Origin of the sequence: Vibrio sp. JC009 (assembly GCF_029016485.1) — a bacterium.
Taxonomy (GTDB): domain Bacteria; phylum Pseudomonadota; class Gammaproteobacteria; order Enterobacterales; family Vibrionaceae; genus Vibrio.
This window is the reverse complement of sequence record NZ_CP092106.1, coordinates 2,129,002-2,185,739: the sequence shown is the minus strand read 5'-3', so window position 1 is coordinate 2,185,739 and position 56,738 is coordinate 2,129,002. Positions and strand designations below refer to the sequence as shown.

The 56,738-nt window shown below is 46.4% G+C and carries 56 protein-coding genes, 3 tRNA genes, 1 pseudogene and 1 riboswitch (2 of these 61 only partly in view); of the genes and pseudogenes, 34 read left to right on the top strand and 26 right to left on the bottom strand.

Annotated elements, in window-relative coordinates; translation table 11 throughout:
• Both znuB and znuC read right to left on the bottom strand, forming a co-directional pair.
• A protein-coding gene (znuB, locus tag L3Q72_RS09745) for a zinc ABC transporter permease subunit ZnuB (protein WP_275129756.1) crosses the window boundary here: on the bottom strand, positions 1-195 show its 5' portion. Its footprint begins 591 nt before the window's first position; only the first 195 of its 786 coding nucleotides appear in the window; its start codon is at positions 193-195; the stop codon falls past the left edge of the window.
• The gene (znuC, locus tag L3Q72_RS09740; protein WP_275129755.1) at positions 188-973 is read right to left on the bottom strand and encodes a zinc ABC transporter ATP-binding protein ZnuC; all 786 of its coding nucleotides are present in this window, start codon (positions 971-973) and stop codon (positions 188-190) included. The genes znuB and znuC overlap by 8 nt, the downstream gene beginning before the upstream one ends.
• Before the next feature lie 85 nt (positions 974-1,058).
• On the opposite strand from znuC, the gene L3Q72_RS09735 reads away from it, so the two are divergent.
• Both L3Q72_RS09735 and L3Q72_RS09730 read left to right on the top strand, forming a co-directional pair.
• Entirely contained in the window at positions 1,059-1,946 is an 888-nt protein-coding gene (locus L3Q72_RS09735) for a zinc ABC transporter substrate-binding protein (protein WP_275129754.1), read from the top strand.
• Positions 1,947-2,099: 153 nt separating this feature from the next.
• Entirely contained in the window at positions 2,100-3,395 is a 1,296-nt protein-coding gene (locus L3Q72_RS09730; RefSeq protein WP_275129753.1) for an AraC family transcriptional regulator, read from the top strand.
• 347 nt (positions 3,396-3,742) lie between these two features.
• Here the strand turns inward: L3Q72_RS09730 and L3Q72_RS09725 are convergent, their stop codons facing one another.
• Together L3Q72_RS09725 and argS are read right to left on the bottom strand one after the other, a co-directional pair.
• Positions 3,743-4,177 carry an HIT family protein gene (locus tag L3Q72_RS09725; RefSeq protein WP_275129752.1) on the bottom strand — a complete coding sequence of 145 codons (435 nt, stop codon included), beginning with the start codon at positions 4,175-4,177 and terminating at the stop codon, positions 3,743-3,745.
• 119 nt (positions 4,178-4,296) lie between these two features.
• Positions 4,297-6,030: an arginine--tRNA ligase gene (gene argS / locus L3Q72_RS09720; protein ID WP_275129751.1), complete on the bottom strand. Its 1,734-nt coding sequence runs from the start codon at positions 6,028-6,030 to the stop codon at positions 4,297-4,299.
• A gap of 506 nt (positions 6,031-6,536) precedes the next feature.
• Here argS and L3Q72_RS09715 point away from each other — a divergent pair.
• Positions 6,537-7,133: a VOC family protein gene (locus L3Q72_RS09715; RefSeq protein WP_275129750.1), complete on the top strand. Its 597-nt coding sequence runs from the start codon at positions 6,537-6,539 to the stop codon at positions 7,131-7,133.
• 90 nt (positions 7,134-7,223) lie between these two features.
• Here L3Q72_RS09715 and gloA read toward each other — a convergent pair whose 3' ends face one another.
• A complete protein-coding gene (gene gloA, locus L3Q72_RS09710; protein ID WP_275129749.1) occupies positions 7,224-7,640 on the bottom strand; it encodes a lactoylglutathione lyase in 417 nt (138 codons plus the stop codon).
• 171 nt (positions 7,641-7,811) lie between these two features.
• Between gloA and L3Q72_RS09705 the strand changes: the two genes are divergently transcribed.
• Together L3Q72_RS09705 and L3Q72_RS09700 are read left to right on the top strand one after the other, a co-directional pair.
• Positions 7,812-8,618, top strand: a complete 807-nt coding sequence (locus tag L3Q72_RS09705; RefSeq protein ID WP_275129748.1) for a transporter substrate-binding domain-containing protein — start codon at positions 7,812-7,814, stop codon at positions 8,616-8,618.
• A gap of 36 nt (positions 8,619-8,654) precedes the next feature.
• A complete protein-coding gene (locus tag L3Q72_RS09700; RefSeq protein ID WP_275129747.1) occupies positions 8,655-9,629 on the top strand; it encodes a DctP family TRAP transporter solute-binding subunit in 975 nt (324 codons plus the stop codon).
• A 77-nt stretch (positions 9,630-9,706) separates the two neighbouring features.
• On the opposite strand, the gene L3Q72_RS09695 is transcribed toward L3Q72_RS09700, so the two are convergent.
• From L3Q72_RS09695 to rsxA, 9 genes and pseudogenes are all read right to left on the bottom strand, one after another.
• Complete coding sequence (locus L3Q72_RS09695; protein WP_275129746.1) at positions 9,707-10,753, bottom strand: GGDEF domain-containing protein; 1,047 nt, start codon at positions 10,751-10,753, stop codon at positions 9,707-9,709.
• Between the two features lie 123 nt (positions 10,754-10,876).
• Positions 10,877-10,981: pseudogene (locus L3Q72_RS09690) on the bottom strand (endonuclease III); the annotation flags it as partial.
• A gap of 441 nt (positions 10,982-11,422) precedes the next feature.
• Positions 11,423-12,058: an endonuclease III gene (gene nth, locus L3Q72_RS09685; protein ID WP_275129745.1), complete on the bottom strand. Its 636-nt coding sequence runs from the start codon at positions 12,056-12,058 to the stop codon at positions 11,423-11,425.
• 40 nt (positions 12,059-12,098) lie between these two features.
• Complete coding sequence (locus L3Q72_RS09680; RefSeq protein WP_275129744.1) at positions 12,099-12,788, bottom strand: electron transport complex subunit E; 690 nt, start codon at positions 12,786-12,788, stop codon at positions 12,099-12,101.
• A complete protein-coding gene (gene rsxG / locus L3Q72_RS09675; RefSeq protein ID WP_275129743.1) occupies positions 12,781-13,416 on the bottom strand; it encodes an electron transport complex subunit RsxG in 636 nt (211 codons plus the stop codon). The genes L3Q72_RS09680 and rsxG overlap by 8 nt, the downstream gene beginning before the upstream one ends.
• A 9-nt stretch (positions 13,417-13,425) precedes the next feature.
• Positions 13,426-14,472: an electron transport complex subunit RsxD gene (rsxD, locus tag L3Q72_RS09670; protein WP_275129742.1), complete on the bottom strand. Its 1,047-nt coding sequence runs from the start codon at positions 14,470-14,472 to the stop codon at positions 13,426-13,428.
• Complete coding sequence (gene rsxC / locus L3Q72_RS09665; RefSeq protein WP_275129741.1) at positions 14,472-16,928, bottom strand: electron transport complex subunit RsxC; 2,457 nt, start codon at positions 16,926-16,928, stop codon at positions 14,472-14,474. The genes rsxD and rsxC overlap by 1 nt, the downstream gene beginning before the upstream one ends.
• Positions 16,929-16,930: 2 nt before the next feature.
• Positions 16,931-17,515, bottom strand: coding sequence for an electron transport complex subunit RsxB (gene rsxB, locus L3Q72_RS09660; protein ID WP_275129740.1), 585 nt, complete (start codon positions 17,513-17,515; stop codon positions 16,931-16,933).
• Positions 17,515-18,096: an electron transport complex subunit RsxA gene (gene rsxA, locus L3Q72_RS09655; protein WP_275129739.1), complete on the bottom strand. Its 582-nt coding sequence runs from the start codon at positions 18,094-18,096 to the stop codon at positions 17,515-17,517. Before rsxA ends, rsxB begins: the two co-directional genes overlap by 1 nt.
• Positions 18,097-18,515: 419 nt before the next feature.
• Between rsxA and L3Q72_RS09650 the strand changes: the two genes are divergently transcribed.
• The 3 genes from L3Q72_RS09650 (at position 18,516) to L3Q72_RS09640 (ending at position 19,832) form a co-directional block, all read left to right on the top strand.
• On the top strand, positions 18,516-18,833 hold the full coding sequence (locus tag L3Q72_RS09650) for a type II toxin-antitoxin system HigB family toxin (protein WP_275129738.1): 318 nt from the start codon (positions 18,516-18,518) through the stop codon (positions 18,831-18,833).
• Positions 18,834-18,836: 3 nt separating this feature from the next.
• A complete protein-coding gene (locus L3Q72_RS09645; RefSeq protein WP_275129737.1) occupies positions 18,837-19,256 on the top strand; it encodes a helix-turn-helix domain-containing protein in 420 nt (139 codons plus the stop codon).
• 129 nt (positions 19,257-19,385) lie between these two features.
• Entirely contained in the window at positions 19,386-19,832 is a 447-nt protein-coding gene (locus L3Q72_RS09640) for a cytidine/deoxycytidylate deaminase family protein (RefSeq protein ID WP_275129736.1), read from the top strand.
• 5 nt (positions 19,833-19,837) lie between these two features.
• Here the strand turns inward: L3Q72_RS09640 and L3Q72_RS09635 are convergent, their stop codons facing one another.
• A complete protein-coding gene (locus tag L3Q72_RS09635) occupies positions 19,838-21,535 on the bottom strand; it encodes a methyl-accepting chemotaxis protein (RefSeq protein WP_275129735.1) in 1,698 nt (565 codons plus the stop codon).
• Between the two features lie 119 nt (positions 21,536-21,654).
• Positions 21,655-21,730, bottom strand: a tRNA-Asn gene (locus L3Q72_RS09630).
• Positions 21,731-22,203: 473 nt separating this feature from the next.
• Here L3Q72_RS09630 and L3Q72_RS09625 point away from each other — a divergent pair.
• The 4 genes from L3Q72_RS09625 to L3Q72_RS09610 all read left to right on the top strand — a co-directional run bounded on the left by L3Q72_RS09625 (position 22,204) and on the right by L3Q72_RS09610 (position 26,523).
• A complete protein-coding gene (locus L3Q72_RS09625) occupies positions 22,204-22,404 on the top strand; it encodes a hypothetical protein (protein ID WP_275129734.1) in 201 nt (66 codons plus the stop codon).
• Between the two features lie 49 nt (positions 22,405-22,453).
• Complete coding sequence (gene uvrB / locus L3Q72_RS09620; protein ID WP_275129733.1) at positions 22,454-24,484, top strand: excinuclease ABC subunit UvrB; 2,031 nt, start codon at positions 22,454-22,456, stop codon at positions 24,482-24,484.
• A gap of 273 nt (positions 24,485-24,757) precedes the next feature.
• Positions 24,758-26,173, top strand: a complete 1,416-nt coding sequence (luxO, locus tag L3Q72_RS09615) for a quorum-sensing sigma-54 dependent transcriptional regulator LuxO (protein WP_275129732.1) — start codon at positions 24,758-24,760, stop codon at positions 26,171-26,173.
• A complete protein-coding gene (locus tag L3Q72_RS09610) occupies positions 26,170-26,523 on the top strand; it encodes an Hpt domain-containing protein (RefSeq protein WP_275129731.1) in 354 nt (117 codons plus the stop codon). Before luxO ends, L3Q72_RS09610 begins: the two co-directional genes overlap by 4 nt.
• Positions 26,524-26,542: 19 nt before the next feature.
• Here L3Q72_RS09610 and L3Q72_RS09605 read toward each other — a convergent pair whose 3' ends face one another.
• Entirely contained in the window at positions 26,543-27,433 is an 891-nt protein-coding gene (locus L3Q72_RS09605; protein WP_275129730.1) for a YvcK family protein, read from the bottom strand.
• A gap of 162 nt (positions 27,434-27,595) precedes the next feature.
• Positions 27,596-27,728: riboswitch (molybdenum cofactor riboswitch) on the top strand.
• Between L3Q72_RS09605 and moaA the strand changes: the two genes are divergently transcribed.
• The 10 genes from moaA (at position 27,717) to oppF (ending at position 36,818) form a co-directional block, all read left to right on the top strand.
• Positions 27,717-28,706 (top strand): GTP 3',8-cyclase MoaA, encoded by a 990-nt coding sequence (gene moaA / locus L3Q72_RS09600; protein WP_275129729.1) that lies wholly within the window; start codon positions 27,717-27,719, stop codon positions 28,704-28,706. It overlaps the preceding riboswitch by 12 nt.
• A 30-nt stretch (positions 28,707-28,736) precedes the next feature.
• Positions 28,737-29,249: a molybdenum cofactor biosynthesis protein B gene (gene moaB / locus L3Q72_RS09595; protein ID WP_275129728.1), complete on the top strand. Its 513-nt coding sequence runs from the start codon at positions 28,737-28,739 to the stop codon at positions 29,247-29,249.
• Positions 29,250-29,255: 6 nt separating this feature from the next.
• On the top strand, positions 29,256-29,735 hold the full coding sequence (gene moaC, locus L3Q72_RS09590) for a cyclic pyranopterin monophosphate synthase MoaC (RefSeq protein ID WP_275129727.1): 480 nt from the start codon (positions 29,256-29,258) through the stop codon (positions 29,733-29,735).
• Positions 29,732-29,977: a molybdopterin synthase sulfur carrier subunit gene (gene moaD, locus L3Q72_RS09585; RefSeq protein WP_275129726.1), complete on the top strand. Its 246-nt coding sequence runs from the start codon at positions 29,732-29,734 to the stop codon at positions 29,975-29,977. Before moaC ends, moaD begins: the two co-directional genes overlap by 4 nt.
• A 1-nt stretch (position 29,978) precedes the next feature.
• On the top strand, positions 29,979-30,431 hold the full coding sequence (moaE, locus tag L3Q72_RS09580; RefSeq protein ID WP_275129725.1) for a molybdopterin synthase catalytic subunit MoaE: 453 nt from the start codon (positions 29,979-29,981) through the stop codon (positions 30,429-30,431).
• A gap of 739 nt (positions 30,432-31,170) precedes the next feature.
• Positions 31,171-32,799 carry an ABC transporter substrate-binding protein gene (locus tag L3Q72_RS09575; protein WP_275129724.1) on the top strand — a complete coding sequence of 543 codons (1,629 nt, stop codon included), beginning with the start codon at positions 31,171-31,173 and terminating at the stop codon, positions 32,797-32,799.
• Positions 32,800-32,984: 185 nt separating this feature from the next.
• Positions 32,985-33,905: an oligopeptide ABC transporter permease OppB gene (gene oppB, locus L3Q72_RS09570; protein ID WP_275129723.1), complete on the top strand. Its 921-nt coding sequence runs from the start codon at positions 32,985-32,987 to the stop codon at positions 33,903-33,905.
• Positions 33,906-33,921: 16 nt separating this feature from the next.
• A complete protein-coding gene (gene oppC / locus L3Q72_RS09565; RefSeq protein ID WP_275129722.1) occupies positions 33,922-34,824 on the top strand; it encodes an oligopeptide ABC transporter permease OppC in 903 nt (300 codons plus the stop codon).
• 18 nt (positions 34,825-34,842) lie between these two features.
• Positions 34,843-35,814, top strand: a complete 972-nt coding sequence (locus tag L3Q72_RS09560) for an ABC transporter ATP-binding protein (RefSeq protein ID WP_275129721.1) — start codon at positions 34,843-34,845, stop codon at positions 35,812-35,814.
• Positions 35,811-36,818 carry a murein tripeptide/oligopeptide ABC transporter ATP binding protein OppF gene (gene oppF / locus L3Q72_RS09555; protein ID WP_275129720.1) on the top strand — a complete coding sequence of 336 codons (1,008 nt, stop codon included), beginning with the start codon at positions 35,811-35,813 and terminating at the stop codon, positions 36,816-36,818. The genes L3Q72_RS09560 and oppF overlap by 4 nt, the downstream gene beginning before the upstream one ends.
• A 73-nt stretch (positions 36,819-36,891) precedes the next feature.
• On the opposite strand, the gene L3Q72_RS09550 is transcribed toward oppF, so the two are convergent.
• The 5 genes from L3Q72_RS09550 to L3Q72_RS09530 form a co-directional block, all read right to left on the bottom strand.
• Positions 36,892-37,704: a GGDEF domain-containing protein gene (locus L3Q72_RS09550; RefSeq protein ID WP_275129719.1), complete on the bottom strand. Its 813-nt coding sequence runs from the start codon at positions 37,702-37,704 to the stop codon at positions 36,892-36,894.
• A 448-nt stretch (positions 37,705-38,152) separates the two neighbouring features.
• Entirely contained in the window at positions 38,153-39,625 is a 1,473-nt protein-coding gene (locus L3Q72_RS09545) for an MFS transporter (RefSeq protein WP_275129718.1), read from the bottom strand.
• Positions 39,626-39,775: 150 nt separating this feature from the next.
• Positions 39,776-40,075, bottom strand: a complete 300-nt coding sequence (locus L3Q72_RS09540) for a hypothetical protein (protein WP_275129717.1) — start codon at positions 40,073-40,075, stop codon at positions 39,776-39,778.
• 281 nt (positions 40,076-40,356) lie between these two features.
• Positions 40,357-40,441: transfer RNA gene (locus L3Q72_RS09535), tRNA-Tyr, on the bottom strand.
• A gap of 71 nt (positions 40,442-40,512) precedes the next feature.
• Positions 40,513-40,597 (bottom strand) — tRNA-Tyr (locus tag L3Q72_RS09530).
• Between the two features lie 272 nt (positions 40,598-40,869).
• On the opposite strand from L3Q72_RS09530, the gene L3Q72_RS09525 reads away from it, so the two are divergent.
• The 3 genes from L3Q72_RS09525 to L3Q72_RS09515 all read left to right on the top strand — a co-directional run bounded on the left by L3Q72_RS09525 (position 40,870) and on the right by L3Q72_RS09515 (position 45,683).
• Positions 40,870-41,955, top strand: coding sequence for an efflux RND transporter periplasmic adaptor subunit (locus L3Q72_RS09525; RefSeq protein WP_275129716.1), 1,086 nt, complete (start codon positions 40,870-40,872; stop codon positions 41,953-41,955).
• The gene (locus L3Q72_RS09520; protein WP_275129715.1) at positions 41,955-45,068 is read left to right on the top strand and encodes a multidrug efflux RND transporter permease subunit; all 3,114 of its coding nucleotides are present in this window, start codon (positions 41,955-41,957) and stop codon (positions 45,066-45,068) included. Before L3Q72_RS09525 ends, L3Q72_RS09520 begins: the two co-directional genes overlap by 1 nt.
• A gap of 156 nt (positions 45,069-45,224) precedes the next feature.
• Entirely contained in the window at positions 45,225-45,683 is a 459-nt protein-coding gene (locus L3Q72_RS09515) for an Lrp/AsnC family transcriptional regulator (protein ID WP_275129714.1), read from the top strand.
• Positions 45,684-45,971: 288 nt separating this feature from the next.
• Here L3Q72_RS09515 and tesB read toward each other — a convergent pair whose 3' ends face one another.
• Positions 45,972-46,832 carry an acyl-CoA thioesterase II gene (gene tesB, locus L3Q72_RS09510; protein ID WP_275129713.1) on the bottom strand — a complete coding sequence of 287 codons (861 nt, stop codon included), beginning with the start codon at positions 46,830-46,832 and terminating at the stop codon, positions 45,972-45,974.
• 102 nt (positions 46,833-46,934) lie between these two features.
• Here tesB and L3Q72_RS09505 point away from each other — a divergent pair, with 102 nt between their 5' ends.
• The 4 genes from L3Q72_RS09505 (at position 46,935) to L3Q72_RS09490 (ending at position 49,477) form a co-directional block, all read left to right on the top strand.
• The gene (locus tag L3Q72_RS09505; RefSeq protein WP_275129712.1) at positions 46,935-47,390 is read left to right on the top strand and encodes a YbaY family lipoprotein; all 456 of its coding nucleotides are present in this window, start codon (positions 46,935-46,937) and stop codon (positions 47,388-47,390) included.
• A 107-nt stretch (positions 47,391-47,497) separates the two neighbouring features.
• Positions 47,498-48,676 carry a GGDEF domain-containing protein gene (locus L3Q72_RS09500; RefSeq protein ID WP_275129711.1) on the top strand — a complete coding sequence of 393 codons (1,179 nt, stop codon included), beginning with the start codon at positions 47,498-47,500 and terminating at the stop codon, positions 48,674-48,676.
• Between the two features lie 113 nt (positions 48,677-48,789).
• Positions 48,790-49,278: a hypothetical protein gene (locus L3Q72_RS09495; protein WP_275129710.1), complete on the top strand. Its 489-nt coding sequence runs from the start codon at positions 48,790-48,792 to the stop codon at positions 49,276-49,278.
• Positions 49,259-49,477: a hypothetical protein gene (locus L3Q72_RS09490; protein WP_275129709.1), complete on the top strand. Its 219-nt coding sequence runs from the start codon at positions 49,259-49,261 to the stop codon at positions 49,475-49,477. The genes L3Q72_RS09495 and L3Q72_RS09490 overlap by 20 nt, the downstream gene beginning before the upstream one ends.
• Before the next feature lie 6 nt (positions 49,478-49,483).
• Here L3Q72_RS09490 and L3Q72_RS09485 read toward each other — a convergent pair whose 3' ends face one another.
• Positions 49,484-50,452 (bottom strand): helix-turn-helix domain-containing protein, encoded by a 969-nt coding sequence (locus L3Q72_RS09485; RefSeq protein ID WP_275129708.1) that lies wholly within the window; start codon positions 50,450-50,452, stop codon positions 49,484-49,486.
• 104 nt (positions 50,453-50,556) lie between these two features.
• Between L3Q72_RS09485 and L3Q72_RS09480 the strand changes: the two genes are divergently transcribed.
• Positions 50,557-51,348 (top strand): MBL fold metallo-hydrolase, encoded by a 792-nt coding sequence (locus tag L3Q72_RS09480; RefSeq protein WP_275129707.1) that lies wholly within the window; start codon positions 50,557-50,559, stop codon positions 51,346-51,348.
• 70 nt (positions 51,349-51,418) lie between these two features.
• On the opposite strand, the gene rpe is transcribed toward L3Q72_RS09480, so the two are convergent.
• Together rpe and rpiB are read right to left on the bottom strand one after the other, a co-directional pair.
• Positions 51,419-52,087 carry a ribulose-phosphate 3-epimerase gene (gene rpe / locus L3Q72_RS09475; protein WP_275129706.1) on the bottom strand — a complete coding sequence of 223 codons (669 nt, stop codon included), beginning with the start codon at positions 52,085-52,087 and terminating at the stop codon, positions 51,419-51,421.
• On the bottom strand, positions 52,080-52,529 hold the full coding sequence (gene rpiB / locus L3Q72_RS09470) for a ribose 5-phosphate isomerase B (RefSeq protein WP_275129705.1): 450 nt from the start codon (positions 52,527-52,529) through the stop codon (positions 52,080-52,082). The genes rpe and rpiB overlap by 8 nt, the downstream gene beginning before the upstream one ends.
• A gap of 259 nt (positions 52,530-52,788) precedes the next feature.
• Here rpiB and L3Q72_RS09465 point away from each other — a divergent pair, with 259 nt between their 5' ends.
• From L3Q72_RS09465 to norR, 4 genes are all read left to right on the top strand, one after another.
• Positions 52,789-54,183: a sucrose-specific PTS transporter subunit IIBC gene (locus L3Q72_RS09465; protein WP_275129704.1), complete on the top strand. Its 1,395-nt coding sequence runs from the start codon at positions 52,789-52,791 to the stop codon at positions 54,181-54,183.
• Between the two features lie 53 nt (positions 54,184-54,236).
• The gene (locus L3Q72_RS09460; RefSeq protein WP_275129703.1) at positions 54,237-55,664 is read left to right on the top strand and encodes a sucrose-6-phosphate hydrolase; all 1,428 of its coding nucleotides are present in this window, start codon (positions 54,237-54,239) and stop codon (positions 55,662-55,664) included.
• A gap of 61 nt (positions 55,665-55,725) precedes the next feature.
• A complete protein-coding gene (locus L3Q72_RS09455) occupies positions 55,726-56,616 on the top strand; it encodes an SIS domain-containing protein (protein WP_275129702.1) in 891 nt (296 codons plus the stop codon).
• 87 nt (positions 56,617-56,703) lie between these two features.
• On the top strand, positions 56,704-56,738 hold the 5' portion of the coding sequence (gene norR / locus L3Q72_RS09450) for a nitric oxide reductase transcriptional regulator NorR (RefSeq protein WP_275129701.1). Its footprint extends 1,504 nt past the window's final position; 35 of the gene's 1,539 nt are visible here — the first part of the coding sequence; its start codon is at positions 56,704-56,706; its stop codon lies off the right edge, out of view.

Sequence of the window (56,738 nt, the reverse complement as noted above, 5' to 3'; positions counted from 1 at the left end):
CAGACAGCAAACGACAAGGGCGAGATACAGATTAATATCCAGCAGCAGGCCCATGGCAATGCCCAGCAGAGAGGCGTGCGCCAGAGTATCGCCAAAATAGGCCATCTGCCGCCATACAACAAAGGAGCCCAGTGGACCGGCGATAATGGCTATTCCCAGCCCCGCAAGGATAGCGGGCATTAAAAACTCAATCATGGTGATGTCCATGCTGTACGTGGTTGCAGGTATCGCTTTCACCCTGAACCGGTTGTCCGGCCAGATCATGGTGATGGTGGTGATGGCTATGATCAACCATAGCAAGCGACTTGTCTTCGCGGTCGCCAAACATTGCGATATAAGATGGATGCGCCGCGATGACCTCTGGTCTGCCCTGGCAGCAGACATGGTGGTGCAGGCAGATCACATGATCCGTCTTAGCCATTACGATATTTAAGTCGTGTGACACCATCAAAACCGCGCATTCAAATCTGTGCCTGATAGATTCAATCAGGTTATAGAGATCTATCTGACCCTGAATATCCACGCCCTGAGCCGGTTCATCCAGTACCAGCAGTGACGGGCGGCGGAGCAGGGCTCTGGCCAGCAATACCCGCTGGTTTTCGCCACCGGATAAGGAGTGCATATTGTTGGTCAGCAGATGTTCGGCTCCGACCAGTTTTAAAGCGTCACTCCGCTCCTGACGGCTGTATTTCCCCGCAAGCTTAAGAAAACGGTCAACATTCAGAGGCAATGTATCATTGAGTTTGAGCTTTTGAGGAACATAGCTGACGGTGAGTGACGGCTGCTTTTCAATCTGTCCGGAGTAATCTTTGATATAGCCGAGCAGCACTTTTATCAGGGTAGACTTTCCGGCACCGTTTGGCCCGATTAGGGTCGTGATTTCTCCCTTGTTGAGAGAGAGACTGACTGAGTCCAGGACCTTCCGCTGCGAAAAGCTGACGCTGATATCGGTCATCCTGACAAGCATTGTCATAAATAAATCTCATTTACAAAAGTTAGCGTTATATTATAACATTCAATATTCCTGTCTACTATTTGAAACCACGGAGAGCCGGAAATTGAATAGGCTAGTTCTTCACCTGTTGTTTATTTTAATTTTATCTCCAGCATATGCACTGGCTAAAGATATAAGTATTGTCGCAAGTATTAAACCGCTCCAGTTTATTGCGTATGAAATTACCGATGGTGTCACCACTCCCGACCTACTTGTCGCTTCTACTGCTTCTCCTCATGACTATGCATTGAGGCCTTCAGATGTAAAAAAAATCGCCAGAGCCGATCTGGTTATCTGGTTCGGTCCTGAGCTTGAGCCTTTTATGCAGGGGATCATGAAAGGTAAAAAACAGTCGCTGAGACTGGGTGCTGAAGATTCTCTGTCAGTGCACGAGTATGGAGACGGACATATTGACGATGGCCATAATCATGGTAGCCATGATCCTCACATTTGGCTTGGTCCGCTACAGGCAAGACAGGCTGCAAAGATTATTGCAGACAGGCTTGCGTTAATCGACCCGGAGCATCAGGTGCAGTATCAGTCAAATTTTGCGAAGTTTGAGTCTAATCTGGACTCTGTAACAAGCGAAATCGAAGCGAAACTGGCACCAGTCAGAGATAAAGGTTACTACGTTTTCCATGACGCTTATGGTTATTTTGAAGAGTATTTCTCACTGAATAAGTTAGGGCAGTTTACGGTTTCTCCTGAACGTAAGCCGGGTGCTAAGACGCTGATTAAAATCAAAATGGCCCTGCGTGCGGGAGAGGCGAGCTGTGTATTCTCTGAGCCACAGTTCAAGTCTTCTATTATTGAATCGGTAACAAGAGGCAGTAATGTCGGTCAGGGTGAGCTGGATCCTCTGGGGCTGAATATTAAAGTTCAAAAATCGGCTTATTTCGATTTCCTGAACTCTCTTGCTGATAGTTATACGGAATGCTTGACTGCAAACTAGTGCAACTGTTCTTTTCAGGAAGTGACTTAACCGTACTTCCTGAAATACTGACAAAACTCTTACTATTCGTTACCTTTTAACTCTTTGTTTTAACGCTTCAATCACATAAGTTTGGTGCCCTCCGGTCAGGTTAGTTTTTGGGAGGGAATCACAGTGAACACCAGGCACGCACTTCTTTTTTTTGTCTTATATGCCGATGCTGCTTTTGCATCTGACTCGCGTTTAATTTACTCACACATTCAGCAGTTATCGGATTTCTATTTCTACACTCTGTGTGCTGCGCTTTTACTCTTTTTTCTTGGACTGGTATCGGTTGCAGGAACGGCCTGGTTTTACCGGGCGGCGTCAATTAAATGCAGGTTGTACAGGGACAAACTGCATGACGAAAAAGCAAACTTTTCCCGCCAGGAATTCCTTCTGTCCAGCCACAATTTACTACTAGAGAAAAAATTACGAATAAGGGCGAATTACATCAAAGAGATCTCCAGAAATGTAAAGCGAATGATAGGAAAAAAAACTATCTCTGCCAGTGAGGCGAGTGAAATCCGGACCTATATCTCAGATACCATGGATGTGCTTACCAATGAGAAATCCAACGCTGGAGCTACATGTGACAAACCCTCTTGTGTTTGTATGTACTCACTTATATCTGCGGTGGTCAGTGCCTGGGAAAAGGAGTGCAATGAAGAGGATATAATAATTCGCTTTAAGGCCACCGCTAACCGCTCTTGTATTCCATCGGCAAAACTGATGCTGGATGATATTTTTAACTGCATTCTTGCCAACATACTGTCGTCGGCATACAAAGGACAGTCGTTTCTGATCACAGCAGAGCCGCATATGGGAAGTCTGGTTGTGACCATTACAGAGGATTGTCCTGACAGGAAACACAACGGAAAAGAGCAGGGTATACCGGAGCAGCAACAGACCGCGTTTTCAATCCATGACTTTTCAGGATATACCGAAGAGCTGATAAGAGAGAGTGGAGGTAGCCTGATGACCTATTCCAGAGATAAGCAATATGTCACCTCTATTTCCTGGCCGGAATTTTCGGTAAAACAGTCCGCATTGGATATGCTCAAGGCCGATTGTGATAATCCGGATTGCGAAGACCAGATAGCCAGCCCTGAAACGGATCCCTGGCTACGGGACACGTTTCAGCTTATTGAAGAGAAGTTTGCTGATCCCGATTTTAGTATGTCGGTTGCTGCGGCTTGCTTGTATATGTCGGAGAGAAGTCTGCAACGCAAATTTAAAAAGCTGGCAGGCAAAACCTTTACGGAATACTTAATTGAAGTTCGTTTAGAACATGCAAGATTGTGTCTGTTAAAAGGGGAGAAAGTTTCAGAGGCTGCTTTGGTATCGGGATTCAGTGACCCTTCCTATTTCAGCAGAAGATTCAGGTTAAGGTATGGTATGCCACCTTCACAGGTTAACACTCCACAATAACAGCAAAAAAAAACGTGATATGGCCGGGGGACCATATCACGGGTGTCAAAGACACCTTCGCTTGCTGCCGGAATGATACAGCCAGGAAGGCCATATCATTTCTGGAATTCAGTGAGGAAGGGTTGCTTCTCTCTAGGCATGTAACTTTACTTATATGCATCGGGTGTCTCTAGAATATAAGCGCCAATTTAGGGTGACTATTACGCCAAATTGCATGTGTCCACTGTAAGCAGATAATTCGGCGCTGTATTTGTACTGTGGGTGAAGGTTTGTTTTGACGTTTTTAACGGGGAGTTTGTGTGTATTAGGGGAGGCTCCCTCAGTGGTGTGAGGGAGAGGAGTTATAACTAATTTTGTGGAAGCTGAAAAGAAGGATCTCTGCTGAGTTCTTTTCTGATTTTATCAGCCAGCGCCTGCTGTTCATCCTGTGATCTTGTCACTCCCGCAGTATTACCCCACACAGGGCCGGGCCAGGCTGCGTCGGAGATGAACCTGGCGATATGGTGGATATGCAGTTGCGAAACCATATTGCCCAGAGCACCCAGGTTTATTTTGTCCGGTTTAAATAACGCTTCCAGCGTTTGACTAATCAGCTGGCTTTCAAATAAAAACTGCTGCTGTTTATCCATCGGCAGATGATGAAGCTCTCTTAGTCCGTCTACTTTTGGTACTAAAATAATCCAGGGCACACAGTTATCTTTTGCTAACAGAACAGTGCAGAGAGGGAGCTCTCCCAGTTTCGTTGTGTCATTTTCCAACCTTGGATGCAGGGTAAAAGCCATATTTTTTCCTTATTTTAATGTTTATACCAGGCAATCAAACCAGTATATAAAAAAAGCATCCCCGAAAGGATGCTTTTTACTGAAAATTGAGCTTTTAAACTTAATTGCCGGGATTGGTATTACATACGTTCCAGAGTATTAATACCCAGAAGCGACAGACCCTGCTTGATGGTTTTCGCAGTCAGCGCTGCCAGTTTCAGGCGGCTCTGCTTAACTTTCTCATCTTCTGCAACAAGAATCGGACACGCTTCGTAGAAGCTTGAGAACTGACCAGCCAGCTCGAACAGATAACCACACATGATGTGAGGCTGACCTTCACGGGCAACGGCCTGAACGGCTTCTTCAAACTGAAGCAGTTTAGCGATAAGCGCCTTCTCTTTCTCATCAGTGATCTGAATGCTACCTTGCAGCTCATCCATTGAGATGCCTGCTTTGGCAAATACTGACGCTACACGAGTGTACGCATACTGCATGTATGGCGCGGTATTACCTTCAAAGGCAAGCATGTTGTCCCAGTCGAAGATGTAATCTGTAGTACGGTGCTTAGAAAGGTCTGAGTACTTAACAGCAGCCATTGCAACGGTATTCGCAATGCTTGCTTTTTCTTCGTCAGAGAACTCTGGGTTCTTAGTTTCAATAAGCTTAAGTGCGCGATCCTGAGCTTCATCCAGAAGATCAGCAAGGCGAACTGTACCACCTGCACGGGTTTTGAACGGACGGCCATCTTTACCCAGCATCATGCCGAATGCGTGGTGCTCAAGAGAAACCTCTTCAGGCACGTAACCTGCTTTGCGAACGATAGTCCACGCCTGCATCAGGTGCTGGTGCTGACGAGAGTCGATAAAGTAAAGCACACGGTCTGCGCCCAGTTCTTCATAACGGTACTTCGCACAAGCGATATCAGTTGTGGTGTACAGGAAGCCGCCATCACGCTTCTGGATGATGACACCCATAGGTTCGCCATCTTTGTTTTTGTATTCATCAAGGAATACAACCTGAGCACCGTCATCTTCCTGAGCCAGGCCTTTTTCATTAAGATCAGCAACAATGCCAGGAAGCATGTGGTTGTACATGCTTTCACCCATAACATCATCACGGGTAAGAGATACGCTCAGGCGATCGTAGTTGCGCTGGTTTTGAACCATGGTGATATCAACCAGCTTCTTCCACATCTCTGCACAGAACTCATCACCGCTCTGAAGCTTAACTACGTAGTTACGTGCGCGTTCTGCGAAGGCTTCATCTTCGTCATAAAGCTTTTTAGACTCACGATAGAAGGCTTCCAGATCAGAAAGCTCCATGGAAACTTCGCCGGACTCTTGCTGAACTCTTTCAAGGTTTGCGATAAGCATACCGAACTGAGTACCCCAGTCACCGATGTGGTTTGCACGGATAACTTTGTGGCCAAGGAATTCAAGGGTACGAACGACAGCATCACCGATGATGGTTGAGCGAAGGTGACCAACGTGCATCTCTTTTGCAACGTTTGGTGCTGAGTAGTCAGCAACAATAGTTTTTGTCTCTTCTTTTGCTACACCAAGTCTTTCGTCCGACAGGGCTGTTTCTGCTTCATTTGCCAGAAACTCTTCGCTCAGGAAAATATTGATAAAGCCCGGGCCTGCAATTTCAGTCTTGCTGGCGATACCTTCAAGATCTAAAACATCCAGCACTTTCTGTGCAAATTCTCTTGGGTTGGTGCCAAGTTTTTTAGCTACACCCATAACGCCATTTGCCTGGTAATCACCAAATTGTGGTTTTGCAGATTGACGTACAGCGGCAGGACTTCCGGCTGGTGCGCCTGCGGCTTCTAGTGCCTGAGATACTTTGTCATTGATCAGTGCTTGGATATTCACTCGTCTTTCCTTCCAATTCTTAGAATTGTATAGCTATGCAGTCAAAAACCGGGTAAAACCCATGATTATGCATGCTAAGTAATAATTTTGTTCGAAAAATGGGGCTAATGATACCAATTTCCAATCCGGTCTAACAGATGGGGAAAACGAAATTTTCTACTTTTTTATCAGTTGTTGGTATTATTTGGCAGGCTGACTCTTATACACAAGTTTAAGGAGCCAAAGAACGCTCCTCCCCTTAGCCTCGAAAAGCCGGATTTTCGAAGAAGTAACATCGAAGGGGAGGCTGGGAGGGGTTGTTTCTCATGGGTTTGAGTTTTGGTAGTTTAACCATGCATAGCATAACCAACCCCCTCTAACTCCCCCTTCTATTAGCTTTATCAACCAGTTAGGCTTTTTCACTCAAGGGGGAGAACCGTTCTCTGGTCACTTTAATATTTGTGTATAAGAGTCAGGCTTACAGGTTACGGATCGCTTTGTATGCAAATTCTTATGAAAGGTAGAAAATGAAAGACGTATTGTTGGGGGCGGGGTTGCTTCCGGAACAGATGTTGGATGGTTTGGACGGTTTTAGTCAGAAAATCGCTGAGCTGGCTGATGAGATTGGATTGTGTGTTGAGGATTTTACTCCGGATCATATCGCTCTTCGAATAAATGATAAGGTTGTCGCACAGGCTGCTCATAGAGCCTGGGCCTCGTATGGGGATGAGATTTCCAGTGCCATGATTAATGGCAGACCTATAATAGTTATCTGTTTTGATAAGCCTCCGGTGATGTTTGGTAAAGAAGTCGAATGCCTTGAACTTCCATACCCGGCCGAGGGTAAAAGTTACCCGCAGGAAGGCTGGGAGCATGTGGAATTTATTATTCCATCCCAGGCCACAACAGCCGATGAATACTTAAATGACCTGAAGGAAAGATTCCCGCAGCTGGCAGAAAACTGGTCTCAGCTAAGCGGAAAGGGAATTAAAACCAAACTGTCCAGCCCGAAAGGCGAAGGGGAGCGGCTGGCAAACCCTACTGTTGCGTTTAAGAAGGGTGGGGTTTGTATAAAATTACATCCGTGGTCTTTAAAACAGGTAGTGGAATCGGAAAGAGAGTAACATTGGGGCTATGGGGCTATGGGGCTATGGGGCTTTTCCCTATCGCCTTATTGCCTTCAAGGGCGAAGCCCGCCCCCATAGCCCGGATCTTTACCCCTCTAATCCAGCGCTCGCAGCCTTATTCTGAATCAACTCAATCATATATCCGTCCGGATCTTTCACAAACGCGATTTGAGTTGTGCCGCCTTTAACCGGTCCCGGCTCGCGGGTTACGTTTCCGCCGGCTGCCTTAATGGCATCGCAGGTTGCATAGATATCATCAAAGCCAAGTGCAATGTGACCAAATGCAGAGCCCATTTCGTACTCTGATGTTCCCCAGTTGTAGGTCAGTTCGATTACTGCACCTTCAGATTCATCACCAAAGCCAAGAAAAGCAAGTGTGTACTTATACTCTTTATTTTCGTTGGTTCTCAGAAGCTTCATTCCCAGAACCTTTGTATAGAACTCAATAGACTTATCCAGATCACCCACGCGCAGCATGGTGTGCAGAACACGACCGTCAGACATTGTTTTTTCTCCCAGTTTTCATTTTTGAGGAATCATGGTCTTTGGGTTTAGGTAAAAAGTCAACAAGATTAAGGTGTCTGATCCGACAGGTCATATCCTGGGTTTTGGGCTATATTTCTATTAGTAAACAATAAGAAGTCAGTTGGATATATCAGTTTATTTGGTAGGGGTATGGAGCGGATTATCGTTAGATACTATAAAAAGGCCTGCGCAGGTGTTGCTCTGGTTATTTTCTGCTTGTCTGCAATGCAAATACAAGCAGAAGAGAACATCAATATTGCGGTGGGCGAATTTCCCCCATATTGTACGGAGCGCTTTGAAAGTGGCGGGCCACTTTTGCAGCTGGTCTCCGAGGCTTATGCTGCAGCCGGGGTAAAGGTGAATTTTGGCTTTTTCCCCTGGCTGAGGGCTTATGAGTACGCAAAAGATGGCAAGGATCACAGAGGCAAAGTCTGGCATGGAACGATTCCCTGGAATTACTCCACCGAAAGAGCCGAGGATTTTAAGTTCAGCGACAATCTGATCTATGACTATGTGGTGTTCTTCTATCTGAAATCAAAACCGTTTAAATGGGAGTCTATTGATGACCTGAAAGGGCGGAATGTTGGTTTGGCGGTTGAGTCCTACTATCCACTGATTGCGAATGCGGCAGAGGATAAGTTGCTCACCACAGAAAGAGTTGGCAATTATGACCGGCTCTTAAACAGGCTTAAGCATGAGCGGGTGGATGTAATTCCAATATCGAAACGCGTTGGATTGTATTACATGAATAATGAGCTGGACCGGAGTACCAAAAACTCCATCAGTTTTGCTCAGAAACACTTTGAGATACGTTACTTTCATCTGCTTATCTCCAGAAACGTACAGGAGAGTGATCACTTACTGGACAAGTTTAATCAGGGATTAAGGATGATTAAGCATAGCGGGCGCTATGGAGAAATAGTCTCCTCCCTTAACCAGTACACTCAAGAAAAATAAGAGATTGCCAGGATGATATATCCATGGAGGTCGGTGATGAGAAGATCTATTCAAATTTTATTAGTAACTGCTGCTTTGTTGTTTTACTCCTTCGGTGCATCGGCATTGACGCTGAGATTCGCTCACTCTACATCTCATGACTCTTTGCAACAGGAGATGGCGCTTCACTTTAAGGCGCAACTGGAGCAGCGTACTTCGGGTGATATCCGGGTCGAAATATTTCCCATGGGTCAGTTGGGTACGGATCAGCAACTTTTGCAGGGCGCTAAAAGCGGGACTATCGACATAGTTTTGATGGGGGCGAACAACTATTCGGGTGAGCTGCCAGAGATTGCCGTATTTACCCTTCCTTTTATATTCGGGGATAGAGAAGCGGCTTACCGGGTGCTGGACGGTGAAGTGGGAAACGCATTTCTTTCCATGATGGAGAAGTTCGGGGTTAAAGGACTTGGTTATCCGGAAAATGGTTTTCGCAACATGACCAATAACAGAAAACCAATAAAAATGCCGGCTGATGTTTCAGGGCTCAACATGCGGGTAAATAATTCTAAAGTGCTGGCTGAAATGTTCAGGATGCTTGGGGCTACACCTCATGAGATCCCGGTCGCCGAACTCTATGCTGCTTTTGATATGGGACTGGTAAACGCTCAGGACCATCCGGTGGGGGTTGTGGTTTCGCAGCAATACTACTTTGTGCAACGCTACCTGAGTATGACGCAGCATGCTTATTCACCACTTGTGCTTTCCATGAGCATGAAAAGCTATATGAAGCTGTCTGAACAACAGCGGACCATAGTTGAAGAAGTCGCTAAAAGCTCAGTTGATATGCAGCGTGAGCTTAGTGCTACAAAAGAAAGCGGTCTGTTAGAAGAGCTGGAACAAAACGGAATGATCATTAACCACGATGTGGACAGCGCAACCTTCCAGGAAGAAGTTAAGCCTGTTTGGGATTCATTTATTGAAAAGCATGGTGAGGAGTGGACAAGTAAAATCCAGGATGCGCTTAAGTAAATCTTTATATTATGCAAGGGCACCTTTTTGGTGCCCTTATACTGAGTGAGAGTATTTCCTTTTTTTCCAAAAAGCGGTTAAGTCACTTTTCCTCGGTAATACTCAGGTACGACCTGGTTGCGGCCTTTTAGTTTTGCTTTATAGAGGGCATCGTCGGCTGTTTTATGTATCGCGTCCAGAGATTTGACTTCATTTGGCTGAAGGATACACATGCCAATCGAGATGGTTACATAGCTATTGACAGGATTTGCTTTGTGCTCAAGGTGAAGCTCCTCGATATTCATGCGCAGCTGTTCCATCTGCTTGATAGCACTTGCTTCTGTCTCTGCGTGAAAAATTACAGCGAACTCTTCACCTCCGAGTCTAAAAACATAATCGTCCGCGCGTAGCATTGTCCGTTTAAATTCATTTGCGACCTGTATCAAGATATCATCTCCGGCCAAATGGCCGTATGTGTCGTTATATAGCTTAAAAAAGTCTATATCTATCATAGCGAAAGCAAAAAGCTTTCTGTTTCGTTTGGCCAGAGACTGCTGCCTGATAAAGATTTCGTCAAAGGATCTTCGGTTATAGAGGTTGGTTAAAGTGTCTGTGTTTGTGAGGCTTTTCAACTTTTCTACGTTCACATACTTGGCGTACTCGTAAGCATAGGCGATGAAGGAAAGGATGACAGAAACAGCAACAAACCGAATATATGATTTTAAAGAGATGGTTTCGTCCACAAGCCCGTAGGTTGTGAGGAAGGCGACAAGCAGGAAGATGATTAGGCCGATAAGCCCTTCTTTGTGCCCAAAGGTGACCATCAGATAAAAAATACCTATAAATATCCAAAGATAAACACTGTCCCTTCCTGCTGAGGTATAAATCAGAATATTGATACCGATAAGCATCGTGGTAAGCGCTATCTTAGACTTAAAATAGATGTCTTTATTGCGAAAAACGACCATTGAGGCGGTGAGGGTAAGGAAAAGCGTAGAGTTGGTATAGAAAGAGACGCTATCGTAAATGATAAAGTGGATAATGCTGAAAGATCCCGCAACAACAAAAGCGGTCAGAATTGTTAATTTGGCTCCCGTGAGTTCCAGAGAGTCATTTTTGATATTGGGAATTATATGTTTTAGCATTAAGTACCCAGTTAATTGAGTTATTCTAAATTGGGAAACCGTCGCTAACGGTACACTACTTTAATGATAGAACATTGCTTTTAGCTATCAAAGTTCAGCCGCATATACCGTTCCAAAATAGTCTCACCTAATCGATGGTTTTTCTTTGTACTCGCAGAGGTCTTCTATTAGACACGAACCACATCGAGGTTTTCTAGCAATACAGGCATAACGCCCGTGAACGAAAATGGACAAAAACGAGCGCTGCCATTTGAAATAGCACGCTTTCGTTATGCAATAAAAACGTCAAATTACTCACCAGGCCCTCGTTCCCACGCTCCAGCGTGGGAATGCATACCGCGGCTGAAGGCGTCCACGTAATGCACTAAAAGCAAAGAAAATAAGCCCAGTAACAGTTTATACTCCGGCTGGTGACTTTGAGTCTGATATGCATTCCCACGGAGGACCATGGGAACGAGACTTCTGCATAACTATGCGATTTTTAATCTAATGCTTCAAGCCCTCAAATTACTTATATTTGGGAGAAAGCTTTCACCGTGTTTTAGCTTCCGTTCGTGCAGATAGTGCCGATAAGTTAGGGGCACTATCTATCGGCTGAGAATCGATTTGCCGGTGCAGAGTTATGTGAGGAGCACAAAGGGCAGGTAACCCGCCCTGAAACATTATTCCTTAATCATTGATCTTGTCTTTGAACTCGCATAGGTCTTCTATTAGACACGAACCACATCGAGGCTTTCTAGCTATACAGGTATAGCGGCCATGAAGGATCAGCCAGTGGTGTACATCCAGCTTAAACTCTTTAGGTACAACCTTAAGCAACTTCTGCTCAACAGCATCCACATCTTTTCCCATTGCGAACTTAGTCCGGTTGGAGACACGGAAGATATGCGTATCCACCGCAATTGTTGGCCAGCCAAATGCGGTATTTAAAACTACGTTTGCTGTTTTACGCCCCACACCGGGTAACGCTTCCAGTGCTTCGCGGTTTTCAGGGACTTCGCTGTTGTGCTTATCGATCAGAATACGGCAGGTTTTGATAACGTTTTCTGCCTTTGAGTTAAATAACCCGATGGTTTTGATGTACTCTTTTACGCCGTCTACTCCCAACTCCAGCAGGCCCTCGGGCGTATTGGCAACGGGGTAGAGTTTATCGGTGGCTTTATTGACACTGACATCTGTTGCCTGCGCTGAAAGCAGTACTGCAATCAGTAGTTCAAACGGTGTGTTCCAGTTGAGCTCAGTCTGCGGGTTGGGATTCTCATCCCTTAGCCGCTTTAATATTTCCAGTCGTTTATCTTTGTTCATGTTGAGGCTGTTTACTTTTTTATATATTAAGTTTGAGCCTTTAGTCTGTCACACGTGCTCGCTCAATAACAGACTTAACTTCTTTAGGTTTTCTGTTTTTCAACTGTGTATCAATAACGTTTTTCAGTGCGACCAACATACCTACACCGATAAAAGCACCCGGAGGCAAAAGCGCCAGAAGGAAGTTACTGTTTATTTCGAAAACTTCGATTCTAAGTGAAGCCGCCCAGTCCCCCAGAAGCAGATCTGCACCATCAAATAGGGTGCCATTACCAAGAATCTCACGCATAGAACCAAGTACAACAAGAACAGAAGTCATACCCAGCCCCATCCAGAGACCGTCTAAAACAGCAGGTAAAGGCTCATTACTGGCTGCGAACGCTTCTGCCCGGCCGATAATGATACAGTTGGTTACGATCAGCGGGATAAAAATACCCAGAGACAGATACAGGCCATAAGCGTAAGCATTCATCAGCAACTGAACACAGGTCACCAGTGCGGCAATGATCATAACAAATACCGGAAGGCGAACCTCTTTAGGCACATAATCACGTACCAGAGAGACAGTCAGGTTGGAAAAAACCAGAACCAGCGTGGTTGCAATGCCCAGACCCAGTGCGTTAGTAATGGTTGAAGATACCGCGAGCAGGGGACACAGGCCCAGCAACTGAACCAGTGCCGGGTTATTTGCCCACAGCCCGTTGGTCATAAGTTCTTTATTATCAGTCATCTTTTTCTCCACAGTTTAGTGGCTGTGAAAACAGGGTGCTCTGGTTCTGTTTGTAGAACGTCACGCTATTTTTCACCGCTTTAACCACAGCTCGTGGTGTAATTGTGGCGCCGGTGAACTGGTCAAACTGTCCGCCGTCTTTTTTCACCTTCCAGTCATCCCGGTTTTCCGCTGTTACCGTTTTCCCGTTAAAACCCAAAATCCAGTCTGTTACCCGGATATCTATTTTGTCGCCCAGCCCCGGTGTCTCATTGTGAGCCAGAACCCGCGAGCCGGTGACTGTGCCATTAATGTCCATACCGACAATGATTTTAATTGAGCCGTTATAGCCGTCGGGGGCAATGGCCTCAACTGCTGCGCCGCTTGGCTGTCCGTTAATTTTAGCAATATAAACAGGCATGGACTCGGCAGTGCCCAGTAAATCAGAGCGAACCAGAGTACATTCCTGGTGCAGCGCATTATCGTGCAGCTCATGCGGGATCACCTGATTAAGCTGAGTGATCAGCTGCTTTCTTTCCTGCTCGGCGATCTTATCTGCGGTTAAGTAATTGGTTACAGCCACCAATCCTGTGGAAGCACAGGCAAACAGGGCTAGCGTTGTACCGTTTTTTCTTATTGCGGTTAACATAATTCTTCTCTAGTGCCCGTATGTTTTTGGTTTTGTGTAGTGGTCAATCAGGGGTACTGTCATATTTGCCAGCAGAACAGAAAATGCCACACCATCAGGGAAACCGCCCCATGAACGGATAATAAATACCAGCACACCAATCATAGCGCCAAAGATTAACCTGCCTTTCACTGTGGTTGATGCGGTTACCGGATCGGTTGCGATGAAAAACGCGCCCAGCATGGTTGCACCGGAAAACAGGTGGAAAATGGGTGATGCGGTTTCTCCCGGCAGAGCAAAGTAGAAAAGCGTGCTCGAAACAATCAGACCGACAAGCATACCAGCAGGAATGTACCACTGAATAATCCGCATCTTAATCAGAAGAATGCCACCGGCAAGATAGGCCAGGTTTACCATATCCCAGCCTTTACCTGAAAGCAGGGAGAACTGAGGTTCACTGAATACTTCAGCGGCAGGCAGCCCTTGTCCCAGACCTGTTTTCAGAGCATCAAGCGGCGTTGCCATTGTAATACCGTCAATACCGGCTCTTACTTGTTGCAGAGAGAAGCCATCATCATCAAAACCGGTAAATATCAGCTTCCAAGCATCATATAAACCAATATCCGACGGGTTGATTCCGTTAGGGGAGATCCAACTGGTCATCTGAACCGGAAACGAGATCAGCAACACGACGTAGGCGACCATTGCCGGGTTAAACGGGTTTTGTCCCAGACCACCGTACAAGTGCTTGGCAATCACAACAGCAAAGACCAGGCCGATAACCATGATCCACCATGGTGAAAGGGGGGGGATTGCCACAGCCAGCAGTATTGCGGTGACGATAATACTGAAGTCGCGTAGCGCTCCCACAGGAGAGCGTTTACGTAGAAGCATCACAAGGCTTTCAAGGCAAAGTGCAGCAACAACGGCTAACAACAGCTGGATAAGCACGCCCCAGCCGAACATATAGGACTGAACAGCGATGCCGGGTATTGCAGCCAGTGCAACCCACTTCATCAGGTCTGCGGTACTTTTTTTATTACGCGCATGTGGAGAGCTGGCGATGTAAAAGGCCACTAGTTATTCTCCTCGAGATCTTGTTTATTCTTCTGAGCTGCTTTTTTAGCTTTAGCTCGTGCGATAGCAGCGGCAACAGCAGCTTTCTTTTTGTCTTCAGGGCTTTCCGCATTGTCTGCTTCAGGTGCAGGTTCAGCTGGTTTTTCCTCAACCTGAGCCTGTTTTTTGGCTTTAGCTCTGGCGATAGCGGCGGCGACGGCAGCTTTCTTTTTGTCTTCAGGACTTTCAGCATTGTCTGCTTCAGGTGCAGGTTCAGCTGGTTTTTCCTCAGCTTGAGCCTGTTTCTTGGCTTTAGCTCTGGCGATAGCGGCAGCGACGGCAGCTTTCTTTTTATCTTCAGGGCTTTCAGCGTTGCCTGTTTCAGGTGCAGGTTCAGCTGGTTTTTCCTCAACCTGAGTCTGTTTTTTGGCTTTAGCTCGTGCGATAGCGGCAGCGACGGCAGCTTTCTTTTTATCTTCAGGGCTTTCAGCGTTGCCTGTTTCAGGTGCAGGTTCAGCTGGTTTTTCTTCAACCTGAGCTTGTTTCTTGGCTTTAGCTCTGGCAATAGCAGCGGCAACTGCGGCTTTTTTACTATCGGCAGGCGTATCTGCTGAATCGGCTTCAGACACAGGTACAACAGGCTTGTCTTCGGCCTGAGTTTGTTTCTTAGCTTTAGCTCTGGCGATAGCGGCAGCAACTGCAGCCTTCTTGTCATCAGAAGAAGCTGTTTCAGTTGTCTGGTTCTCAGAAGACTCAACTTTTGCGGCTTTGCGCTCTCTCGCCTGACGCTTTCTCTCTTCTCTGAGTTTGCTCATTTCAGAGTTATCCGGCTCATCATTGCCTGATTTAGCGGCTTCCGCCTGTTTCGCTTTTGCTCTGGCAATGGCTGCGGCTACGGCTGGTTTTGGCCCTTCTGTTTCGGGTTTTACTTCCGCTTTTTGAGCCTTAACTCGTGCAATAGCCGCTGCAATGGCGTCATCGTCACCGGACTTAGCCATAGAAGAGCGGCGATCATCCGCTGCTTTTTTGAATTTGTTTTCTCTTTCTGCTTTTTCCCGCGCCAGACGGGCTTTTTTGTCTTCGAAGCGCTGCTTGGCTCTTTCTGCTGCCGCAGCTTCCTCTTTTGCAGTGCGGATTTCTGCTTTGGAGCGGCGATAGTAGTGTACCAGCGGGATATTACTCGGGCATACATAGGCACAGGAGCCGCACTCAACGCAGTCTGAGATATTCAGCTCTTCACACTTTTCGTAATCTTTATCCTTGCTGTACCAGAACATCTGCTGCGGCAGCAGGGATACCGGACAGGCTTCAGCACACTGACCACAACGAATACAGGCCATTTCAGCGCTTGCCGGTGGCAGTTCTGCTTTTGTCGGAGCCAGAATACAGTTTGAGGTTTTTGTTACCGGCACTTCTGGCGTCGGCAGAGTAAAGCCCATCATAGGGCCACCCATAATCAGGCGAGGGTGCTTTTTCTGTATGTGATAGTTAAATTCACCGAGCAGTGCCTGAACCGGAGTTCCCAGTCGAACCCATACATTACGGGGCTGGCGGAACGCGCCACCGGTAAGGGTCACAATGCGCTCTATCATCGGCTCATGGTTTACAACAGCGCGTTTGATAGCGTAAAGAGTACCGACGTTTTGTACCAGCATACCGATATCGGCAGGAATACCGCCCTTCGGTACTTCTTTATTTGTCAGTACTTTGATTAACTGCTTTTCACCACCGGAAGGATACTTGGTAGGTATAGCCCGGATAACAATGTTGTTTTTGTTGATTGCAGCAGATTCCAGAGCGGCAATCGCATCTGGTTTGTTATCTTCAATGCCGATAATGACCAGCTTTGGCTTTAAGATATGCTCAAGAATTTCAATGCCCAGAATCAGCTCTTCTGCATGCTCACGCATTAGCATGTCGTCGGCGGTGATATAGGGTTCACATTCGGCAGCATTGATGATCAGAATATCTGCAACCCCGACTCCGGACTGAATTTTACGGGCGGTAGGAAAACCGGCTCCCCCCATACCGGCGACACCGGCATGGCGAATAATTTCAATGAGTTCGTCAGGAGAGCACGAACGGAATTCACGCGGCTCAGCTTTTTCAATATCATCCAGCCACAGATCTTCGCCATCGGGCTTAAGTACGATACAGGGCTCTTTCAGGCCGGAAGGGTGGGTGACTACCCTTGGTTCGATAGCGGTAATTGTGCCTGAAGTGGGCGCATGTACCGGCAGCATAAAACTGGCAGTAAACCGGGTAAGCTCCTGCCCTTTTTTAACCTTATCGCCAACTTTGACCTGCAGATCGCCGGGACGGCCGATATGCTGCTTTAATGGCAGGATAAGCTCATCAGGAATACCGGCTTTAACGGTTTTGCTTCGTGTGGACTGTTCTTTATTTTCCGGCGGATGGATACCACCATGAAAATCCCACAGAGAGCCGTGACGAATTTGTTCGATTAACGATGGCATGCTCATTCTTCTATTACCGCCTCTCTGTTTTGTGAGTCAGTAATATCCACAACAGGAATGGATTCCAACTTCCATTTCCAGTTGGCGGTGGTTGCTTCTACTTCTATCATTTCAATACAATCGGTTGGGCATGGGGCAACGCATAATTCGCAGCCGGTACACTCTGCTTTTATCACGGTATGAAGTGCCTTGGTTCCGCCGACAATGGCATCAACAGGGCAGGCCTGGACACATTTGGTACAGCCGATACACATGTCTTCATGAATAAATGCGACCATTTTAACGGGCTCTTCCGTGGCATCGGCAGCTTCCGGTTCTACTCCCATAAGATCTGCGATTTTCTCGATGGTCGCTTGTCCGCCCGGGGCACATTTAGTGATGCTGTCACCGTTGGCGATGGCTTCTGCATAGGGGCGACAGCCCGGATAACCACACTGACCGCACTGGGTCTGGGGAAGAAGCTCATCGATTTTATCTACAATGGGGTCAGCCTGAATTTTAAAGCGAACAGAGGCAAAACCAAGCAGGGCACCAAAAACAGCGGCTAATACCGAGATAGCCAGGATAGCAATCAGGATCACATTCATCAGAGTTTCACCAATCCGGTAAAGCCCATAAAGGCCAGCGACATAAGCCCGGCGGTAATCATCGCAATGGATGCGCCTCTGAACGGAACAGGAACATCAGCTGCCGCAATGCGCTCCCGGATAGACGCAAACAGAATAAGGACAACAGAGAAACCCACCGCAGCGCCAAAGCCATAGATAATGGACTCAATAAAGTTGTGGTTTTCGTTCACATTCAATAGTGCCACACCCAACACGGCGCAGTTAGTGGTGATAAGTGGTAAAAAGATACCCAGCAAGCGGTACAGAGTTGGGCTGGTTTTATGCACCACCATCTCAGTAAACTGAACAACCACAGCAATCACCAGAATAAAGCTCATGGTTCTCAGGTAGCCGATACCCAGCGGAGCCAGAATATAGTTCTCGACCAGATAGGCGCAAACCGACGCCAGCGTCAGAACAAATGTGGTTGCCAGACTCATGCCAATGGCGGTTTCCAGTTTTTTGGAAACCCCCATAAACGGACAGAGTCCTAAAAATTTTACAAGTACAAAGTTGTTAACCAGCACAGTGCCGACCAGCAACAGCAAATATTCGGTCATGGTGATATGTATAAGGGAATTTTGATCCGTGTATTATCCGGTTTTCGGTTGCGAATAACAACCGAACGTCTGTGGGATTTTTACTTATGTGTTGAAAAAATAGTCAGAATTTTCGGGTTTTATGATCCCAATAACGTTAGTGGTTTTGTTGTTGAGAATTAATGCTATTTGTGTACAGCGTTAACAGCTAAGTGTCTAATACTTATGGGGTAGTAGGTCACCTGCAAATCGCAATGTTACGGTGTTAACAAACGACTCCTCGCAAATAGAAATCGCATTCTGACTAATTGTTAGTGAGCAAAATCGCTGTTCATTATCATAAGTCTGGAAGTAGCTTAAGAGAATTTGCCGCGTTCACGTATTGTGAACGCAGCAAGGGTTGGCTATAATGTTCACATAATGTAAACGCGAGTGATAAAATGCATGTTATAAGAAGAGAACCATTTGAGACAGCAAAAGCGCTTTACCCTAACTGCGCTGATGCTTTGGATGCAACTTATAAGGCTTTAGAAAAATCAACAGCACAGACACCAGAAGAGTTAAAAGGATTATTTCCCTCTCTGGATAACTTTAAGTATGTACCTAAATGGTATGTGATAGATATAGGCGGGAACTCACTGAGGCTTATTGCCTTTATTGAGTTTCATGGTAGCAAGTGCTTTGTAAAACACATTGTTACTCATGCAGAATATGATCGTATAACAGAAGGTTACAGGTCGAAAAAGATAAAGAGGTAAGTCATGATAAATATTCAAGATTTACAGCAAACAGTACAGCAGATAGAAAAAAACATGCCTTGGCTAAGAGGCATTTCTAATCAGGCAGAATATGAACAACTGATTGAGCTAATGAACGAATTGGTTGAGGACTATGACGCAAATCAGACTCTGATTGACCTGATGTTTCCGGTTATTCATGAATATGAGTCTAAGTCTGAACAGTTTAGTGAATTTAACAAAGCCATCAGTGAGCTAAATTCTGGTGTTGCAGTTTTACGGGTTATTATTGACCAATACAACTTAACTTTAAGCGATTTTCAAAATGAGATTGGTGCTAAGTCAACGGTATCAATGATACTGAGCGGTAAACGTTCCCTGACCTTGGCGCATATCAGGGCTTTGTCGGAGCGCTTTAATATACCGCCCCAAATGTTTATTTAAGTTTGGTTGAAAAACCTACCATATGAGCGGCGAAAATCTGCTTAATTTCAGTCTATCTCAGGTTGAAGGTAAGAGCAGTTTTCCTGTAGAGTGCCCCTAGAATAACAATTGCAGGTTAGGGAGGATATTGTGATTTCTAAATGGGCTAAGCGCTTTTTCCAGATGTCTGAGCTGGTTGGAAGCTGGAGTAAAGATCCATCGACGCAAGTGGGTGCGGTGATAACGAAACACAACCGTATCGTTTCTGTTGGCTTTAATGGATATCCACATGGTGTTTCTGATAGCGCGGATACGGATGAAAGGGATATCAAATACTTAAAGACATTGCACGCGGAAGAAAATGCAATCTTGTTTGCAAAGCGTGACTTATCCGGTTGCGATATCTGGGTCACACATTTTCCATGCCCGAACTGTGCCGCTAAAATTATCCAGACCGGCATTACATCGGTAAATTGTCCGGAACAGAGCGAAGATTTTCTTTCTCGCTGGGGCGACAAGATTACCATCTCTGCGGAAATGTTTGAGGAAGCCGGCGTAAAAATAAACTGGCTTCCTTTGGATGAGCTTCGGGACTAGGTTTGTCAGACTGAGTGCAGTTTAAACTGGCTTATTGAACGCCTCAGCTCTGCTGCCAGTGCGGCAAGCTCTTCACTGGCCTTTGCTGTGAGTTCAGAGCCGGACTGAACTTCGGCGCCAGACTCACTGATGGAAACCATATTGCGGTTTATCTCCTCCGCAGCAACAGATTGCTGCTCGCAGATGGTGGCGATTTCGATATTTTTCAGGCTCAGTTCATCCACGGATTGTTTGATTTCCTGCAATACCTGGTTGGAAACCTGCGCATGTCCGGCGCTGTCGGTGACCATGCTGTTGCTCTCCTGAATTGCTGTCACCGCGTGCGATGTTTTGCTTTGCAGGCCCGTCACTAAGGTTTGTATTTCTGCTGTGGTTTCCTGGGTTTTAGTTGCCAGTTTTCTTACTTCGTCGGCGACCACGGCGAAACCGCGCCCTTGTTCACCTGCACGGGCGGCTTCTATTGCGGCATTTAAAGCCAGCAGGTTAGTTTGCTCCGCTATTTCATTGATATTGGTAATAAACTCCACGATGTTATTGCTCTGGGTCTTAGCCGAAACAACCTCATCGTTTGCTGAGTGAATCTGAACCTCCAGTTCGTGAATCTGAGTTAAGTTACTGGACACCATATCTGATCCGTCAGCGACTTGTCCCTGAGCTTTTTCCGTTTCCATTGCTGCACTGCTGGTGTTGTCAGCGATCTGCTGAATGGTCGAAGACATTTCATTCATTGCGGTGACGATTTGTTCCGTGTTCATCTGCTGTTCGGTCACTGTCACCTGAGTATTGGCGGCGTTATTTGCCATCTCTTCTGCTGCGGTGGCGATTTCATCGGATGACCTCAGAACCTGTCTGATGATTAACTCAAGGTTTTGCGCCATATGATGCATGGCATTAAGCAGGGTTGAGATTTCATCTTTACCGTTGTTTTCAAGCGACACGGTGAGATCTCCGGCCGATATCTGCTCTGAAGCTTTAACCGCTTTTTTCAGTGGCCGGGTCATAGCGGAAGAAATGACGGCGCTGAGTGCTATACCAATGACAAAACCGGCCAGGCCCATCATTCCCATGCCGTTTAATGCGGCTATTTCGTGCTCTTCGGCGGTTAACAGGGTATCTTCTGTCAGCTTCTCAATTCCCACAAGAAAGGATTCCAGATGCTCCAGCAGGAGGTGCTGTTGCTTGTGTAGCTGAGCCAGTTGTTTCCGGGCTAACTCTGTTTCTTCCTGCTCTACCGATTTCAAAAAACTATCAACCGATTGTTCATAAAGCCTGTGTTCGTCTTCCAACGCAAGTAGTGTTCTTTCCAGAGCCTCTTCTTCCTGCTTAATTTTGCTGTCGCTGGCATGAGAAATCATTGAGTGAAGCAGGGTTTCTGCCTCGACAAGCTCTTGTTCGATAAGCTGGTTGATCTGGTTTACTTGTGCATGAACCGTCCGGATATCAGTATCCTGGCTGTTATCGCTTATTGATGTGTTCTGAATAGCCCGTTCAAGCAGCAGGGCGCTTTCGAATTGCTTAACGGTAATATCTGTTGTGATTTCAGTCAGGGGGATATCTTCGGCGATGATGCTGTGCAGCTCTTTACCTATTTGCTGAAGTTTTATATATCCGTACCCGGCGACGGCACTTAATATCAGTAGCAGAGTTCCTGTTACCACGGCCATTTTTGTTTTTATAGTGAATTGATTCAGAGTTGCAATCATTGCAGGTCACCATTCCTTTTGACGTTAGAGGCAATGCTCTATAAAAACTATAGTCAATAAATGGAATATTGCTGACGCAACAAAAAAGCCACCTCTTGCGAGATGGCTTCTTCTGAATTTGGCTCCCCCTGCGGGACTCGAACCTGCGACATACGGATTAACAGTCCGCCGTTCTACCAACTGAACTAAGGGGGAATAGAGTGGGTGATTCAAATGCCGTTTAAGTATCGTTTAATTACTTAACTGCTCATCACTCAACGGGCGGGGATACTATCATTGCTTTATTTTAAAATCCACTAGAATTGATAAAAAGTTAAAAAAAGCAAAGGGGCTACGTCTGTTAGCCCCATGTTTTGTCCCTGTTTTATGGCCGTTGATGCTAGAAAACTAACGAATTTCTTAAAACAGGCGGTTTCGTTTCTCATTTCTCGCGGTGCCTGATTTGTCAATGTTCGCAGCGTCAAATAGCTAAAAAATAATGAAAAAAAAGAGTTGATCTTTCTGTAGCCCTTGGAGGGAATAGGCTGGTGCCAGTTATCCACGAAATTTGTGGATAAGTTTGTTGATGAATCTTTAACAAAAAATAAAGTATGACAAAGTAGAGTTTTTACTCAAAAGAATGGCGTACTATCTGTTTGAAATCTTTAGTTATTTTTATTGAGCAATAAATGCCAGGGATTGTTATTAACTTAAAATGGTCACAAATTATTCGCAATTTTGCACCAAACTGGGGAAAAGAGGTGGATGAAAATCACAAGCTTTTTGGCGGCTGGAGCTTAGGGGGACCGTTACTCTATCAGAGCGGGAAGCTTATTTCTACACTGGTATTGATATTATTTATTTTTTGTCACTCGCTTGTAGAAGTGTAAACTGCGCAGATAGCTTTAAATAAAATCCAATAAGTAAAGTCTGCCTGTTATGAGTAAAGAATTTGATTTAGTTTCGGAATATAAGCCCTCCGGAGATCAGCCTGGTGCTATTGAGCAGTTGCTGGACGGGCTGGATTCGGGTCTGGCGCATCAGACACTTCTGGGTGTGACCGGGTCGGGTAAAACCTTTTCGCTGGCTAATGTGATTGCCAAGGCGGAGAGGCCAACCATTCTGCTTGCGCCCAACAAGACCCTGGCGGCGCAGTTGTACGGGGAAATGAAAGCCTTCTTTCCGAACAACGCGGTTGAGTACTTTGTGTCTTACTATGACTACTACCAGCCAGAGGCGTATGTTCCCACAACCGATACCTTTATTGAAAAAGACTCCTCAGTGAATGCGCATATTGAGCAGATGCGTCTGTCTGCAACCAAAGCGCTGATTGAGAGAAAGGATGCCATTATTGTGGCTTCGGTTTCTGCTATTTATGGTCTGGGTGATCCGGACTCTTATCTGAAAATGATGCTTCATGTCAGACGTGGTGATTTCATTAATCAAAGGGACATAGTGCGCAGGCTGGCTGAACTTCAGTACAGCAGAAATGATGTCACCTTTGAGCGGGGCCAGTTCCGGGTCCGCGGTGAAGTGATCGATATCTACCCGGCTGAATCTGAGCATGATGCGGTGAGAATCGAAATGTTTGACGATGAAATCGAATGCATCAGCCTGTTTGACCCTCTGACAGGCGCGATTTCACAGCGGGATTTGCCAAGATATACCGTTTATCCGAAAACTCACTACGTTACGCCGCGTGAGCGAATTCTGGAAGCGATTGAGCAGATCAAGGTAGACCTGAAGCAGAGGCAGGCTTATCTGCTGGATAACAATAAGTTGCTTGAAGAGCAGAGAATTACTCAAAGAACTCAGTTTGACCTTGAGATGATGAATGAGCTTGGGTTCTGCTCGGGTATAGAAAACTACTCCAGATACTTAAGTGGCAGAGCGGAAGGCGAACCGCCTCCGACGCTGTTTGACTATCTTCCTCAAGACGGCTTGCTGGTCATCGATGAGTCCCATGTGACGGTTCCTCAGATAGGCGCTATGTATAAAGGTGACCGTTCGCGCAAGGAGACGCTGGTGGAGTTTGGCTTCCGTTTGCCATCGGCTCTGGATAACCGCCCTCTGAAATTTGAAGAATTTGAGGCGCTGGCACCGCAGACGATTTATGTCTCTGCAACGCCCGGCGACTATGAGCTGACTAAATCTGACGGAGAAGTAGCAGATCAGGTTGTCAGACCGACGGGCCTGCTTGACCCTGAGCTGGAAGTTCGTCCGGTTGCCACTCAGGTGGATGACCTTCTGTCGGAAATCCGCATCCGCTCTGAAAAGGATGAGCGGGTACTGGTGACCACACTGACCAAGCGGATGGCTGAAGACCTGACGGAATATCTGGATGAGCATGGCGTTAAAGTCAGATACCTGCACTCCGATATCGATACGGTGGAAAGGGTCGAAATAATTCGCGATTTGCGTCTTGGTGAGTTTGATGTGCTGGTGGGTATCAACCTGCTTCGAGAGGGGCTGGATATGCCGGAGGTTTCTCTGGTCGCAATTTTAGATGCGGACAAGGAAGGCTTCCTGCGCTCTGAACGCTCTTTGATCCAGACAATAGGACGTGCTGCCCGTAACTTGCAGGGTAAAGCCATTCTGTATGCCGACAGGATTACCGGATCAATGAAAAGGGCGATGGATGAAACCAACCGCCGTCGCGAGAAGCAGCAAGCTTATAATGAAGAGAACGGTATTGTGCCTCAGGCCCTGAAGAAAAATGTCAAAGACATTATGGAACTGGGTGATATTGCCAAAACCAGAAAACAGAAATCCGGGAAGCAGGTACCGCTCTCTAAAGTGGCTGAACCTTCAAAAGCTTACGAGGTGCTTTCTCCGCAGGATCTGGAAAAAGAGATTCTTAAACTGGAAGCCGAAATGTATCAGCACGCTCAGGATCTGGAGTTTGAACTGGCGGCTGAAAAACGAGATAAGATCGACGCCCTGAGAAAGCAGTTTATCCAAAATAGCTAACAAAAAAAAAGCCAATCGGAAAGTTGGGTCCGATTGGCTGTATTCTGTGAATATGTAATTCACTAACAACGTCAGTTGGCTAGGTGACCCGTTAGGGTCGATATAATTAATGCAGGTACTGTGCCAACTTTTATTTGAGATCTCCCTAGTTATTTTATTGAATTTCTGGTTATTTATTGAGCTTGTTTATATATCGCTAAAATATATCAGTTGCAAAATGCAATGCATGGTGCAATCATTTCCCATAATGCAAAATAAAATAGTTGGCCAGGCATGAATAATCCCAATACTGATCCCTCTGCAAAAAAGCTGCTGATGGTGGAAGATACCGCCTCTGTTGCTGCTCTTTATCGCTCCTTTCTGATGCCTCTGGGTATCGACATAGAAATTGTTGGCACAGGTAAGGCTGCGATAGAAAGTGTAGAGCAGAGAATTCCCGATCTGATTCTTCTCGATTTACGACTTCCCGATATGACGGGGATGGACGTGCTGTATACCGTAAAGCAGTTAGATGCTGACGTACCGGTTATCTTTATGACGGCGCACGGCTCTATCGGTACTGCGGTAGAGGCCATGAGGCATGGTGCGCAGGACTTTCTGATTAAGCCGTGTGAGGCTGACCGTCTCAGGGTTACGGTGAACAACGCCATTCACAAAGCCGCAAAACTGAAAACCGCAGATACCCAGAAAACTAAGGCGAATACAGGTTATCAGGGCTTTATCGGCAGTAGTCAGATGATGCAGTCTGTATACAAAACCATTGACTCCGCGGCATCCAGTAAAGCCAGTATCTTTATCACCGGAGAGAGTGGTACAGGTAAAGAGGTGTGTGCCGAGGCGATACACGCAGCCAGTACCCGCCGGGACAAGCCGTTTATTGCAATCAACTGTGCGGCGATACCTAAAGACCTGATTGAAAGTGAGCTGTTTGGTCATATGAAAGGGGCCTTCACCGGCGCCGCTACCGAGCGCCAGGGTGCGGCAGAACTGGCCGACGGAGGTACGCTGTTCCTTGATGAGCTGTGTGAAATGGACCTGGATTTGCAGACCAAACTGCTGCGTTTTATCCAGACCGGCACCTTCCAGAAGGTGGGTTCATCAAAGATGAAGAGCGTTGATGTGCGCTTTGTCTGTGCAACCAACAGAGACCCGTGGAAAGAGGTTCAGGAAGGACGTTTCCGTGAAGATTTGTACTACCGCCTGTACGTTATTCCTCTGCATCTGCCGCCGCTGAGAGACCGTGGCGAAGACGTGGTCGAGATTGCTTATTCTCTTCTGGGTTATATGTCCATGGAAGAGGGGAAAGATTTTGCAAGGTTTGACAGCGAAGTTGAAGCGCAGTTTGTCAACTACGAATGGCCGGGAAATGTCAGGCAGTTGCAAAACGTAATCCGCAACGCTGTTGTATTAAATAACGGTAAGCAGATCACACTAAATATGCTTCCGCCGCCGCTTAACCAACTGAGCACAAAAATTGCAAGCATTCCAGATGGAAGAAATGATGAAGAGGAAACAACAAGCCTTTCTTCTTCTGAAGTTTTTCCGCTTTGGATGGTTGAGAAGAGAACCATTGAACAAGCAATCGATGCTTTTGACGGAAATATCCCTAAAGCGGCGAATGCTCTGGAAGTGAGTCCTTCAACCATTTACAGAAAAATTCAGAGCTGGAATAAAAAGGACGATAAGTGACTTGTTATTTGAATTTAGGCAAGATTGATGATTTGTGTAATGAAATCGGAAGAGATAACTTACCTGTGTTGCTTGATATTTTTTTGAGCGAACTCGATGGTTATCATACTGTGCTTTCCGGTGATTTAGAGGAGCTGCAGCATCCTCTGAGGGAAATCAGTCATGCGTTAAAAAGTAGTGCGGCAAGTTTTGGAGCGGATAATCTTTGTGAGCTGGCGAAATCTCTGGATGCAAAAGCAAAAGCGGGTGAGCAGCTAAATACCGATGAATATCGCGAATCTATTTTAGAGAGCATTCGTAAAACGATTCGCGAATATAACGTATTGAAAGAGGATCAGCTGACTCACTAACTCATTTTCTATCTACTTTTTAGTTGGTCAGTTGTTCTACAATCGCGTCATGTAACTTCTGTCTGTCGTGTCGCCAGTCCCGGTTTGGCGACGCGAGATCCCTTACGACAATATTCCAGTCTTCAGCCATGCCAGGATGTTCGATTCCTGAAATTACCGTATCAATTTTTCGCCCTCTGCAGGCACGCTCAACCCATTCCAGCTTTTGCCTGAAACTCATTCGTCCCGCCGGGCCATATTCCGGAGAGAGGTTTTCGATACAGACCACTTTAGCCGAAGGGTTTTGATTGATTGCGTCACAGATTTCCGGCAATAGCAGGGGAGGCATAGTGCTGGTGAGAAAACTGCCCGGGCCGAGAACAATGCAGTCAGCTTCCTGAATGGCTGTGATGGCTTCTGTTGTCGCGGGTACTTCAGGCTCAAGATCCAGTCTTTGCAGGTTTTCTTCCATCTCATCCACACTGGTTTCACCATGAACCCACTTACCGTGTTCGTCCAGCGCCTTTAAATCTGAAGGGTGTTCTGACATAGGCACAATATTGACCTCGACCTTGAGCATATCGCGGATCAGCTGGATGGCAACCATGGGGCGCACAGAAAGGTTATCCAGCGCGGTAAGCATAAGATTGCCAAGGTTATGTCCTTTCAGTTCGCCACTGCCTTTAAAGCGGTATTCAAACATCATTGAGCCAACGGATGGCTGTGTGATTAACTGATTAAGGCAGTTACGGGTATCACCCCAGGCGATGCCTCCCTGACCGTCGCGAATTCTTCCTGTGGAGCCGCCGTTATCTGTGGTGGTGACAATGCCAGTTGCATTGGAACCAAAGTCTTTCAGGGCAGCCAAAACCCTGCCGAGTCCATGTCCGCCGCCGATGGCGACGACTTTTTTCTGTTTATAAATTGTCATTTATCTTCTTATACTGATATATCTTTTAAGCTGGTAGGGACGCTCTGTTAATACTTGGTTAAAAGTATCTCCGAAGTGTGCGAAATACAACGTTTTTAGCAAGAAATACTAGATTCTTGCCGGGTTATTTATTATTTTTATTTGTAGCTACCGTATGATTTACGGTTGCCATAACTCCGAGCTCTGGCTGCTAAGTTTACGAATATGCGTTGAGAGCCGTGGCATAGTGCCACCAGGGTTGATTTAGAAATGAATTAGCCTCCCGTATTTGGAAAGGTGTTCCGTGGCGATACAATTCGAAGATAATTTTCAGCGTAAGTTCTATTACTTACGCCTCTCAGTTACAGATGTATGTAACTTTAAATGCACATATTGTCTACCCGATGGCTATAAACCATCCGGGTGCAAAAACTCATCTTTTCTCTCGCTGCCCGAGATTACGCGTATTGCAAAAGCGTTTGCTGATTGCGGTACCAGTAAGATCCGCATCACCGGCGGTGAGCCAACGCTGCGCAAAGACTTTACCGAGATTGTTCACACTATTGCTTCAACCGACGGCATTAAAAAGGTTGCTATGACCACTAACGGTTATCGTATGGCAACACATGTTCAGGAGTGGCGCGATGCCGGCCTGAATAATATCAATGTCAGCCTGGATAGCCTTGACCCTCGCATGTTCCACCAGATCACCGGTGAGAATAAATTTGGTCAGGTGATGGCGGGCATAGATAAGGCCTTTGAAGTTGGTTACGAGCAGATCAAGGTGAATGTTGTGCTTATGAAAGATCTTAACAGCGGCGAACTGCCTGCTTTTATGAACTGGATTAAGGACAGACCGATTCAGCTGCGCTTTATCGAACTGATGCAGACCGGCGAAATGGATACATTTTTTGAAAAGCACCACAAATCTGGTGTGAGTATTCAGAATATGCTTATCGCTAACGGCTGGGTTCAGAAGGTGAAGGAAGCCAGTGATGGTCCGGCTAAGGTCTTTATGCATCCTGATTATCAGGGTGAAATTGGCCTTATCATGCCGTATGAAAAGAGTTTTTGTAATAGTTGCAACCGACTCAGAATTTCTTCGCTGGGTAAGCTTCATAAATGTCTGTTTGGTGAGCATGGTGTTGATCTGCGTGATCTGCTCCAGGCTGATGAGCAGCATGATGAGCTTATTGAGCGCATCCAATACGAACTACAAACTAAATCCGCAGGCCACTTCTTACATGATGGCCAGACGGGTATGACACCACATCTCGCATCCATTGGCGGATAAAAACTCAAAGATTTAAAAATAGGTGAAACTATGGGACACGCTGTAAGTGATTTTGAGCCGGCGAATATCGCTGTGCTGACTGTATCTGATACTCGTACCGAAGAGAATGACACATCAGGTCAGTATTTTGTTGAGCAGCTAAAAGAAGCAGGCCACAACCTGGCTGATAAGAAGATTGTTATCGATGATGTATACCAGCTGCGCGCGGCGGTTTCACAATGGATTGCTGACGAAAATGTTCAGGCCATTTTGATCACAGGCGGCACAGGTTTTACTTCACGTGACAGCACGCCTGAAGCGATTCTGCCTCTGTTTGATAAAGAAGTGGAAGGCTTTGGTGAGCTGTTCCGTCTGGTTTCTTTTGAGGAGATCGGCACATCAGCGATTCAGTCCCGCGCATTTGCAGGTATGGCAAACCATACGGTTATTTTTGCAGTACCTGGTTCAACAGGCGCCTGTAAAACGGCCTGGACTAAGATCATCAAACAGCAGATGGATGCGTCACACCGTCCTTGCAACTTTATGCCTCACCTGAAGGGGTAAGTGATCATGGAGCAGTTTACTCATATTAACGCGTCCGGCGAAGCAAACATGGTAGATGTGTCTGCCAAGTCAGACACAGTACGTGAAGCCAGAGCAGAAGCTTACGTGAAAATGGCCCCTGAAACGCTGGAGCTTATTGTTTCCGGCAGCCATCACAAAGGTGATGTATTTGCCACAGCCCGTATTGCGGGTATTCAGGCAGCCAAGAAAACCTGGGATCTCATTCCGCTATGTCACCCTTTGCTGCTTTCCAAGGTTGAAGTGACTCTGGAAGCCATTGAAAGTGAAAGCAAGGTTCGTATCGAGTCGGTTTGTAAGCTTTCAGGAAAAACCGGTGTTGAGATGGAAGCACTAACAGCGGCATCTGTTGCGGCGCTGACGATTTATGATATGTGCAAAGCCGTACAGAAGGACATGGTAATTGAGACCGTTCGTCTTCTGGAGAAGAAGGGCGGTAAATCCGGACATTTTCAGGTGGAATCATGATTAAAGTTCTTTTCTTTGCCCAGACCAGAGAGCTGATTGGACAGGACGAGATTGAAGTCGAAGCTGTCTACGAGAGCGCAGAAGCGTTAAGAGAGTCTCTGGCTGAAAAGGGTGACAAATGGCAACTGGCCCTGGAGTCGGGCAAGTTGTTGGTTGCGATTAACCAGACTATCTCACCACTGGAGTCACCCATTTCCGATGGTGATGAAGTAGCTTTCTTCCCGCCGGTAACCGGAGGCTGATATGAGCTATTCTGTATCGGTAATAGAAGAGGACTTTTCCGTCGGTGATGAATACGCACTGCTTGCTCAGGGTACTGATGCCGGTGCGGTTGCAATGTTCTCCGGAAAAGTGCGTGATATGAACCTGGGTGATAGTGTCACCGGCCTTCGGCTGGAGCATTACCCGGGCATGACGGATAAGGCGCTTTCTGAAATCTGTGAAAAGGCAATGGCGCGCTGGCCGCTACTGAAAGTCCGTGTTATCCACCGTGTGGGTGATCTGGATATTGGTGACCAGATTGTCTTTGTCGGCGTGACCAGCGCCCACAGAGGCGCCTCTTTTGAAGCCTGTGAGTTCATTATGGATTATTTAAAGACTCAGGCCCCGTTCTGGAAGAAAGAGCGCACGACCACGGAAACCCGCTGGGTAGAGTCCAGAGATTCTGACCACAAGGCTGCAGACCGCTGGAAGTAAGCCTCGTAACTCATTGAGTTTCCCTCGTTCCCACGCTCCCGCGTGGGAATGCATACCAGACTTAAAGCGCCTGCTAAAGTCAAAGCTTCATAAGCCTGTACATCTCATATTTTCCTTTTTCGCTGTGCAATCTACGCAATTCATAACCTCAGGTATGCATTCCAACGCTGGAGCGTAGGAACGAGATCTTAAGAATTTAACGTATTTTGAAACTTTCTGGTTTTTCTTTGTTCATCATTTATCGTATGGGGCAAATTTGTCGTTTAGGCTCGCAGATTTTTCGCACAAATTTAACATGTGTAAATATTTGTGTACGCAATAGGTCCATGCTTTTTTTACCCGGAGTCCAGAGCAAATTAATCTAATTTGAAAGGGGTTTCTTTTGAGAATAATTGCTATTCAAAGACTGGTTTATAACTTAATGATAAATAAGCGCCTGTATGACTAGTAGTCATGACAAAGTGTGATCATTGTCTCTAATTCGATGCAAAGATGAGAAAATACGCTTATTGGATAGGTTTTCACCAAAAGGTCTTTCGTCCTTGGTCTCATGTCTCATTTTTTTATGTTTGTTTATGGCAAGTTGACTGTTTTATTGGTAATTTGTCGCCCAATCTTTGACAGGTTTATAAAAGGCAGATGAGTGATTTATCTAAATTTTATAAAAATTTACCTGCCGTTCGGGTACCTGTCAGAGCCGTCACGGATGCATACAAAACAATTACTTGGAGTTAATTGCATGTACAAAAATAAAATTACACAAGCCCTTCTGCTAGGCGCGAGCTTAACAGTTGCTGCTACTTCTTTTTCTACTCTTGCAGCAGACGTACCTGCGGGCACTAAACTGGCTAAAGTTCAGGAGCTGGTTCGCGGTAACGGTACAGAAGTAGCGTCTATCGACCCTCACAAAACAGAGGGTGTGCCAGAGTCTCACGTTATTCGTGATTTGCTGGAAGGTCTTGTAAACCAGGATGCTGACGGTAACACTATCCCAGGTGTTGCTGAATCTTGGGATACTGCTGACAACCAAACTTTCGTATTCCACCTGCGTAAAGATGCTAAGTGGTCTAACGGCGATCCTGTAACAGCAGAAGATTTCGTATACAGCTTTAAGCGCGCTGTAGACCCTGCAACGGCTTCTCCGTATGCATGGTATCTGGAAATGACTCAGATGGTTAACGCCGCTGAAATCATTGCCGGTAAAGCAGACAAAGAAACTCTGGGTGTTAAAGCACTTGATGCGAACACTCTTGAAATCAAACTGACTACTCCGCTTCCATACTTCGTAATGATGATGGGCCACACGACTGTGAAGCCTGTACATAAAGCGACTGTTGAGAAGTTTGGTGACCAGTGGACTAAGCCTGCAAACTTCGTAGGTAACGGCGCATTTGTTGTGGACAACTGGGTAGTGAACGAGCGTATCGAAATGGTACCTAACAAGCACTACTGGGACAACGCGAACACTGTTCTGACTAAAGTAACCTTCCTTCCGATCGAGAATCAGGTTGCTGAAATGAACCGTTTCCTTTCTGGCGAAATCGACTTTACTAATGAACTGCCAAACGAGCATTTCCGTCGTCTGAAGAAAGACCACGCTGAGTCTGTATCTATCCAGGGTAACCTGTGTTCTTACTACTACGGTTTCAACAACGTAAAAGCACCATTTGACGATGTACGCGTACGTAAGGCGCTTTCTTACGCTATCGACCGTGACATCATCACTAAAGCACTTCTTGGCCAGGGCCAGAAGCCAGCTTACGGTCTGACTCCGGAAATCATTGCTAACTTCGACCCAATGATGCCAGCATACGGCAAGATGTCTCAGAAAGAGCGTAACGCTGAAGCGATGCGTCTTCTTGAGGAAGCGGGCTTCGATAAGAGCAACCCTCTGAAGTTTACTCTTCTTTACAACACATCTGAGAACCACAAGAAGATTGCAGCTGCAATCCAGTCTATGTGGAAGAAGACTCTGGGTGTAGACATTCAGCTTGAAAACCAGGAGTGGAAAACATACCTGGATACGCGTCGTCAGGGTAACTTTGACGTAACTCGTGCTGGCTGGTGTGGTGACTACAACGAAGCTTCTACTTTCCTATCACTGATGCAGAGCAACAACAGCTCAAACGATCCTAAGTACAACAGCGCTGTGTACGATGATCTGATGGCTAAAGCTCTTAAGTCTACAAGTGAGAAAGAGCGTTCTGAGCTATACGTGAAGGCTGAGCAGGAACTGGCAAAAGATATGCCTATCGCTCCAATCTATCAGTACGTTAAAGCTCGCCTGGTTAACCCTCGTGTTGGCGGTTTCCCGGTGAACAACGCGGAAGATAAGATTTACTCAAAAGACCTATACATCACAGAGTAATCTTTAAATAATAATAAATTACTGACACTGCATGTGGTGACACATGCAGCGTCTTTTTTCGTTTTAAAACTTTTTCATTTTAAAACAATAACCGCCCAACTAGTTCGATAGCCACTGTGATTCACGGTAGTTATCTAAATAGAAAGGCACAATCGTCACAGACTGTAAAACAATAGAGTGAGTTTATGTTTAAATTCATCGCAAAACGGATATTCGAAGCAATCCCGACAATGTTGGTGTTGATTACGGTATCATTTTTCCTAATGCGCTTTGCACCGGGTAACCCTTTTTCTACTGAGCGTCCGCTTCCACCGGAAGTAATGGCTAACATTAACGCTAAGTACGGACTGGATAAGCCGGTTCATGAGCAGTACTTCACTTATCTGACCAATATTCTGAAGGGCGACTTCGGTCCGTCGTTCAAATATAAAGATTTCTCAGTAAACGAATTGATCTCCGGTGCGCTTCCTGTATCGGCTAAAGTTGGTTCGGTTGCATTTATCTTCACTGTCATCATGGGGGTGTTCGTCGGAACCATAGCGGCTCTGCGGCAAAACACCTGGTTTGATTATATTGTCATGGCCACCGCCATGGTCGGGGTGGTTATGCCGTCTTTCGTATTTGCCCCGGTACTGATCTATATCTTCGCCCTGAATTTAGGGTGGCTGCCTGCGGGTGGCTGGCATGACGGCTCTCTTTATTACATGGCACTGCCTGTACTGGCGATGTCTTTCCTGTACATCGCAACCTTCGCCCGTATCACACGCGGCAGTATGATCGAAACGCTAAACAGTAACTTTATCCGTACTGCACGGGCTAAAGGTCTGAGCTATCCGTACATTGTTGTTAAGCATGCACTGAAGCCTGCAATGCTTCCGGTCGTTTCTTATATGGGCCCTGCGTTTGTAGGTATCATCACCGGCTCTGTTGTTATCGAAACTATTTTTGGCCTGCCGGGCATCGGTAAGCTGTTCGTTAACGCTGCATTTAACCGTGATTACTCGCTGGTAATGGGTGTAACCATTCTGATTGGTTTCCTGTTTATCCTGTTCAACACTATTGTTGATATCTTACTTGCGACAATCGACCCGAAAATTCGTTACTAATTGGGGAGCGGAAACAATGTTAACGAAAAAAGAGAATCTTGAAGCGGTCGAGAAGTTTGCAGAGAATCTGGAAATTGAAGGCCGTAGTTTGTGGCAAGACGCCCGTATCCGCTTTATGCGCAACAAAGCGGCGATGGTGAGCCTTGCTATTTTGTTAGTGATGACGCTTGGCGTTATCTTTCTGCCAATGATTGCAGAGTTTGCCTACGACGATACTGACTGGTATGCACTGCACGCGGCACCTTCTGCGGAGCACATTTTTGGTACTGACAGCCTGGGCCGTGATTTGTATGTTCGTACTCTGGTAGGCGGACGTATCTCGCTTATGGTTGGTGTACTGGGCGCATTTGTAGCGGTTCTTATCGGTACACTTTATGGCGCAACATCTGGCTTTATTGGCGGCCGTACAGACCGCATAATGATGCGTGTTCTGGAAATCCTTTACGCTGTGCCGTTTATGTTCCTGGTTATCGTACTGGTGACCTTCTTTGGCCGTAACATCATCCTGATGTTTGTTGCTATCGGTGCCATCGCATGGTTGGATATGGCGCGTATCGTACGTGGTCAGACACTGAGCCTGCGCAGCAAAGAGTTTATCGAAGCGGCACACGTTTGTGGTGTAAGCAACTGGAGAATCATTACCCGTCACATTGTACCTAACGTACTGGGTATCGTTGCGGTTTATTCAACACTGCTTATCCCAAGCATGATTCTGACTGAATCTTTCCTATCTTTCCTTGGCCTTGGTGTACAAGAGCCTATGACCAGCTGGGGCGCACTGCTTCAGGAAGGTTCGCAGACAATGGAAGTTGCTATCTGGCAGCTGATGTTCCCTGCGGCATTCATGGTTGTAACACTATTCTGCTTTAACTATGTGGGCGACGGTCTTCGTGACGCGTTGGATCCGAAAGATAGATAATAGAAACTGGAAAGAATAATGAGCTTATTAGATGTCAAAGATCTGCGCGTCGAATTTACCACCCAAGATGGTATCGTAACCGCAGTAAACGATTTAAATTTCTCCCTGAATCAGGGTGAAACTCTGGGTATCGTAGGTGAGTCTGGTTCGGGTAAATCTCAGACTGTATTCGCCATCATGGGCCTGCTGGCTAAGAACGGTATTATCAAAGGTAGTGCTAAGTTCGAAGGCAAAGAGATCCTGAACCTGCCTGAAAAAGAGCTGAACAAGGTTCGCTCCGAGCAGATCGCTATGATCTTCCAGGACCCGATGACCTCACTTAACCCTTACATGAAGGTGAGTGACCAGCTAATGGAAGTATTGATGCTTCACAAAGGCATGGGTAAAGCAGAGGCGTTTGAAGAGTCTGTACGCATGCTTGAGGCGGTGAAAATCCCTGAAGCACGTAAGCGTATCACTATGTACCCGCATGAGTTCTCAGGCGGTATGCGTCAGCGTGTAATGATTGCGATGGCACTTCTGTGTCGTCCTAAGCTGCTTATTGCGGATGAGCCAACAACAGCACTGGACGTAACCGTTCAGGCTCAGATCATGGATCTGTTGAACGAGCTTAAACAAGAATTCAACACAGCAATCATCATGATTACTCACGACCTTGGTGTGGTAGCCGGTTCCTGTGACAAGGTTCTGGTTATGTACGCAGGTCGTACCATGGAATACGGCACTGTAGATGAGATCTTCTACAACCCGAGCCACCCGTATGCTGAAGGTCTGCTCAAAGCGATTCCTCGTCTGGATACCGAAGGTGAGATTCTGCCGACGATTCCGGGTAACCCGCCAAACCTTCTGCGTCTTCCACCAGGCTGTCCTTATCAGGAGCGTTGCCACCGTGTAATGGACCGCTGTAAGAAAGAAGCGCCGATCCTGACGCCATTTGGCGATGGTCGTCAGCGTGCATGTTTTTCTGATTGGGAGGCTTGGAAGAAATGAGTTTAGAGACAAAAGCAAACAACAAAAAGCTGCTTCTTGATGTTAAAGATCTGAAGGTTCACTTCAGCATTGCTTCAAAATCAGCATGGCCATGGTCTAAGCCTTCTAACCTGAAAGCGGTTGATGGCGTAAATGTACACCTTTACGAAGGTGAAACACTTGGTGTAGTTGGTGAGTCCGGTTGTGGTAAGTCTACTTTTGCCCGTGCGATTATCGGCCTGGTAGAAGCGACTGACGGTGAAGTTCTCTGGCTTGGTCAGGATCTGACTAAGATGAAAGATGTTCAGCGCCGTGAAACCCGTAAAGAGATTCAGATGATTTTCCAGGATCCTCTGGCTTCTCTGAACCCTCGTATGACAGTGGGTGACATCATCGCTGAGCCGCTACAGACGTTCTATCCAGAGCTTTCCAAGCAGGAAGTGAAAGACCGCGTTAAAGAGATGATGGCGAAGGTAGGTCTGCTGCCTAACGTTATCAACCGTTATCCGCACGAGTTCTCTGGTGGTCAGTGTCAGCGTATCGGCATTGCACGTGCGCTTATCCTTAAGCCTAAGATGATTATCTGTGACGAACCTGTATCCGCACTGGACGTATCGATTCAGGCACAGGTGGTTAACCTGCTTAAAGAGCTGCAGCAAGAGCTGGGCCTGAGCCTTGTATTCATCGCTCACGACCTTTCTGTGGTTAAGCATATCTCTGATCGTGTACTGGTAATGTATCTGGGTAACGCAGTAGAACTTGGTGAAGCAGATGCACTGTTCGCTAACCCTAAGCACCCATATACAACGGCACTGATGTCAGCGGTACCAATTCCTGATCCGGAAATTGAGCGCAACAAAGAGATTCAGATGCTGGAAGGTGATCTTCCTTCGCCAATCAGTCCTCCGTCTGGCTGTGTGTTCAGAACACGCTGTCCAAAAGCGACTGAAGAGTGCGCGAAGACTAAGCCTCAGATTCAGGGTAATGATGTACACGCTGTGTCCTGTCTGCATGTCAGCGTTTAATAAATTCAGCCTGTGACGGGCTTAAGCGCGGTCTCTTCGGAGCCGCGCTTTTTTTCGCCCGGGAGTCTGGAGCCTAAACCTGAGGTGCCAGTTCCAGTTCGTTGCTGCTGACCACTTTATTCCGCCCTGTTTCTTTCGCTTCATAAAGTGCCTTATCCGCAGCTGACAACAGGGATGCCGAATCTTCTAAGCCGTATTCTAAAGACGAAACACCAAAACTCGCCGTCACATTAAAATCAGATAGTTTAAATACCTGAACCGATTCGCGAATTCTTTCCACCAGATTATGGGCATCCGCACCACTGGTATAAGGGAGAATAATACAGAACTCTTCGCCGCCGTAACGGCAGACGCAGTCTCCCTTTCTTACATGGGTGCGTAGTATTGTCGCAATACCTTTCAGCACTTCATCCCCAACCAGATGACCGTAGGTATCATTGATGCTCTTAAAGTGGTCGATATCCGCCATTACGCAGCAGATATTGTGATCGTACCGCTTTGCGTTGTAGATATATTCTTCCAGTCTGCTTTGAAAGGAACGCCGGTTCAGACAGGCGGTAAGCGGGTCAATTTCTATCAGTTCTTCAAACTTCTTGTTGGAGTCCAGCAGCTCTCTTTTTAGCAGATTCAATTCGCTTTCATTTTTGCGGATAAGTTTGATTTCCGCAGAGAGAACCTCGATCTCGCGAATAAGCGCAGCTTTATCTTTCGCTGTAATAAAGAGAGCGAAAAAGCTGGCCACACAGAGTGAGAACAGCAGATAGTAAATTTCGTACTTCTCGTTGCCGTTTATCCAGCTAAGAAGTGCATTGCCAGCCCCTGACAGTAAAAGCAATGCATAGAGCAGAGCAGCAAGACCAACCGGGAGTAGTATTTTATTTTTCATTGCTAATCAGCTTATTATAAGTAAATGCAGAAGAGTGATGATTAAAAAGCAATCATCGCATATGCAAGTATGAGCTTAGCAGATATGTATAAATAAAAATGAGAGATAAGAGGGAAGGTGGTTTTATTTTTGGGAAAAAGGTGTTTTTTAGGGGTTACAGGCTGACTCTTATACACAAGTTTAAGAAGCCAAAGAATGCTCCTCCCCTTAGCCTCGAAAGGACGGATTTTCGAAGAAGTAGCATCGAAGGGGAGGCTGGGAGGGGTTGTTTCTCATGAGGTTAAGTTTTGGTGGTTTAACCATACATGGCATAACCAACCCCCTCTAACTCCCCCTTCTGTTAGCTTTATCAACCACTTAGGCCTTTCACTCAAGGGGGAGAACCGTTCTCTGGTCACTTTAATATTTGTGTACAAGAGTCAGGGTTACAGGCTGGCTGACTACATTCTTATGCCTCAGACAGTTCTATCTGCAGTGATTCGTCTTCGGCTTTTTTCAGCATTTTACGGATGATAACAGACGCCAGTAAAGCCACACCGACCATGACAATAGCCAGTATGGTCAGCAGTTTAAAGTAATCACCATAGACAGTTTGCACGATTTCCTGGGAGATTTCCTGACCTTTCTCTAAAGCGATAGAGGTAGAGAACACTGCACCAACAATGCCACTTAATGCAATTGCAACTGAATACAGGCTTACTGAGAAATTCTCGATATGCTTTGGCGTTACAGAAAGAATAAACGCAACTACCAGACTACCGACAATAACTTCGCCAAATGCAAGGAAGAAGTGAATTACCAGGAAAACCTCCGGACGAATAATCACATCTTCACCCACGGTGAGAACGGCAACGGTCAGAGTGCCAAAGGCAATCGCCGTCAGGATGAAGGAGAAGCTTACCTTTGTTGCGGTGGAGAAATTAATGCCGCGCTTTTCAAGGCTTGAAAAGAGTATGGAAATCACAGGACCTGCAACCATACACCAGAGCGGGTTCATCGCCATGGAGCCTTCCGGTGCTATCGGGATGATACCGAACAGATCGCCGCGCATCGTGTTGATGGTGACCATAGTCATGGAAGTCATCATCTGACCGTAATAGACAAGGAAAGCCGTGGCCAGTACAAACATGATAAGTATGGTGCCCATCTTCAGTGCATCGGATTTTCCGGCTTTAAACATCAGTGAGATGAAGTAGATAATAGCGACAGCACCGATGGCGTAAACGATATTTTTGCCCACATCCATGTTGGAGAACATAAAGAATACCAGACCAATCATGGCGGCAGATGTCACCATAAACAGCCCCCAGTTCTTTGCAGAAACTGAAGCCTGATCGATCTCCGCTGCCACTTTCTTCAACGGATTTCTGAAACTAATCAGGGTAAACAGAGCCAGGCCAGCCAGGATCGCTGAAAGCATAAAGCTGCCGTAGAAGCCGATGGTCAGTACCAGCATAGGGAACATATACTGGCCGATCAGAGCACCAAGGTTATTGACGGAATAATTGACCGGATAACCGTTTTCAAAGTTCTCTTCAGTGGCGAAGGTACGCTTGTAGAGACTTGGATAAGAAGGTGACATCAGGCCCCTTGCATAACTTGCCAGTGCGATACCGCAAAGGCTCATTGGCACATTTAATGTTGAAGCGCCCAGTAGCAGCAGTACGTAACCTGATACAAACCCCAGATACGCAATGGTCAGAGACCGGTAGGCGCCGAGGAATTTATCTGCGATAAAGCCACCGGCTATAGCAAAAAGGGGCCCGATAGCTGAGAAAGCACCCACCACCATCATGGTGTCAGCTTCGCTATAGTTCAGCTCTTCCAGGAAGAAACGGGTCAGGATGATCATGACGCCGTAGTATGATAAGCCAAACATGGCCTGACAGAACATCATGGAGCCATTTAATCTATTCCACATAATAATATCTCGCTCAAGTGTTAATTATTAGATTTATGAGTTAGATATTTTACCATTTTACAGTGAAATGTAATTGTTACTAAATGTATGGCAAAGGATTAGAAAAAGTAATGGCCCGGAGATATCGGGCCATATAAAAGGAGTGATAAATTATGCGGTTTGCTCAGAATAGGCAGGAACAAAAATTATGCCTTTAGTATCTTTAATTACGTTTCCTGCCAGCAGGCATCTTCTTGCTCTCAGGTTACAGATTTTTCCTTCCATCCAGCCTTTTAACAGTCTCTGCCATGGGCCAATATAGTGACCGGCACACGCTTCTTTCTGATCGTCAGACTGAGCTTCAGACAAGTTTGCCTGATGGGCAGTATTGCGCTCATTTCTGGCACGATTCATCAGTGGTGCGTAGATTGCGTCGTATCCGTCCTTAGATAATCTCTTGCAAAATGTCATATTGGCCTCTCCCTGTTGGCTATGTTCAAATTAAGAATAGGCGATAAATTAAACAGGGCAAGATGAACTCTGTGCGAAAAATCAGCATTATTTGGCTTTCTGACAAAGAATCGCTGGCAAGGTATTGAATTTAAATTTGATTTTAGATGGCTAACTCTAAAGTGTTAATTTAAGGTTAATGCATGTAAGCGTGATGTTAATCACATGTCAATCTTACGTTGAGCTGATAATAAAATAGAAAGGCAATAAAAAAGCCAGCTCAGTGAGCTGGCTTTGAAAGATGGTGGAGGGGGACGGATTCGAACCATCGAAGGCGGAGCCGGCAGATTTACAGTCTGCTCCCTTTGGCCACTCGGGAACCCCTCCAGGGTATTTTTATCCTTAACTGCTGTTTTCCCAACGCAAGCAATCAAGCTGATTCTCTATTTGAGAGAAAATGGTGGAGGGGGACGGATTCGAACCATCGAAGGCGGAGCCGGCAGATTTACAGTCTGCTCCCTTTGGCCACTCGGGAACCCCTCCAGGGCGTTTTTATACTTAAGGACCGTTTTCCCAACACCGTCATCAAGTGAGGTGCGCATAATAGCAAACTCGCTTTGCCTGTAAAGAATTTTCTTAGCATTTTGGCGCGGTTGCTGCAAATTTGGGCAAAGACGCTAAAAAGTGCACATTTTGTCGGTGATAAATTACCCTTAATAAGACATTACTTAGGTTTAGCCAACCTTTACATTTCTTTACGTTAGCGGCGTTACTTGTTGTTAGAATAGAGTAAACCATTGTTTGAGAGCCCCAAAATGAAAAAACTAAGCTTTATTGCTGTCTGTATATCAGCACTCCTGATTGCAACAGAAGCGCCTGAAGTGGTTGCTGCCGGTCAGGGCAAAGCAGAAAAAATGTCAAAGGCAAGAACCACTCTGGTTGTCACAGAAACGGTTGGAATTCATAACATATCTCAGTCTCTGACTTTAATCGGCAAGCTTGAGGCAGAAGAGTCCGTGGTTATATCACCGGAAGTCTCCGGTAAAATCGATGTGATCAAAGTTAAGGCCAATCAGAAAGTAAAAGATGGTGATCTGCTGGTTCGGCTTAACGACGATAAAACCAAAGCGACATTTGCAGAAGCGCAGGCCTACCTGAAAGATGAACAGCGTAAACTGAAAGAGTTTGAAAAGCTGGCGAAAAGGGGCGCGATAACACAGACCGAAATTGATGCGCAGAAAGCCAGCGTAGAAATTGCCAGAGCACGACTGGCTGCAGAAAAGGCAAACCTGAGCTATCTCAATATTACAGCACCCTTTGATGGCACCACAGGTTTTATCGATTTCAGCCGCGGCAAGATGGTGAGTGCCGGGACCGAACTGTTAACTCTGGATAACCTTTCTGTTATGCAGTTAGACCTTCAGGTGCCGGAACGCTATCTCTCTTTGATTTCCATGGGAATGAATGTGAAAGCCAGTTCAAATGCCTGGACCGGCCAGGTGTTTAACGGCTCTGTTACCGGTATTGATACCCGGATTAACAGCGAAACGCTGAACCTGAGAGTCCGTTTACAGTTTTCTAATCAGGACGAAAAGCTTAAGCCGGGCATGCTGATGTCGGCTAATTTAGAATTCCCGCCTGTGGCCGCGCCGATTATTCCTGTTCAGGCTCTGCAATACGCAGGTACTAAGCGTTATGTCTACATCATTGACGAAAACAGTAAAGCACATAAAACGGAAGTGATTCTGGGGGCTCGTGTCGGCAATGAAGTGGTGATCGAAAAGGGGCTGAAAATCGGTGAGCGAATCGTTGTGCAGGGTATTGTCAATATGCGCGACGGTGCAAAGGTGGTTGAAAACGGTCAGCAGCAGAAACGACCAGGCAAAAAGGATAAGTCATAATGTGGTTATCCGATGTTTCAGTAAAACGGCCGGTTGCTGCGGTTGTATTAAGTCTGCTGCTGGTAGTGTTCGGAATCGTCTCCTTTTCCCGCCTTGCTGTCCGGGAGATGCCGGATATTGAAAGCCCGGTGGTTACCGTATCCACCCGGTATGAAGGCGCTTCTGCAACCATAGTTGAAAGTCAGATCACTTCAGTTATTGAAGATCAGCTTTCGGGTATCAGCGGTATTGATGAGATCTCTTCTACAACCCGCAACGGTATGTCACGCATCAAAGTGACCTTTAATCTGGGTTATGATCTGAATACCGGCGTCAGTGATGTTCGTGATGCAGTTGCCAGAGCCGAGCGGGCACTGCCTGATGAAGCCAGTGAGCCGGTGGTTTATAAGGATAACGGCAGCGGTGAAGCTTCCGTATATATTAATCTGAGCTCCAATGAAATGGACCGGACCCAACTGACGGATTATATCAACCGGGTTTTAATGGACAGATTCAGCCTTATCACCGGAGTGAGTTCCATCGATGTGACCGGTGGTCTGAACAAGGTCATGTACGTCAAGCTTAAACCGGACCTGATGGCCGGACGGGGAGTGACGGCTGCAGACATTACTTCCGCGCTCAGAGCGGAAAATCTGGAAAGTCCGGGAGGTGAAGTCCGCAACGATGCCATTGTGATGTCAGTACGAACCGCACGTACCTATAGCCAGCCGGAAGATTTCGATTATCTGGTGGTAAGACGGGCATCCGACGGCTTCCCAATCTATCTGAAAGATGTGGCCGAGGTTTATATCGGCGCAGAAAACGAAAGCTCCACCTTTAAAAGTGATGGCGTGGTTAACGTCAGTATGGGGATTATTCCTCAGTCGGATGCAAACCCGCTGGAAGTAGCGCAGGCAGTTCATGAAGAGGTGAACGCAATTCAGAAGTTTCTTCCTGAAGGAACCCGGCTGGCTATCGACTATGACTCGACCATATTTATCGACCGCTCCATTACTGAAGTTTATAACACCCTGTTTATTACCGGTGGTCTGGTTGTTCTGGTTCTGTATATCTTTATCGGCCAGGTCAGAGCCACACTGATCCCCGCTGTTACCGTGCCGGTATCCTTGATTTCTGCCTTTATTTCAGCCTACTTTTTCGGTTTTTCTATCAACCTGATCACCCTGATGGCTCTGATCCTTTCAATTGGTCTGGTGGTGGATGATGCCATTGTGGTGGTGGAGAATATTTTCCACCATATCGAAAAAGGGGAGTCCCCACTGCTTGCTGCCTATAAAGGCACACGTGAGGTGGGGTTCGCAGTTATCGCGACGACGCTTGTGCTGGTTATGGTATTTCTGCCCATCTCGTTTATGGAAGGGATGGTGGGCCTGCTGTTTACCGAGTTTTCCGTGTTGTTGGCGATGTCAGTGATCTTCTCATCTCTGGTCGCCCTGACTCTGACGCCGGTTCTTGGCAGTAAGATCCTGAAGGTTAACGTAAAGCCAAATGCCTTTAACCGTGGTGTTGAGGTGATGTTTACCAGGCTGGAATCCGGATACCGCTTTTTGCTGAGCCAGGCAATGCGAGTCAGACTGGTTGCGCCTTTAATCATTCTGGCCTGTATCGGCGGAAGTTATCTGCTGATGAAACAGGTTCCTTCTCAGCTGGCACCGCAGGAGGACAGAGGCGTGATGTTTGCCTTTGTCCGGGGCGCCGATGCAACCAGTTATAACCGTATGGCCGGCAACATGGAGCTGGTGGAACAAAAGCTGATGCCGCTGTTGGGCCAGGGCCTGCTTAAATCTTTCAGTATTCAGACTCCGGCTTTTGGTGGCCGGGCAGGGGACCAGACCGGTTTTGTCATTATGATTCTGGAAGACTGGGATCACCGCAAAGAGAATGTTCAGCAATCATTAGGAGTTATCCGCAGAGCACTTTCAGGTATTCCGGATGCCCGTGTCTTCCCGTTTTTACCGGGATTCAGAGGTGGCTCCAGCGAGCCGGTTCAGTTTGTTCTGGGTGGCTCCGACTATAAAGAGCTGCAAAAGTGGGCTGAGCTGCTAAAGCATGAAGCGGATGACAGCCCTATGATGGAAGGTGCCGAAGTCGGTTATTCAGAGAAAACGCCGGAGCTGGTTGTTTCTGTTGATAAGCAGCGCGCCGCTGAACTGGGTATTTCCATCTCAGAGATTTCTGAAACTCTGGAGATTATGCTTGGTGGTACCAGTGAAACCACCTTCCTTGAGCGTGGTGAAGAGTATGATGTTTATCTTCGTGGTGATGAAAACAGTTTCAATAATGCTGCGGATCTGAGTCAGATTTACCTGAGAACGGCATCCGGGCAACTGGTCACTCTGGATGCGGTTACCAGGGTTGAGGAGATTGCCTCTGCCATTAAGCTTTCGCACTACAACAAGCAGAAATCCATCACGGTGACCGCTAATCTGAAGGACGGTTATACCCTGGGTGATGCTCTGGACTATTTAGATCAGAAAGCGATCGATCTTCTGCCGGGGGATATTTCTGTCAGCTATTCCGGTGAATCTAAAGATTATAAGGAAAATCAGTCCAGCGTCCTGGTGGTTTTTGCTCTGGCTTTGCTTGTGGCTTATCTGGTACTGGCCGCTCAGTTTGAAAGCTTTATCAACCCGCTGGTGGTGATGTTTACCGTTCCTATGGGGGTAATGGGGGGCTTTATTGGTCTGGTGGTGATGAGTCAGGGGCTAAATATCTATAGCCAGATCGGAATGATTATGCTGATTGGTATGGTAACCAAAAACGGCATTTTGATTGTGGAGTTTGCTAACCAGTTAAGAGATCGCGGAATCGCGTTTGAAAAGGCGATTATTGATGCATCTGCCCGCCGTTTAAGACCGATTCTGATGACAGCATTCACAACCCTGGCCGGTTCTATTCCTCTGATTATTTCAACCGGTGCCGGTTACGAGAGCCGGGTTGCGGTAGGTACCGTGATTTTCTTTGGTATGGCCTTTGCGACACTGGTGACTCTGTTTGTTATTCCGGCAATGTACCGCTTGCTTTCCGCTTCAACTGAGGCTCCGGGCCATGTGGAAGCTGAGCTGCATAAGATGCTGGATCACGATACTAAAGGAAGAGCGAGCCACGGTTAACCTGAGTCCCCCTGACATAGCGCTGCTATTTCCGGGGGAACAGTTCAAATCTAAAAATGTCTGCCCATAGTCATATTTGTAAATAAAAATGAATATAAGAGGAAATTTTTCTAGTATTGGTTTAATTTGTAGAAATTAAAACAATCGGAAAACGAAATGAATCTGGATAAAACCGACCGCAAGCTGCTTTCTCTGCTGCAAAATGACGGAACTCTCTCTCTGAATGAGCTGGCTGAAGCCGTAAACCTGACCACAACCCCCTGCTGGAAAAGACTGAAAAGGCTGGAAGAGAGCGGTGTGATCCGCAAGCGTGTCGCCTTGCTGAATCCTGAAACTCTGGGGCTTTCTTTTACCGCATTTGTTTTGGTTAAAACCAGTGACCACTCGCATGAGTGGTACAGCCGTTTTGTAGAAACGGTAACCCCATTCCCGGAGGTGATGGAGTTTTACCGAATGGCGGGTGAGTACGACTATATGATGAAGGTTCAGGTCGCCGATATGAACTGTTTTGATATGTTCTACAAAAAGCTGGTAAATAGTGTTGATGGTATTTCCAATGTGACCTCAACTTTTGCGATGGAGCCGTTGAAGTATACGACGGCGTTACCTATATAGGGCTGTCAGCTTTTGATAGCTATATTACACAAGTTTATGTAGCCAAAGAATGCTCCTCCCCTTAGCCTCGAAAGGAGGGATTTTCGAAGAAGTAGCATCGAAGGGGAGGCTGGGAGGGGTTGTTTCTCATGAGCTTAAACTTTTGTGATTTAGCCATGTAGGGTATAACCAACCCCCTCTAACTCCCCCTTCTATTAGCTTTATCAACCAGTTAGGCTTTTTCACTCAAGGGGGAGAACCGTTCTCTGGTCACTTTAATATTTGTGTATAAGAGCTAGGCGGATAGTTTTAATTAGTAAACCTCATCACTCCTTCCTGAACAGCAGACGCAACCAGGTTCCCCTGTCTGTCAAAGATCTCACCGCGTACCAGGCCGCGTGTGTTGCTGGCTGTGGGGCTTTCGATGGCATAGAGCAGCCATTCGTCCATTTTGAACGGGCGGTGGAACCACATGGAGTGGTCTATGGTTGCGATCTGGAACTTGGGTGTCATCAGGGTGACTTTATGCGGGTGCAGGGCCGTGGTGACAAATCCCCAGTCGGAGGCGTAAGCCAGCAGATACTGATGGATAAGCAGGTTGTCCGGGACAGTGCCGTTGGCTTTAATCCATAAATACTGTTTAGGTTCGGTTTTGACTGGCTTTAGCGGGTTAACCACAACCACCGGGCGCACCTCTATAGGCTTTTCTCCGCAGAAGATCGCCTTGATTTTATCCGGCAGAAAATCTGAGATCTGCTTTGCCAGCTCTGACTCAGACGCATAGTTTTCAGGACCTGGAATATCCGGCATGGCGTTTTGGTGTTCAAATCCCGGAGTATCGCCGTGGTAAGAGGCAGTCAGATAGAAGATAGGCCTGCCGTTCTGAATCGCTTTTACCCGCCTTGTACTCAGGCTTCGGCCATCCCGCAGATTTTCTACATCATAAATAATCGGTTTTTCCGGATCACCCGGGTGCAGAAAGTAACTGTGAAACGAGTGAACAGCTCTCTGATTGTCCACTGTGTATCTTGCCGCGGATAACGCCTGTCCCAGTACCTGACCTCCGTATACCTGAGGCAATCCTAAATGCTCGCTTTGTCCCCTGAAAAGAGTGTTCTCCAGTTGCTCCAGTTTTAGTAGTTCAAGTAATTCACCCAGTGCTTTGCTCATTCCCGGCCTCCGTCAGTTTTTTGTTAATTTAATACTGCTTAGCGGATTTAATTACAAGAGATACTTATAATCCGGCCAGTTTTTTTTGCCGGAGGTAAGTATATGAAAAAGGCGTTGTTAGTAATATTTGCTGTCGTGATGAGCGTTGTGTTACTTGGCTGCGAAACAGATAAGAAGTCAGCGGATACGGCACAGGAGCAAAGCGCAGAAGAGGTAAATATGGCATCGGTAACAGGCAGTATCCTTTACCGGGAAAGAGTTGCTCTGCCCGGAACCGCAATGATTACGGTGACTCTGGAAGATGTTTCCCGTGCAGACGCGTCAGCCATCGTTCTTGCTGAGCACTCCTTTCCTTCCGATGGTGCTCAGGTGCCGTTTGATTTTGAACTGAGCTATGATGCAAACAAAATAGATCCTCGTCATAGATACGCGGTCAGGGCTGTTATTCAGCTTGATGATAAAATCCGCTTTACAACGGACAGAGTCTATTCGGTGATCACAGACTCCGCCCGGACAACAAATTTACTTCTTTTGCTGAAAAGCGTGCCGGGCGATTAATCAAACGTGATACGGAAACTTGAAGGAGCGATCTGTTTAAACCTATACTTTCCAGACTAGAGTGATTACTTAAATTTGAGCCTTGGAGGCAATCTGGTGGGATGGAGATGACTAGTCAGGAAAGTGACTTATTCAGGTTTGATGGTTCTTACAGGGATTCTGATTCAGAAAAGGATTTCCATAAGACGCGCTGGCAGGGTTATGTAGTCAAGATCCGATTCCTGTGTTTACTTTCCGGAGTTGCTTATCTGACGGGGATTTACAGCGATACTGTGACTCTCGGTAATGCAGCTGGTTTTTACTATATGATGGTAGCCAGGCTGATCACGTTTGGTTCTGCGCTTTACTGTATTTTTTCAACCTTCAGCAAAAGTTATAACAAAACCCAGAGAGCGCTGCTGCTCTACTTTATTCTCATTACATTAACGGAATGCTTTGAGTTATACCTGTTACCGGAGATAGGAAAGCAGGGGTTACCACTTCTGTTGATTATCATGTTGCTGTATTCCCTGTTTCTACCGGTCCGGTATGTCTATTCAGCTTTCGCCTGTTTATTTGCAACCGTGCTATATAGCGGGATTTTGCTTATTGTGCATGAGTTTCCCTTAAAGCAGGTCTCACCGATTATTGCCTCTTTTGGACTGGTTACCGCCATGGCACTAAGCATTATGCGCAATATCAACCGCTCTAAACGTTCAGAAGCAAAACTGATATCACAGCTTAAAGAGGTCAACGAAAAGCTGGAGATTGAAATTGCTGAAAAGGAACTGGCGAAACAGGAACTTGAGCAGCTTGCACGGATAGATGGATTAACCAATATCTACAACAGACGCCACTTTATCGAGCTGGCTGAACGCGAGAAGCTAAGAGCAGACAGGAGCAGGCATTGCTTCAGTCTGCTGTTTTTAGATATAGACCACTTTAAAGCCATAAATGACAGCTACGGGCATGATATTGGTGATCTGGTGCTGCGGAATCTGGTCACCACCTGTCAGGAAAATATAAGAGTCATCGACATTCTGGGACGCTATGGTGGTGAAGAGTTTGTTCTGCTTCTGCCGGAGACGGAAAACCAGGAAGCGCGCCGGATGGCTGAGCGACTGAGAGAATGCATTTCAGAAACAGTAACAGAAACGCCAGCGGGTGAAATCTCCATTACTGTCAGTATTGGTATCTCTTCAAATGAAACAGAAGAGGGAGCGACAATTAATAGCCTGCTGAAGCAGGCGGATATCGCTTTATATAAAGCGAAGGAAAATGGTAGAAATCGGGTGGAGTTTAGATAGCGAAAAGGTTAGTTATTAAATGTTTACAGAATGCTATTACTAAATAAATCAGTTGCTTAGGTTGTCTCTGTGTTGATAATAGACCTAGAAAATGAATGTTTCTAGGTTTAGATATGTTTAATGTAATCTATGATCGAATACAGGTGCAGTCTGTTCCTGATGGAAAAGTAGTTTTTTATCCTTTTACTATTGATGATGTGGAATTTGCTTGCACTTTGGTGGAGCTAAGTTGTGAGCTTCCTGATATAACTGATCTTGCATATGATCTAATAGAAAATGAGAAAGTAATTACCAAGGCTAAAGATACATACTGGATTGAGTTCGATACCGTTAGCAACATGACCAACCAAACTCCCTATGAGCAGATGCAAGACACTGGATTTGGTTTCAGGCATTGGGTACATTTATCAAATGCACTTTGTGAGATAATAGCTTTTCATCAACAGCAATATAATTGTGATTTCTATTTTGCAGAACCGGCAAATGACCGTTTGGCAAGGGCTTATCAAAGGTTGCTTGTTCCCAAACTACAGGAAGATGGTTATAATTATTATGTTGATGAGACCGACGATGGAGGGTGGTATGTCTTCTACAAATATTAAGAGTTCGCCTAACAAAGCAGCTGCTGTTTCCCGGGCTCAGACTATTGCATGGGCCATTTCTAATTCTCCTGTTGATACAAAACTGACAGAGAAAGCGCGTAAGGCTGCCCGAAAGTTTAGACACAAAAAATCGGCTATATCAGGATGTCGTGTTTCAAAATCAGAGCTAAGAGCCGCTAACAAGGCTTCTGCAGCATAATCATTATTAATTATTACTACTAAAATGACTTCTCCACTGAGAAGGCGTGACCTGAAAAGCCTGTTTAAAGTGCTTCCTGTACACGCTTTCTGAGCCAAATCCTGCCAGTTGGGCCACATGGGCGATGGAGTAATCGTTACTTTCGAGCAGTTGCTGGCTTAGTTTTAGTCTTTGATTCATCAGCCATTCACCAAAAGTGCAGCCGTAGACGGCTTTGAATTGTCTGGTGAAAGTGCGTCTGCTCATGGCGCATTTTTCTGCAACTGAGTCCAGACTATGCGGCTTATCCAGCTGATGTTCTATCTGTTCAATTACCTTACTTATCCCGGTTTCCTGTTCAGGTCTTGGCGGAATAGGGGTCGGAATATATTGCTGCTGTCCGCCGGAACGGAACGGGGCGGTGACCATAACACGGGCAAGCTGGCTCGCGACTTCGCTGCCGCACATAAGGCGAATGATATACAGGCAGCAGTCCAGAGCAGCGGCGGTGCCAGCTGAAGTGATTAGCTGATCATGAGCGATAAATAACGGTTTGTTGTCAAACTCTACTCTTGGGAACTTACGGGTAAAAAGTTCAGAAAACGCCCAGTGGGTGGTGGCAGTTTTGCCGTTTAGCAGCCCGGTTTCTGCGATAACAAAAGCGCCCAGACAAAGTCCAACCAAAATCGCGCCTCTTGCATGAGCATCTTTTAGTTTTTCAATCAACAGATCCGGTGGCTCAGGAAGGGCGTTAGGCCAGCTTGGAACAATGATCATATCGGCATTATCGAGCAGCGATAAATCGCTATCGACAGAAATACTGAATCCGGAGCTGGTATTCATTGTCATATCCGTCAAGCCGCAGATGTTCAATTCGAACATGGGTTCCCGGTCGATAAATACATCCTGAAATATCAGGCAGGGCACCGAAAGGTGAAATGCACTGATGCCTTCAAACGCGACTACCGCAACTTTTCTCTTTTTTACTGCACTCATACAAATGGCCCGATTTGAGCGGTGATTGTCCTTAAGGACAGTATTGCATTATTTCGCTTCGGTTCATAATGACTTTCAGTTTTTAACAGCAACCGAGTCTTAACATGAAAATCCATCATCTGCGCAGTGCAACATTTGTTATTGAATCAAATGATAAATTTATCCTGATTGATCCTATGCTTGCAGAAAAGGGCACGCTTCCTCCTTTCTCAGTATTCCGCTATAAGGCGAAGAAGAACCCAACAGTTGATCTGCCAGAGAATGCAGATGCGATACTGAGCAAGGTGACTCATGCGCTTATTACTCATAGTCAGACTTTTAACTTTAAGCCTTTGCAGCATATCGACCATCTGGATAAGTCAGGAGAGGCCTTTTTGGCAGGAAAGAACATCCCTGTTGCCACACCAGCAAAGGATAAGGCGTATCTGGAGAAATACGGTATGACCGTTGAGCAGGGCGTTGCAGACTGGGAAACCGCAGAGTTTGCCGGAGGCAGAGTAACCGCAGTTCCTGCCCTTCACGGACATGGATGGGTCAGTAAAGTTTCTGCCAATGGTTGTGGCTTTTACCTGGAGTTGCCGGGTGAGCCTTCAATATATGTAAGTGGTGATACGGTACTGACCGATGATGTTAAGCGTGCGCTTACAGAGTTGAAGCCGGATATCGCTGTGGTTGCTGCCGGTCAGGCACGTCTGGATGTAGGTCAGTCTCTGCTGATGCCGAAAGATGAAGTGATTGAATTTATCAGGCTTGCGCCGGGTAAAGTGGTCGCAAACCATATGGAAGCGCTGAACCATTGTCCGGTTGACCGTAAAATTCTGCGTGATTCTGTGGTGATGCAGGGGTTGGAGGATAAGGTTATGATTCCGGCGGATGGTGAGGTGCTGGAGGTTTAGTAAAAAAACAGAACCCAATAAAGGCTTAAGGATGTCATCCTCGCGAAGGCGGGGATGACAACAAAAATTATTACGCCGCCGCTTTCTGACCTAAGCTTCGTAGATCCTGCATCGTTTCAGCGTAGCTCTTTTCTTTACCAAATAATCCTGCTGTACCCAGAATAAAGTATTCCATTTTATCCTGCAGGCGTTCAATTACCTGCGGGCTGATGGCGCCGTCAATGGCCAGTTTGGTGTTGGTGCCTCTGGCTTCGATCATTTCAATAATGCGGTCGATACGGTTGTAGGCGTTGTCGATAAATGCCTGGCCGGCAAAGCCCGGGTTAACGGACATAATCAGGATTACATCGGTAACATCCAGAACATCTTCGATAGCGCTAAGTGGTGTGCCCGGGTTAATTGCCAGACCAGACTGAATGCCTTTTGCCTGAATATTGCCAAGGGTTCTGTGCAGGTGCGGTGGCGCTTCTGCATGCACGTACATCAGTTTAGGGCCAAGAGAGGCAAACAGATCGATAAACTGGTCGGGATCAGAAAGCATCAGGTGAACATCGTAATCGATGCTGGTCAGGTTACGAATGGCTTTGATGTCTTCTGGACCGAGTGCGAAGTTAGGCACAAAGTGGCCATCCATCACATCGATATGCAGCATATCCACATCTGCTTTTTCCAACTCTTTCAGTTCTTCGGCCAATTTAGAAAAATCGACACACATCATTGACGGACAAAACTTAGGCATGTTGTAACTCCTCAATCTCTGCAATCTGATCAACGCGTCTCTGGTGGCGGCCACCTTCAAACTCTGCACCAAGCCAGCTATCAATAATCATTTTTGCCAGCTCAATACCCACAACCCGTGAGCCAAAGGATAGAATATTGGTATTGTTGTGCTCTTTAGAAAGGCTGGCAGTATACGGGTCACTGCATACAACGGCGCGAATACCCGGTACTTTATTTGCTGCCAGTGAAATACCCACTCCGGTACCACAGATCAGAATGCCCAGGTCGGCCTGTTTATTTACAACAGCATTTGCAACAGCCAAACCATATTGTGGGTAGTCAGTCCGCTCTGTTGACTGAGCGCCCAGATCTTCCACCTCAATACCCTTACTTTCTAAGTGATTGATAACAAGTTCCTTGTGTTCAATACCAACGTGATCACAACCAATAGCGATTTTCATAACTCTTACTCGTAGATGATTAACTTGGTTAAAAGTTTACAATAAAGTTTACGAATGTAAATATCGAAATTTTACAGATAATGCAAAAACTGCTGCAAGTCTTTGTATGTAAGGAGGTAAAAAGTTTACAAAAATATTTATGCGCATAAAAAGTTCACAAAATAATTCATTTTGTGATCTGTGTAGATGTGTGAAGTGAATTTTTGAGCTAACTTAATAGGCAGTTAATCAACACACATAAACCAAACAGGATATGTCTATGTCATATGCGATGATTGCCGAAGAGCTGGTGGGCTCACTAGGCGGAAAAGAGAACATCATCTCCGTTGCACACTGTGCAACAAGACTGAGAGTAATGGTGGCAGATGAAAACAAAATCGATAAGGATAGTATCGAAGATACCGATAAGGTAAAGGGTACTTTCTTTAACAGCGGTCAGTACCAGATTATCTTTGGTACAGGCACGGTAAACCGTGTATTTGAAGCAATTGAAGGACTGAATCTGTCTACATCAAGTAAGTCGGAAATTAAGCAGGCAAGTGCAGAGCAAGGCACCGCAATTCAGCGAGCAATCCGTACTTTCAGTGACGTATTTGTTCCACTGATCCCTGCACTGGTTGCAACCGGTCTGTTTATGGGCTTGCGTGGCCTGGTTACCCGTCCTGAAGTATTAGCGGTTTTCGGCCTGACGCCTGAAGCAATATCAGCCAACTTTATCCTTTACACCCAAATCCTGACTGATACCGCATTTATCTTCCTGCCGGCCATGGTTGCCTGGTCAGCAAGCCGGGTATTTGGCGGCACACCGCTCATCGGTCTGGTGCTTGGTTTAATGCTGGTCTCGCCGGCCCTGCCAAATGCATGGGCAGTGGGTTTCGGTAATGCTGAACCTTTGCTGTTCTTCGGCTTTATTCCGGTCGTGGGTTATCAGGGTTCTGTTATTCCGGCATTTATTGCAGGTTGGCTGACCGCGAAACTGGAACGCCGTATCCGCAGTGTTATGCCTGAAGCTTTTGATCTGGTAATGACGCCTTTCCTGACCCTATTAATTATGAGTGCGGCGTCTCTGCTGATTATCGGTCCTCTGTTCCATATCGTTGAAGTTGGCATGGTAGACGCAACGAAATACCTGCTGGATCTTCCTCTTGGTCTGAGTGGTCTGTTCATTGGCTTTGTCTGGGATTTGATTGTTGTTACCGGTGTTCACCACGTATTTAACCTTCTGGAAATCCAGTTGTTAGCAAATGAAGGCAGCAACGTGTTTAACGGTCTGATTACCGGCGCGATTTCTGCTCAGGGTGCAGCATGTCTTGCAGTGGGTATGAAGTCTAAGAGCAAGAAGATGAAGGCACTGGCATTCCCGTCAACCGTATCTGCCTTCCTGGGTATTATCGAACCGGCGATTTTCGGTGTAAACCTGAGATACTACCGCCCATTCGTGTTCGCTCTGATTGGTGGTGCATTAGGTGGCTTTACTGCTCAGCTAGTGGGGCTTGCAGCAAGCGGCATGGCAGTTACGGTAATTCCGGGCACGCTTTTATACCTTGATGGCCAGTTAATGTCTTACTTCCTGGTTCATGCTGTAAGTTGTGGCGTAGCCTTCAGTCTGACTTATATGTTTGGTTATTCTGACAAGATGCTGGAAAAGAAATAGTAAAAACAGTTAATTAAGAAAAGCCCCTGCATTAAGGGGCTTTGGAGTATGAAATGAAAAATCCGGCTAAATATAACGACCAGGCCTATATCAATGACGTGCTGGCAATAGCACTGAATCATGCCAGCCAGAGCAAGGATGACCACCATCGTCCGCTGTGGCACTTTTCTCCCCTGTTTGGTTTATTAAACGACCCCAATGGACTGGCCCATTTTAACGGTGAATATCATCTGTTTTATCAATGGAATCCAAAGGCGTGTACTCACGGAGCAAAAGCCTGGGGGCATGCAAGTAGCAAAGATATGATTAACTGGACTCACCAGCCTCTGGCGCTGGCTCCCACCGAAGACTTTGAAACGCATGGCTGCTACTCAGGCTCTGGCCTGGTTGTTGATGGCAAGCTGGAGCTGTTTTATACCGGCAACGTAAAATTCACTGATGGCGGCCGCACCGCTTACCAGTGCCGGGCAACGTTTGAACCCGGTTTTCAGGTAGAAAAACAGGGTATTGTGCTTGAGCTGCCCAAGGGCTACAGCGGCCATGTTCGCGATCCTAAGGTGTGGGTCTATGAAGATAAGTTCTACATGGTTTTAGGTGCGGAAGATCTGGACTACAAAGGCAAGGTGCTGCTGTATCGCTCAGATGATCTGAATAACTGGCAGATGGTCGGAGAGGTATTTGGTGATGGTCAGAATGGCTATCAGTCAGACGACTTTATGCTGGAATGTCCGGATCTGTTCCCTCTTGAAGATAAACATGTGCTTGTCAGTTGCCCTAAAAACTGGATTGAGCGTGATAACAGCAAAATTGAAACCTTTGATGTGACTTATCATGTGGGTGACCTTGACTATCAGAGCGCGGCATTTAGTCACGATTCTGGCGTGCTGATGGACCAGGGCTTTGACTTCTATGCTCCGCAGACATTTGAGGACGAACAGGGCAGAAGAATTCTGTTTGGCTGGATGGGAAAACCTGATGAGTTTGAGTCATACCAGCCAACCATTGATTCTGGCTGGATTCATCAGATGACCTGTCCGAGAGAACTGACTCTTCGTGATGGCGTTGTTTTGCAAAATCCGGTGAAAGAGCTGGAAACGATGCGCAGAGATGAACAGCGCTTTTCCGGTCTGATTGCGCAGTTTGATGGGCTGTCTGCCGAGTTGCTGCTTGAAGAGCTTGAGGGTAAAGAGGTTCGCATTGATATCGCGGATGACCTGAAGCTTGAAGTGGATGCAGCCGGTCTGAAGACCTGGCGTAAGAACCTGAAAACAGGTGCATGGGAGTTTATTGCCTGGCAGGGCACTGTAGCGTCGCTTCGGATATTAAGAGATTTGTCCTGCGTGGAAGTGTTTGTTAATGGTGGTGAAACCGTATCGACATCGCGCTTCTTTGGTCAGGCGACAGGTGATAACAGAAATAGCGGGTTTGTGCTAAGCAGCAGTAATCCTGTGTCAGGTTGCCACTGGCAACTGACGAACTAACCCGGTCAGCAGACCCGTGATAGCTGCATTTTGCAGCCATCATGACGAACAGGAATACTCTATGTATAATGATCCGATTGTTTCCCAAGGAATGTTACTGTCTGTGGATATCAATCAAGTAATACCTAACATACGCATGCGTATGCCTTCACTCACGCGTACTGAGCAGTCAATCGCTGAAAACTTTCTTAAGCCTTACTTTCTTCAGAAGTCCACTTCCATTAAAGAAGTGTCTGAAAGACTGGGCGTTTCCACAGCTCTGATCGTCAAGGTTTCTAAGAAGCTTGGTTTTAGTGGCTTTAAACAGCTAAAGGATGCACTTAATGCTCACAAGGGTTCGGAGTCTTATGCGCCGAGCGAGCAGCTTCAGCCGGATGACAGCTGTGAGCAAATAGTGACAAAAGTGCTGCAAAACTCAATTAACGCGCTGACTGAAATCCTTAATTTTGTTGATGCCAAGATGGTGAGCGCTGCTGCCGATGCGCTGGTAAAAGCCAAGAATATTGAGCTGTTTGCCGTCGGTGGTTCAACAATCATCTGCGAAGATTTCCAGCATAAGCTGCTGCGCTTTGGTATCCGGGCATCTGTGCCGCGCGACCGCCACCTGATGCTGATGTCAGCCAGCGTTCTGACTGAAGAAGATGTGGTTCTGGTGGTGTCGCACTCTGGTCAGACGGTGGATTTAATGGATGCAGTCCGCGTAGCCAAGCAGTCCGGTGCGACGATTATTTCTATCACCAATAACTTCCATGCGGAATTATCCCAGCTATCCGATTACCCTCTTTATGCTCCTGCGTCTCCTGAGCCGCTACTGGGTAAAAATGGCATCGCCCGTCTGGTTAAGCTGGCGATGATCGACAGCCTGTATGTGACAATTGCCAGCAAAATTCCGGAAAGGGTAGAGGACAGCCTGAGTAAAACCACTAAATCGGTGGCGACGTTACACCGGTAAATCCGGCTTTCGTTTTTTGAACTGAATGATGTGTTTTATACAACAACATGCTAGAGTGGCTGCTTTACACCTGTAATAGCAGCCACAATGAAACACTCAATTGAAAAAGTCTTACTTCAGAT

What these genes read in the sequence shown, in the direction of transcription:
- znuC (WP_275129755.1), bottom strand. Translation starts at nt 973, where the DNA reads ATGACAATGCTTGTCAGGATGACCGATATCAGCGTCAGCTTTTCGCAG.
- L3Q72_RS09725 (WP_275129752.1), bottom strand. Translation starts at nt 4,177, where the DNA reads ATGGCTTTTACCCTGCATCCAAGGTTGGAAAATGACACAACGAAACTG.
- L3Q72_RS09715 (WP_275129750.1), top strand. Translation starts at nt 6,537, where the DNA reads ATGAAAGACGTATTGTTGGGGGCGGGGTTGCTTCCGGAACAGATGTTG.
- gloA (WP_275129749.1), bottom strand. Translation starts at nt 7,640, where the DNA reads ATGTCTGACGGTCGTGTTCTGCACACCATGCTGCGCGTGGGTGATCTG.
- L3Q72_RS09705 (WP_275129748.1), top strand. Translation starts at nt 7,812, where the DNA reads ATGGAGCGGATTATCGTTAGATACTATAAAAAGGCCTGCGCAGGTGTT.
- L3Q72_RS09700 (WP_275129747.1), top strand. Translation starts at nt 8,655, where the DNA reads ATGAGAAGATCTATTCAAATTTTATTAGTAACTGCTGCTTTGTTGTTT.
- L3Q72_RS09695 (WP_275129746.1), bottom strand. Translation starts at nt 10,753, where the DNA reads ATGCTAAAACATATAATTCCCAATATCAAAAATGACTCTCTGGAACTC.
- nth (WP_275129745.1), bottom strand. Translation starts at nt 12,058, where the DNA reads ATGAACAAAGATAAACGACTGGAAATATTAAAGCGGCTAAGGGATGAG.
- L3Q72_RS09680 (WP_275129744.1), bottom strand. Translation starts at nt 12,788, where the DNA reads ATGACTGATAATAAAGAACTTATGACCAACGGGCTGTGGGCAAATAAC.
- rsxG (WP_275129743.1), bottom strand. Translation starts at nt 13,416, where the DNA reads ATGTTAACCGCAATAAGAAAAAACGGTACAACGCTAGCCCTGTTTGCC.
- rsxC (WP_275129741.1), bottom strand. Translation starts at nt 16,928, where the DNA reads ATGCCATCGTTAATCGAACAAATTCGTCACGGCTCTCTGTGGGATTTT.
- rsxB (WP_275129740.1), bottom strand. Translation starts at nt 17,515, where the DNA reads ATGAATGTGATCCTGATTGCTATCCTGGCTATCTCGGTATTAGCCGCT.
- rsxA (WP_275129739.1), bottom strand. Translation starts at nt 18,096, where the DNA reads ATGACCGAATATTTGCTGTTGCTGGTCGGCACTGTGCTGGTTAACAAC.
- L3Q72_RS09650 (WP_275129738.1), top strand. Translation starts at nt 18,516, where the DNA reads ATGCATGTTATAAGAAGAGAACCATTTGAGACAGCAAAAGCGCTTTAC.
- L3Q72_RS09645 (WP_275129737.1), top strand. Translation starts at nt 18,837, where the DNA reads ATGATAAATATTCAAGATTTACAGCAAACAGTACAGCAGATAGAAAAA.
- L3Q72_RS09635 (WP_275129735.1), bottom strand. Translation starts at nt 21,535, where the DNA reads ATGATTGCAACTCTGAATCAATTCACTATAAAAACAAAAATGGCCGTG.
- L3Q72_RS09625 (WP_275129734.1), top strand. Translation starts at nt 22,204, where the DNA reads ATGCCAGGGATTGTTATTAACTTAAAATGGTCACAAATTATTCGCAAT.
- uvrB (WP_275129733.1), top strand. Translation starts at nt 22,454, where the DNA reads ATGAGTAAAGAATTTGATTTAGTTTCGGAATATAAGCCCTCCGGAGAT.
- luxO (WP_275129732.1), top strand. Translation starts at nt 24,758, where the DNA reads ATGAATAATCCCAATACTGATCCCTCTGCAAAAAAGCTGCTGATGGTG.
- L3Q72_RS09605 (WP_275129730.1), bottom strand. Translation starts at nt 27,433, where the DNA reads ATGACAATTTATAAACAGAAAAAAGTCGTCGCCATCGGCGGCGGACAT.
- moaB (WP_275129728.1), top strand. Translation starts at nt 28,737, where the DNA reads ATGGGACACGCTGTAAGTGATTTTGAGCCGGCGAATATCGCTGTGCTG.
- moaC (WP_275129727.1), top strand. Translation starts at nt 29,256, where the DNA reads ATGGAGCAGTTTACTCATATTAACGCGTCCGGCGAAGCAAACATGGTA.
- moaD (WP_275129726.1), top strand. Translation starts at nt 29,732, where the DNA reads ATGATTAAAGTTCTTTTCTTTGCCCAGACCAGAGAGCTGATTGGACAG.
- moaE (WP_275129725.1), top strand. Translation starts at nt 29,979, where the DNA reads ATGAGCTATTCTGTATCGGTAATAGAAGAGGACTTTTCCGTCGGTGAT.
- L3Q72_RS09575 (WP_275129724.1), top strand. Translation starts at nt 31,171, where the DNA reads ATGTACAAAAATAAAATTACACAAGCCCTTCTGCTAGGCGCGAGCTTA.
- oppB (WP_275129723.1), top strand. Translation starts at nt 32,985, where the DNA reads ATGTTTAAATTCATCGCAAAACGGATATTCGAAGCAATCCCGACAATG.
- oppC (WP_275129722.1), top strand. Translation starts at nt 33,922, where the DNA reads ATGTTAACGAAAAAAGAGAATCTTGAAGCGGTCGAGAAGTTTGCAGAG.
- L3Q72_RS09560 (WP_275129721.1), top strand. Translation starts at nt 34,843, where the DNA reads ATGAGCTTATTAGATGTCAAAGATCTGCGCGTCGAATTTACCACCCAA.
- oppF (WP_275129720.1), top strand. Translation starts at nt 35,811, where the DNA reads ATGAGTTTAGAGACAAAAGCAAACAACAAAAAGCTGCTTCTTGATGTT.
- L3Q72_RS09550 (WP_275129719.1), bottom strand. Translation starts at nt 37,704, where the DNA reads ATGAAAAATAAAATACTACTCCCGGTTGGTCTTGCTGCTCTGCTCTAT.
- L3Q72_RS09545 (WP_275129718.1), bottom strand. Translation starts at nt 39,625, where the DNA reads ATGTGGAATAGATTAAATGGCTCCATGATGTTCTGTCAGGCCATGTTT.
- L3Q72_RS09540 (WP_275129717.1), bottom strand. Translation starts at nt 40,075, where the DNA reads ATGACATTTTGCAAGAGATTATCTAAGGACGGATACGACGCAATCTAC.
- L3Q72_RS09525 (WP_275129716.1), top strand. Translation starts at nt 40,870, where the DNA reads ATGAAAAAACTAAGCTTTATTGCTGTCTGTATATCAGCACTCCTGATT.
- L3Q72_RS09520 (WP_275129715.1), top strand. Translation starts at nt 41,955, where the DNA reads ATGTGGTTATCCGATGTTTCAGTAAAACGGCCGGTTGCTGCGGTTGTA.
- L3Q72_RS09515 (WP_275129714.1), top strand. Translation starts at nt 45,225, where the DNA reads ATGAATCTGGATAAAACCGACCGCAAGCTGCTTTCTCTGCTGCAAAAT.
- tesB (WP_275129713.1), bottom strand. Translation starts at nt 46,832, where the DNA reads ATGAGCAAAGCACTGGGTGAATTACTTGAACTACTAAAACTGGAGCAA.
- L3Q72_RS09505 (WP_275129712.1), top strand. Translation starts at nt 46,935, where the DNA reads ATGAAAAAGGCGTTGTTAGTAATATTTGCTGTCGTGATGAGCGTTGTG.
- L3Q72_RS09500 (WP_275129711.1), top strand. Translation starts at nt 47,498, where the DNA reads ATGACTAGTCAGGAAAGTGACTTATTCAGGTTTGATGGTTCTTACAGG.
- L3Q72_RS09495 (WP_275129710.1), top strand. Translation starts at nt 48,790, where the DNA reads ATGTTTAATGTAATCTATGATCGAATACAGGTGCAGTCTGTTCCTGAT.
- L3Q72_RS09490 (WP_275129709.1), top strand. Translation starts at nt 49,259, where the DNA reads ATGTCTTCTACAAATATTAAGAGTTCGCCTAACAAAGCAGCTGCTGTT.
- L3Q72_RS09485 (WP_275129708.1), bottom strand. Translation starts at nt 50,452, where the DNA reads ATGAGTGCAGTAAAAAAGAGAAAAGTTGCGGTAGTCGCGTTTGAAGGC.
- L3Q72_RS09480 (WP_275129707.1), top strand. Translation starts at nt 50,557, where the DNA reads ATGAAAATCCATCATCTGCGCAGTGCAACATTTGTTATTGAATCAAAT.
- rpe (WP_275129706.1), bottom strand. Translation starts at nt 52,087, where the DNA reads ATGCCTAAGTTTTGTCCGTCAATGATGTGTGTCGATTTTTCTAAATTG.
- rpiB (WP_275129705.1), bottom strand. Translation starts at nt 52,529, where the DNA reads ATGAAAATCGCTATTGGTTGTGATCACGTTGGTATTGAACACAAGGAA.
- L3Q72_RS09465 (WP_275129704.1), top strand. Translation starts at nt 52,789, where the DNA reads ATGTCATATGCGATGATTGCCGAAGAGCTGGTGGGCTCACTAGGCGGA.
- L3Q72_RS09460 (WP_275129703.1), top strand. Translation starts at nt 54,237, where the DNA reads ATGAAAAATCCGGCTAAATATAACGACCAGGCCTATATCAATGACGTG.
- L3Q72_RS09455 (WP_275129702.1), top strand. Translation starts at nt 55,726, where the DNA reads ATGTATAATGATCCGATTGTTTCCCAAGGAATGTTACTGTCTGTGGAT.